The organism is Exiguobacterium sp. s56 (genome assembly GCF_018618255.1).
GTDB classification, from domain to species: domain Bacteria; phylum Bacillota; class Bacilli; order Exiguobacteriales; family Exiguobacteriaceae; genus Exiguobacterium; species Exiguobacterium chiriqhucha.
Genome location: NZ_JACSLR010000007.1, coordinates 1 through 57,377, shown reverse-complemented (window position 1 = coordinate 57,377; position 57,377 = coordinate 1). Strand labels below are relative to the sequence as shown.

The following is a 57,377-nucleotide window of genomic DNA, read 5'->3' as shown; positions in this document are numbered from 1 at the left end:
ACGGGTCGCGATTTACATGACTACGTCGAGATGAAACGCCTTGAACCGATGTACGACCTTTATTTCGATCGAGGGAACCGGGTACTGTCGATGACGACCGACCGCGATCAAATGCATCAGGCGATTGAAGAGCAGTTCCCTGGGAACGGGGAAGGCTATGAGCGCTTCATGGCCGAACAAGCCATCAAGCTGTCGAAGTTGATGCCGGTCCTGCAGACGGCGCATGACAAGCTGACGGATTACGTGGCCACACGTGTTTTGAAGGCGTTGCCGTTCTTGTCGATTGGTAAATCGTTATATGACGTGTTATCGGAATACTTCACGAGCGAGGAGCTGAAGTACGCCTTCACGTTCCAAGCCAAATATTTAGGGATGTCGGCTTGGGATTGTCCAGGCGGCTTCTCGATTTTGTCGTATATGGAGCATGCCTACGGCGTCCATCATCCGATTGGCGGCGTGAACCAACTATGTACAGCGATGGCGCGCGTCATCGAAGAAGAGGGCGGCGAGATTCGTCTCGGAGAAGGCGTTGACCGTCTCTTGCTCGATGGGAAACGTGTTAACGGTCTCGTGGCGAACAACGTGCATTACGCGTTCGATGAAGTGATTGTCGGGGCCGATTTCGCCCATGCGATGACGACGCTCGTCCCGAGTGATGCGCTCACGCGTTGGAGTCCGAAACAACTGAAGAAGAAGCGCTACTCGTGTTCGACGTTCATGCTCTATCTCGGGCTCGATCGCGTCTATGACGACGTCGCCCATCACTCAATTCATTTCGCAGACGACTACGAGCGTAACGTGAAAGAGATGACGCAAGACTTGAAGCTGAGTGAAGACTTCTCCTTCTACGTGCAGAACGCGTCAAACATTGATCCGACGCTGGCGCCAGCCGGTAAATCGTCACTCTACGTCCTCGTGCCTGTCCCGAATAATCTGTCGAATTTGCCTTGGCAGAAGCTCGAGGCGACGATGACGGAACGTGTCCTCGATGCGCTTGAGACGCGTTCACCGTATCGCGACATTCGTAACCATATCGAGGTCATGCAGCCGCTCACGCCGAACGACTGGGAAGCGTTCGGTGTATATGAAGGAGCCACGTTCAATCTCGGACACAACTTATCGCAGATGATGTATTTCCGTCCGCACAATCAGTTCGAGGAACTCGATCACGTCTGGCTCGTCGGAGGGGGCACTCATCCAGGCAGCGGACTGCCGACGATTTTTGAGTCGGCGCGGATCACGGCGAACCTATTGCGTGACCGGGCAGGTGTCGGCCAATGAACATCAGCTTCGTCGGTGCCGGAATCGGGTCGCTTTACGCGGCCTTGCTCCTGACCCATAAATATCCGTCGCTACACGTGACCATCTATGAGAAAGAATCCCGCGTCGGGGGTCGACTCAATTATGTCGAATTCGAGAACGGCGCCCGCGTCGATGAGGGGCCGACCATCGTCCTGTTACCCGGGAAACTGAAAAGTCAGCTTCAAGAAGCCGGGTTCCCGGAACGTGAGCTCGAACTGCTTGAAGTCGACCCGCTCTATCGCCTCCGTTATGAGGATGGGACGACGTTCTATAAATATCGCGATATAGAGCGCCAGGCGGCCGAAATCGACCGTCTTTTCAACGAGGGTGCCGGATTCAAAAAATATATGGCCCAAAAACGAGAAGAGTATCGCCTCGGCTTCGACGCGTTCTTGGACCGGGGCTATAAGAGCAAGACGGATCTGTTCGAGCCGAAGTTATTGATGCTCCTCATGCGCTTAAAGGCGTATGAGACGGCCCATGAGAACATGAAACGCTTCTTTAAGGACGAACGTCTTCGCGTCGCCTATAGTCTGCAAACGCTCTACATCGGCGGCAACCCGTATGACACGCCATCCCTCTACGGCTTGATTCCGTATCGAGAGCAAGAAGAGGGGATTTGGTACGTCAAAGGAGGATATTTCTCGCTGGCGACGAAAATAGAACAAGAGTTGAAGCGCCGGGGCGTCACGTTCAAGCTGAACGCGAACGTGGAACGCGTCCGCGTCGTCGAAGGTCGGGCGGATGCGGTCGTTGTCGACGGTGTCGTCCATCCGTATGATGCGGTCGTCGTCAACGGCGACTTCCCGCTCATGGAACGCTTGATTGATGGCATCAAGCCAAAATCGTATGAACCGTCGAGTGGGACGCTCTTGTTGTATTTTACCGTGAACGGGGACATCGACTTGCCGGTCCACCAATTCGATTTGCCGACTGATTTCGCCGGGTCGATGCGGACCATCTTCGAAGATGGTAAACTGAGCAAGTATCCAGCGATGTATACGTTCAATCCGTCCCTCATCGATGACTCGCTCGCACCGACGGGCACGAGTGTGCTGTACGTACTCGTACCGGTGCCGCGTAAATTGGAACGGAAAGACTTTGAAACGAGCGGTGCAATCGAGCATTTGATCGGCCGCATCGAACGGATGGTGCCCGATTTCAGAGACCGTGTCTTGGAAATGAAAGTCCGGACGCCGATGGACGCGGAACGATTCGGCTTGTTCGAGGGCGGAAGCTTCGGCATCGCCCCGAAATTGGCCCAATCGGCTGCGTTCAAACCCCAGGCCCGTCCGTATGCTCAGATCGACCGTCTCTATGCGGTCGGGGCATCGGTCCATCCGTGCGGAGGCGTTCCAATCGTCATGATCGGCTCGCAACTGTTAGTGAAAAGAATGGAAGAAGAAATGGGGGCATTGTACCATGACGACACAAGAAGCGTATCGTCAATGTGAAGACGTAATGAAAAAAGGCTCGCTCACGTTCTATCGGGCCTTTTCCCTGCTCTCTAAACCTGACCGCCAAGCCGTGGCTGCGGTCTATACGTTTTGTCGGACACTCGATGACGCGGTCGACGAATCTGACAGCCCTGAGGAAAGTTTGACGCATTTTTTGGCCGAGTTCGATCGTTTCTTGGCAGGCGAACCATTGCCGGATGCGCTCTGGGTGGCGCTCGAGGATGTCTGGAAGCGATACGACATGGACGTCGAACCGTTCTTCGAGTTGGCCGAAGGCATGAAATGGGACTTACATAAGACGCGTTATGCGACGCTCGAGGAGACGGAGCAGTATGGCTATTACGCGGCCAGCACCGTCGGCTTGATGCTGTTACCGATTCTCGCGCCGGACGCCGATGCGGCTGGACGCCAGCAATTGAAGCAAGGCGCCATCGATTTAGGGATTGCCATGCAGTTGACGAACATCTTGCGCGACGTCGGGGAAGACCTCGATCGGGACCGGATTTATGTGCCCCAATCGTTGCTCGCCGAGTTCGGTGTCGCGGAAGCCGATTTGTTTGCGCGGCAAGTGACTCCGGCGTTCATCGACGTCTGGGAGACAGTGGCCCGTCGCGCGGAAGCGTTATACAGCAGCGCCCGGGAGACGCATCACTTGTATCCTGTGACGAGCCGGAAGCCTGTCGCGGCGGCAGCGCTCCTCTATGAAGGAATTTTAGATGCGGCCCGGCAGAACGGGCATGACGTCTTCACGAAGCGGGCGTATGTCTCGACGATTCAAAAAGGCAAACTGTTGGCCAGATTATAAGCAAGGGCGGTCGTCTTGAGACGGCTGCCTTTTTTGCGCACAAAAAAAACCACTTTTGGCGGGGGACCAAAAGTGGTGTAAGCGTTATGTGATTCGTTCATCGGGGAAACGAACGAATCGGACGTGATGAACCTTAAAGATGTGCCTCGTCTCATGGGGAATGAGACAATGGGGCATCTTCGCTGAAGCAGGATGCTTGATGGACTAAGGGGGAACATCAGATGCATGCTGTTCCAGCTGCGGGATACGAGTGGGGAAACTCGCTCATCACTTTTTTCTCGGGTGTGACAAGTTCAAAACGCGATAGGCTCGGGGAAGCCATTCGATCGCTACAGGTGTAACTAACGTTACAAAACTGCTTGAACTCGAATATGATATTATCACGTCTGTCCCGTGTCGACAAGTGTCGAATCCTCTGTTCACAAAATGTTCAAATTGTCAGAGGTATGTCCTCTAACATCGATCGGGCCGCGAATTGTCCTGAAAGCGTCACCATCGGGCTACCGCCACCAGGGTGGGTCGAACCGCCCGCAAACCAGATGTTTGAGACGTCTTCGGAGCGGGCCGACGGACGGAAGAACGCTCCTTTTTTCGAGTTGGCCGACGTCCCGTACAACGCTCCGTAATATGCGTAAAAATCACGGGTCAAATCGAGTGGAGTGACGCGGCGATGGAACAAGACATCGCTGTCTTCCCAATCGACACCGAACGTGCGGAGCCGTCGACGAATCAAATGCTCATACGTCTCGGCATCGATATCAGTCATATGGGCCGGCGCATTGACGAGGATGAACAAGTTATCGCCTGCTTCTCCCATTGACGGGTCGGTATGGGCCGAGTTCGAGATATAGATCGTCGGCTCATCGGCATAGCGTTCCTCTTCAAACAAGGCCCGGAACTCGGCCTCGTAGTCGTTTGAGAAATAGACGTTGTGGTGGGCGAGGTTCAATCGTTTGTTCAAGCCGACCATGATGACGAAAGCGGACACCGATGGCTCGATCGTGTCGCGTGTCGGTACCGGGAACGAGGGACGGTCCATGGCGTCGACGAGACGCGGATATTGCGTGAGCAGTTCCCCGTTCAGAAGGACGGCATCGCAAGACATGACCTCTTCGTGGTCGATGACGACCGCATGGGCCTTCCCGTTCGTCACTTCGATTTTCGTCACCTCATGGCCGAGTCGGAACTCGACGCCGAGCTCGCTCGCCCGTTTCGCGAAGCCTTTCGCGATCGTCCAGTTCCCGCCTTTGGCGAAATAGACGCCGTCATTCAGCTCGAGATGCGAGATGAGCGCGAACGTGCCCGGTGTGACGTAGGGGCTGCTGCCGATATACGTCGCATACCGGTCGAGCGCTTGGATGATGCGCGGGTCCTTGAAGTACTTTTTATGGAGCGCATGCAGGCTCTTGAGCGGATGCACTTTCATCATGTCGGCCCAAAGACCGGTATCGATTTTCGAGTCCATCCGCGTGAAGAAGCGGTGATTGGCAATCTCGAACAGTTTTTCCGCCTCGTCTAAGTAAGCGGCCAATTGATTTTTATCGGCTTTATCGCCGGTCAGTCGGCGCACCTCAGCTTCCATTTTTTCGCGGTCCGAATCGAATGTGAACGTCGAACCGTCGGAGAAGTGGTTGACCGTGTGCGACTCGAGTTTGACGAGCTCAAAATAGTCATCCGGGTTGGCGCCGCTGTTGCGGATGACGGAGCGGAACACGTCCGGCATCGTAATCGTATTCGGTCCGAAGTCGAAGCGGTGTCCATCGGTGATAATCGGCATGAGCTTCCCACCGACATGCTCATTCTTTTCAATGACGGTCACGTCGTAACCGCGGGCGGCCAAGGTGACGGCGGCACTCAAGCCGCCGAGACCGGCCCCGATAATGGCGATATGTTTCATAGTATGCCTCCTAATTATTGATACGTCCGGCCTTTCCATGAAATCGGCTTCCGTCGCCATTTGCGCACGACCGCGCTCGACAAGAGGAGCAAGTAGGCGATGAGACTGAACGGGTGGAGCCAAAATTGGCGGCCACCCGATTTGACATCGATGGCGAGGCGCGCGAGCAAAACGAACGCGCATGCCAAGAATGAAATCCAGTCCATGCGGACGAGAAAGGCGATGAAAGCAGACAGCTGGATGCCGTAGTAGAGAAAGAAATAAAGGGCGATGCCCACTGCTTCATTCATTCCCTTGAATACGTTCTTTGAAAACCCATTCCAGACTTCTTCATTCGTCGCATACATGTCACACGTGATATACGGCGAGACGTTGACGAGCGACGTGATCTTTTTCCGACGTTTGAACTCGCGGCAGAGATCGATGTCGTCAATCAATGAATCATGAATCGAGGCGTGCCCTCCGACATCCTCGTAGCTCGCCCGCTCGACGAGGACGTTCATCCCGTTGGCCGCGGCGAAGGCAGGATGACGGACTTTTCGCCAAAACAGGGGCAAATGCTGGGCGATTAAGACGTGCTGCATCGGAATCAACAGTTTCCCGAGCCAAGTCGGTGTCGGGAAACGGGGGAAGCCGGACAAGAAGACCGCTCCTTCGCGGGCGAGTGTGCCGTGAAGTCGACCGATGAACGTCGGGTCGATCGTCACGTCGGCATCGAGGAACAATACATACGGCTCGGTCGTCCTGGTCGCCAACTGATGGCATGCATGGACTTTACCGGCCCAGCCTTCCGGGAGCGGCACCCCACGGAAGATGGTGAAGCGGGAATCGCCCGCAATCGCTTGAACGAGCACCTCATATGTACCGTCCTCGGACCGGTCCTCATACAAATAAACGTGACATTCATCCGTCAAGGCGGCCTTCAAACTTGTGACGAGCTTCGGCACGTTCCGCTCCTCGTTCCGAAGCGGGATGCAAATTGCGGTCGAAGGGACAGGGACCGGAGCGGTGAGCGGCCGGAGGAATAGCAAGTTCACCAACGTGAAGACGAGCATCAGGGACGTGATGACGAACAGAATCATGAGCGACCTCTTCCGAGTTGGAGCACGTGCTCTGTCCAATCCGCCAAGCTGCGCTTCGGAGGGAACAGCTCGATATAGCGGTCGGATTGTGCGATCACGTCGTCGCGCGTATCGTCATATAGTCGCTCAAGTGCTTTGGCGAGCTCTTGTTTTTGGTCACGTCGCGTCTTAGAGACGACCGTATGGTTGCGGAACCGCACATAGACGAGCGGGGCGGCGTGGGACGCGAACGTATAATAGATGGCGCACAACCGGACTTCTGGATTGTGAATCAGCATCGTTGCACCGGAACCGATCTCGAGCGGGCGATGCTCCTGTGGATACTCACGTCCTTGCGGGAACACCCAGACGGACTTGCCAGCGAGTAACAGCCGATTAGCATAGTCGAGCGAGGCGCGCACGTCCGACAGTTTGCCTTTTTTGATGGAGAACGCACCTAAGTGGCGGAAGAATGGGAAGCGGCGCAGTCCATCCTCATCCATCAAGGCGTGGACGTCGTGACGCAAATAATATTCGTTCAACATGAGCAGAATCATCCCGTCCCACCACGAGCTGTGTGTGCTCAAAAACAATCCAGGTGTTGGCACGTCATCGGCCCGGACGTGAATCGTATGGAAAAACGGACGGATTTGACGCTCTTTGATGAACGTCGAGAACAGGTTATTGAACCATTTCTTTTTGCTCGCTTCGATCATGACGGCTCCTCCGTTCTATCAAGATGAGACCTGCGGCGGTCACGAGGCTGAGGACACCGATCCCGTAGAGACCGGCGTTGACGGCCGTGACTCCGAACAAGGCGTGAAGCATGACGAACAAATAACGGCCGTGCCCAAGCAACATCGGTGCCGCCTCGACTTCAAACCGGTCGAGTAACCAAGAGAAAATGAGCGACAGTCCGAACCAGCCGACGAAGTTTTGCGTCGGGATGTCATAATACAAACCGTCATTTGCCCATTCCCAATAGCCTTTCACGTTCGCGGCGACCGGATCGATCGCCATGTCGAGCCAAACAGCGAGGAATGGGACGAGCCAGAGCGTGCGATTCTTGAACGAGAACAAGCGGGCGACGGCAAAACTCGAGCCGATGACGGCGAGCCAGGCCGCACCGATTGTGACCGGTACACCGAACACGGTCGGACCGAACGCCTCGGCATAGATATACTCGCTGAACGGGAACCCGGTTTTGACACCGAGCGTCTCGACAGCGATCGAGCCGAAGAAGATGAACGGGACAATCCAGCGGGCGTGGCGGACGCCGTCCGCAATCACCCAACCGCCGATGGCCCCAGCGAGCCATAAGAATACCGGGTTTGCCCATTCGAGCCAACTCGGCAACAAATCAAAACCAACGAGGACGACCCCGATGACATACCAAACTAAAAACCATTTCCAAATCCATGGATACACTTTCATTTCATCACCTCTATTACCATTCTAGAGAGGTTTGTGACATCCGTCTAATAAATGCATGCAAAAAAAGAGCCCCTCGAGAGGGACCCATCAATTCGCCATCCGTTTTCGTTTCTTGACGAACGAGAAGGCGATGAATAAGACGTAGAATGTGACGGCGATGAACCAGAACGACGGCCATTCTTTCCACCGGGCGAAAATCATGTACGTCAAGTAGATGAGACTGACTGTGATGATGAACGAATGGCGCGGGAGCGGCACATCTTTGAAACTCGGGATACGCACGCGGCTGACCATGAGCAGGGCGAGACCTGTGAAAAAGATTGGGGTGAGCAGTTCATTAATCTGGTCCCCGAACGTCGTCACGACGGCGAGTAGTCCGCCGGCCGCGGTGATCGGGACGCCTGAGAAGTAACTGGCCGTGACGTTCGTCGCCGATAAGTTGAAGCGGGCCAAGCGGTAGGCGCCGAACAACGGGAATAGGGCGGCGAAGAAGAGGCCGTAATTGCCGTAGTCGATAAAAAACGTATAGTAGGCGAGTAACGCCGGGGCGACCCCGAACGTGACGACATCGGCGAGCGAGTCGAGTTCTTTCCCGAAGTCACCGGCCACTCCGAGCATACGGGCCAGCCGTCCGTCGAGACTATCGAGCATCATGGCGATGATAATCAGTAACGTCGCGTTCGAAAAGTCGCCGCGCGCCGCATAGACGATGGCCAAGACGCCACAGAACAAGTTGCCGAACGTAAATGAGTTAGGAATCCACGAGCGGATTCGTTCTTTCCACATAGGTATTGCCTCCATCTTTGTTATTGAGTGAACCAGCGACCGTCTGTGAATCCGAGCAAGTCAGCCGGAGCGAGTTCGAGTTGATAGCCGCGTTTTCCGGCCGAGATGATAATCGTGTCTTTTCGTTTGGCGCTGTCGTGAAGAAACACAGGGAATCGTTTCTTCGCACCGATCGGCGAGACCCCGCCCCGGATGTACCCGGTCAGTGCCTCGAGTTCCTTCACCGGTACGGGCGAAGCCTTTTTGGCACCCCAGGCTTTTGCGGCCGCTTTTAAGTCGATATCGAGCTCTCCTGAAATCAAAAAGAAGGCGAATCGGCGTTGCTCGTTCTCGAGACAAATCGTTTTATACAGTTGGTCGAGCGGTTTACCGAGTGATGCGGCGACATGCTTGGCCGAGACGTCGGACTCGTCCACTTCATATGTGTGATACGTGAACGGGACGTTCCGTTGTTTCAGTTGTCTTGCGGCGTTTGTCAGTTGCATCAGTCCCACCCTTTCGTTGAACGACTCTTTTAAGAATAGCAAATAGTGGTAGCGTCGGGCAATCGAACTCGGAAAGTTTTCATGACAAGAAGGAAACAGAATCCATGATAGAGAAATGAATAGTGATTCATTTTATCATGAAGGGGGAAATCAGGATGGAAACGATTCAACTGGAACAGCGGAACGGGGTCGGCTGGCTGAAATGGGACCGGCCGGAAAAATTGAACGCATTAAATGAAACGTTGCTTCGTGAGGCGAGGGAAGCGATGGAGCAGCTCGTGGCGGATGAGGCCGTCCACGTCATCGTGCTCGTCGGGCAAGGGCGTGCCTTCTCATCGGGACAGGACTTGACGATTGAGAGTGACGCCGACTATGGAGTGTATTTAGAAGAGGTGTATCATCCGCTCGTGCGGGCGCTTGCCGACTGTCCGAAACCAATCATTGCCGGCATTCATGGGGTCGTCGCGGGGGCGGGTCTCAGTCTGGCGCTCGCCGCGGACGTCCGGCTCGTCGCAAGGTCGACGAAGTTCAGTTCGGCGTTCATCAAAATCGGTCTCGTCGCCGACGCGGGGGGACCGTACCATTTGCGACGCTTGATGCGGCCAGATCTCGCGCTCGCTTGGATGTGGAGCGGCAGCACGATTGACGCCAAACAGGCCGAGACGTTCGGTCTCGTTACGGAGCTCGTCGAGGATGAGGCGTACTTGGAACGGTTGACGACATACGCCGAGACGCTCGCAGCCAAGTCACCGACGGCGGTGCAAGGCATGAAGGCGTTGTTCCGAGCCGATTCGTTCGAGGACGGGCTCGAGCAAGAGATTATCTGGCAACGGAAATGTGGGCAGACGGACGTTCATCGCCAGGCGATGCAGGCGTTCTTAAATCGATAATCGAAAAAAAAGAAGCGGTCACAGCGACCGCTTCTTTTTGATTGGTTATGAAGTTGGCTTCGGTTCGAACTGGAAGCCTTTTTGTTGCCACGTCCCGTATTTCCAGCGCCGGAAGGCGAAGAAACCGCGGAACCACTCGTCGAGTGAGAAGGCGAGCCAAATCCCGAGGACGCCGAGCCCCATCTGGAGACCGAACAAATAACTGAAGACGACGGCGACGCCCCACATCGAGGCGATTCCAATCATGACCGGGAAGCGAACGTCGCCGACCGACTTGAGCGAGCCCATCAAGACGATGTTCATGGCACGACCTGGCTCAAGGATGAGCGTCGCCCATAAAATCGGTACGCCGACGGCGATGATGTCCGGGTTCGACGTGAACAGGCCGAGCAACGACTTACCGAAGACGGCGAGTCCGAGTGAGGCCACGAGTGATGCGAACATGGCGAGCTTCAACGTCTTGACGGCGCGGGTATACGCCTCTTTAAACCGTTTCCCGCCGATGTCACGGGCAATCAACAGCTGCGTCCCTTGCGCGACGGCGACCGTGAACAAGAAGGCGAGCATCGACAGGTTCATGACGTAGACGCGGGCGGCGAGGGACGCCTCACCCATCGTGGCGATGAAACCGGTGATGATGATTTGCGAGAACTGATACGACAAGTTCTCTCCGGCCGATGGTACCCCGATTTGGAGCAAGGCACGGATATCATCGCGTTGCGGCTTAATCAATTCTTTGAGCGGGAAGCGGAGCATGAGTCGCTTCTTGACGATCCAGAACAAGAGTACCATCGCCGAGAAACGGGCGATGACGATGGCCCAGGCGACACCGGCGACACCTGTCACCGGGAGGCCGAACCAACCCATGACGGCAATCATGGCTCCGATGGCCGTGATGATATCGATGAGAAGCGTCGCGAGCATCGCATGTTTCGTCATCCCGTGACTCCGGAGGACGGAACTGAGCGCCATGATGAGCGCCTCGGTGAAGAGCGACAACCCGACGATTTGTAAAAACAAGAGACCGTGGTCGAACAGCTCATCCGATAGACCGAACAGGCGGAGGAACGTCTCACCGAACAAGAACACGACGGCGACCATGATCACGCCGAGCCACATGTTCAAGCTGACGGCAGAACGGGCGAAGTCGCGGCTCTTCTTCATCCGATTGGCGCCGATGGCTTGACCGATCAAGATGGTCGCGCCGACCGACGTCACGCTGAAGACGATTAAGAAGACGTTCAAAATTTGGTTGGCGACACCGACGGCAGAAGCGGCGGCATCGGAGTAATGGGCCAACATGAGCGTGGCGATAATCCCGGTCCCCATATGGAGCGCGAGCTCGATGAAGATCGGCCACGATATTTTAAATAAACTGAGCTGTTCGGTGTTTTTGTTCGGCATGTGTATTCTCCCTTGTTTCTACAATTCTCTCTATGAAATATTTACGTTGTCAAAATCACAAGGGTCATGTTACTCCTTTTGATATGAAAAAGAAAGGGATTTAGCAAATTATTTTCAACAAAAAAAAACACCCGCTGAAACGGGTGCAAAAACGAATTTATTTCATTTTCAAAATCGTGGCGCTGAACGGTGCGAGTTCGACTTCAAGTGAGTCTACATCGCGGTCGTGAAGCAAATCGTAAGCGCTTCCCGTATGCCAGAGTGGGTTCAGCTTCGATACCGTCTCTGAGTTATTGAAGTATATCAAATATGTCTCGTCTTTCGTGCAACGCTCAATGATGAGTGCGTTCGACTCGTTATCGACGAGGTTGAAGCGATACGACCCGGCGTTAGCAAGCACCGGGTGCTCTTTGCGAAGTCGAATCAATTTTTGGATATAGCGGAACAGCTCCCGGTCTTCCTGCGTCTCATCCCACGGCATGCAACGACGGCAGCCCGGGTCTTGTTCACCCTCGAGACCGATTTCATCCCCGTAATAGATACATGGGCTGCCCGTGTACGTGAGCATCGACGTCATGAGCAACTTGAACTTTCCTTTATGTCCTTTCGCTCGTGTAAGGGCACGCGGCGTGTCGTGCGAATCGATCAAGTTGAACGTCACTTCGTTCACGTTCGTCGTGTTCATCATCTCGACGCGCGTCAATTCATCCCGGAACTCGGAAGCGGACGTACGGTCGAGCGCGAAATAGTTGAGGCTCGCGTTCGTGAACGGGTAGTTCATAACCGCATCGAACTGATCGCCTTGAAGCCACGGCTGCGCGTCATGCCAAATCTCACCGAGGATGTACGCTTCTGGGTTCGCTTGTTTCACGGCTTTCCGGAAGTCGCGCCAGAACGCATGATCGACTTCGTTGGCGACGTCCAAACGCCAGCCGTCGATGCCGAACTCCTCGACCCAATAGCGCGCGACTTCTAATAGATAAGCTTTTAGCGCCGGGTGCTCCGTATTGATTTTCGGCATGTTCTTCTCGAACGCGAACGTATCGTAGTTCGGCTTCGGTGTCGTCTCGATCGGGAAGTCACGAAGGTAGAACCAGTCCCGGTACTCCGACTGCGGTCCGTTCTCGACGACGTCGAGGAACCACGGGTGATTGTACCCGACGTGGTTGAAGACCGCGTCGAGCATGACTTTAATCCCGTTCTCGTGCAGAAGGTCGACGAGTTGTTTGAACTGTTCCTTCGTTCCGAACTGAGGATCGATTTCCATATAATCGAGCGTATCGTATTTATGGTTCGTCGTCGCCTTGAAGATCGGGCAGAAGTAGATGCCGGTAATGCCGAGGTCGACGATGTGGTCGATATGATCGATGATCCCTTGGAAGTCGCCGCCGAAGAAGTTCGTGATTGTCGGCTCGGTGCTGTTCCACGGGAGCGTGCCTTCCGGGTCGAGTGACGAGTCACCGTTCGCGAACCGGTCCGGGAAGATTTGATACCAGACCGTATCTTTCACCCACGACGGGGCATGGAAGATGTCGACCGGGTTGATGAATGGGACGCAGAAATAGTAGCCCGTGTCATCGAGCGGCTTATCTTCGAACCAACCTTTTTCCGTATAGACGGCCGTCTCATTGCCGTCATGGAGACGGAAGCCGTAACGGAGCCGGCGGAATGGCGGCTTGATGGCGATGAACCAATAGTCGTATTGGTCGTCGTGTCCGATCTTTTCCATCGGTGTCTCGAACGTGCGCCAGAAGCTCGGCTTGTCCGGATCGAAGTTCCACATGGCCGGGTCTTCCGAATGCCAGTCATATGGGTCATTCCAAATTAAGTCAACAGATTGGATATCATTTCTTTTCGTATGGAATCGAATATGTATCGTTTCTCGGTCGTACTTGTACACGAAAGGGGACATGGCGCGATGATAGATAGCTTCTTTAATCAAATGAAATCGTTCCTTTCTCTCTTAGGGTTGTTACCATTTTACACTGTCTGTTCAGAAAAGAAACATCAGTTGTGAAAACGTTTGCTCAAGCAAAGGTTAATAAAGCGTTTACATTTTGTCAATCGTTCGATTCCTTGTTTCATAAGAAAAACACCTACAAAAAGTTCAAAAAGAGATAAATGGGACAACAGCAGGAAAAATTCCTAAAAAAAAGTCTTGTAAAACGCTTACACAACTGTATAATAAAAATTGAGGTGAGGATGCAAACGTTTTCACTAACCTACTGATTCTGTAGCGGAGTTGTTTAAAATCAGTAGGCCAGTGCGATTGCGCAAATCTGACCATACTATTCCTTGGGGAGGTTTTTCATCATGAAGATGAAAAAAATGGTAGCAGGACTTTCAACGGCAGTATTCGCTTTCGGTGCACTTGCTGCATGTGGTGGCGGTACGGACAACGGTTCTACTAACGAAGGCGGTTCTTCTAGCGAGAACAAGCCAGAAAAAATCGTAATTTGGGAAGATATTGAAAAGTCGGAAACGACGAAAGAAGTTGCGAAGGCGTTTGAAGAAGAACACGGCGTCGCAGTTGAAGTCGTTGAAGTCCAAATGACGGATCAAAAAGACAAGTTGGCGCTTGATGGCCCAGCTGGTAAAGGTCCTGATATCGTTCTCGTACCACACGACCAAATCGGTACGATCGCTGACCAAGGTCACTTGGCTCCACTTACGGATGAAGGCGCACTTGAAGCGTTCACAGACGCTTCGAAATCGGCTGTCATGTTCGACGGACAAGCTTACGGCTATCCGAAATCAGTTGAAACACCAGTCCTCATGTACAACAAGGATTTGGTATCAGAAGCTCCTACTTCAATGGACGACTTGTACAAGTTGTCTACAGATCTTAAAGACAAAGGTGAGTACGGCTTCCTCGGTCTTTGGGATAACTTCTACTTCGCTCACGGTGTAGTGGCTGGCTTCGGCGGTTACGTCTTCAAAGAAGACGGCGGCGCGCTCGACCCAACCGACATCGGTTTGAACAACGAAGGCGCAGTTGAAGGCTTCGACTACATCGGCAAATGGTACCAAGAAGGCCTCTTCCCTAAAGGGTTGATCGGCGAGTCTGGTGGCCAAGCGATGGACCAACTCTTCACTGAGAAGAAAGCACACACAGTCATGAACGGACCATGGGCCGTAGCTGGTTACCAAGATGCTGGCGTCAACCTTGGAGCGTCTGCATTGCCGACACTTCCAAACGGTGAGCCAATCAAGACGTTCATGGGCGTGAAGACATACGCACTTTCTGCTTACACAGAAAACCAAGAGTGGGCTGAAATGTTCCTCGCAGAACTCACGAACGAAGAGAACGCATTGAAAATGTTCGAAGCGTACAACGAGATCCCACCAGTAGCAGCACTCGAGTCGAACGAAACAATCACGTCGAACGAAGTTGCGAAAGCGGTATTCGATCAAGCGACGAACGCAATCCCAATGCCTAACATTCCTGAAATGGGACAAGTTTGGGAGCCAATGGCACAAGCACTTCAGCTCGTAGCAACTGGCAAGCAAGATGCACAAAAATCAGCTGACGATGCTGTTAAAGTCATCGAGCAACAAATCCAAGCGAACAACCAATAAGGACAAGAGATGATGGGGTACGCCGACTGGCGTTCCCCCTCATTTTCTAGAATTGAGCAAACGCTTGCTCGATTGATTTGCTCAAATTGAAAGGAGAAATTGAGGATGGCTTCAATTGCGAACCCGAAAACGCCGGATCAACGTCCGGACAAACAACCGACCAATCATGCTCGGAACGCTGCATTACTCTCGATCATTCCGGGAGCCGGTCAATTTTATAACAACCAAAAAGCGAAAGCGATCGCTTTCTTTATTGTCATCATGTCTTATTTTGCAGTAAACTACGATCTCTTTTTCAAAGGAGCAGGCGCTGGACCTGGCGACCGTGGCGGCCTTTGGGGATTGATCACGCTTGGCGAAGTGGCAGGACCTCGTAACGACCATTCCATCTTCTTGATGGTAGAAGGTATTGTCGCATTGATCTTACTTTTCTTCGGAATCGCGTTCTACGTCTGGAACATTCGTGACGCTTACCGAGTCGGTCGCATTCGTGATCAGCACCTAAACGTTGCAACGTTCCAAGTGCAACTTCGCAACTTGCGCGACCACGGATTCCCATACCTGATGTTAATTCCGTCGCTCATCTTGCTCGTCTTCACCGTTATTCTTCCATTGATTTTCACATTCTTGATCGCCTTCACGAACTATCGCTACAACAACGCACCACCGGCGAAACTCGTGGAATGGGTCGGATTTGAGAACTTCACACGAATCTTTGAAATTGATATTTTCCGTGACACGTTCGTCGGCGTTCTTGGTTGGACGCTCGTCTGGACAGTCGCTTCGACGGTCGGTGTCATCGCCATCGGGATCTTCCTTGCAGTCCTCTTGAACCAAGAAGGTCTTCGTTTCCGTCGCTTGTTCCGCTCAATCTTGATTTTGTCATGGGCCGTACCGGCGTTCATCACGATCTTGATTTTCCGTTCGATGTTCAACGAATCGTTCGGGGTATTCAATACGACGATTCTTCCGGCGTTCGGACTTGATCCGATCAACTGGATGACCGATCCGACGGCGACACGCAGTGCGCTCATCTTGATTCAATGGTGGCTCGGCTTCCCGTTCATCATGACGCTCATGACTGGGGTGCTTCAATCCATCCCGGGTGACTTATATGAAGCGGCGACGATTGACGGTGCGACCATCTTTGATAAGTTCCGTTTAATCACATTGCCGATGCTCTTGTTCGCAACAGCACCGATTCTCATCACGCAGTTCACGTTCAACTTCAACAACTTCAACATCATCTATCTCTTTAACGGTGGTGGACCGGCTGTTCCGGGCCAAACTGCCGGTGGTACCGATATCTTGATTTCATGGATTTACAAATTGTCGCTCGGAGCCAACCCGCAATACGGACTTGCGGCTGCGATTACGCTCATCTTGTCATTCTTCATCATGACACTTGCCGTCATCCAGTTCCGTCGGACAAAATCTTTCAAAGACGAGGATATGATCTGATATGAAAAAACAAAAACGAATCAATTTGGCGTTCTCTTATGTCATCTTGACGCTTGCGTCGATCATCATTCTCTATCCAATGCTTTGGGTGGTCGGGACGTCATTCAACCCGGGTCGTACGATCACATCGACCATCATTCCGTCGAACCCGACATTTATTCACTATAAAAACTTGTTCGATCTATCTATTTCGGATTATAGTTTATGGTATGTGAACACATTAAAAATTGCAGTCATCACAATGTTGCTCTCAGTCGTTTTGGTAACGATTACAGGTTATGTCTTCTCGCGTTACCGTTTCGTGGGACGGAAGAACTCGCTCGTCATGTTCCTCGTCTTACAGATGGTCCCGCAATTCGTTGCCATCATCGCCATCTACGTGCTCTTGAACATGCTCAACCTTCTTGATACGCACACAGCCCTTATTTTGCTGTATGCCGGAGGCGCAATCCCGATGAACACGTACTTGGCAAAAGGTTATTTCGATACGATTCCGAAAGAGCTCGATGAAGCTGCTCGGATGGATGGTGCCGGTCACCTTCGTATCTTCTGGCAAATCATTTTGCCGCTCGCGAAGCCAATCGTCGCAACGATCGCCTTGTTCAACTTCATGGGCCCGTTCAACGACTTCATCTTGGCATCGCTCGTCCTTCGTTCACCAGAGAAACAGACGCTCGCGGTTGGTCTTTACAACATGATCTCTCGACAGTTCGACAACAACTTCACGTTGTTCGCGGCAGGCGCCGTCCTTTCGGCCCTCCCAATCGTCCTCTTGTTCTTCATGTTCCAACGCTACTTCGTCTCGGGTCTCACTGCCGGTGGTACGAAAGGATAATACTCACTTAAGGGGGAAGCGATATGAGGCGAGGCGTCGTGCTCGTTCTTCTGTCGCTTCTTTTGTTTCCAACAATCGTCGGAGCGAAAGAAGCAGCATCATGGGAACAGGAACGCATGTACTTTATCATGGTCGACCGGTTTGTTGACGGGAATCCGGACAACAACGCGCAGGTCGACAAAGATGACCCGAAAGCCTTTCACGGGGGCGATATCCGCGGCGTGATTGAAAAGCTCGATTATATCGAGTCGCTCGGGTTCACGTCGGTCTGGCTGACACCGGTGTTTGAAAACATGCCGGACGGCTATCACGGATATTGGATTAAAGACTTTTATAACATCGATCCCCAATTTGGGACGAAAGAAGATTTGCAAGAACTCGTTGACGAGGCCCATAAACGGGACATGAAAGTCATCCTCGACTTCGTCGTCAACCACGTCGGTCCGAAACATCCATGGGTCGAAGAACGACCGGACTGGTTCCATGACGAGTTGCCGATCGTGCTTTGGAACGATCAAGAACAAGTCGAGACGCACTGGCTGTTCGACTTGCCGGACTTCAAGACGGAAGATCCGGAAGTGAAAGACTACTTACTCGAGGCGGCCACGTATTGGATTGAAGAGACCGGCATTGACGGCTATCGTCTCGATACGGTACGTCACGTCGACAAACCGTTTTGGGAAGACTTCGTTAAAGCGGTCCGGGCCGTCGACCCCGACTTTTATCTGTTGGCCGAAGTGTTCGACCCAGATCCACAGTACGTCGCGGAATATGATGACCTAGGCTTCAACAGCATCACGAACTTCACGTTTTACGACCGCGTCTCGAAGACGATGACGCAAAAGTCGGCGAGTGTAGACGAAATCGACGTGGCCGCCAGCTACGCCGAGACGTTCTTCAACGACCCGAACCAAATGGCGACGTTCCTCGATAACCACGACGTAGAACGATTCATGCACGTCGCGGAACTCGGCGGGGCCGAGTCGGCCGAGCGTCGCCTACGCCTCGGATTGTTCGCCCTTTATGCGTCTCCAGGCATGCCGATCGTCTTCCAAGGGACGGAGAACGCACAAAAGGGCGGAGCCGATCCGGCGAACCGGGCCATGACCGATTTCCCTGGAAATGAAGAGCTCCATGAATACGTCACGATGATGAACCGGATGCGAGAGGAATATCCCGTCTTCGCGACCGGCGAACAACGCATGATCGCCTCGAAAGACGGCATGGCCGTGTTCGAGCGTCGTGACGGCGACGATGTCGCTTTGTACGCTATCAATATGAACGCCGAGGACCGAGAGATTGAATTCGAGGTAAGCGAAGTCGGAGAAGATACACGCCTTCGTGGTCTCTTGTTCTCACAACTTGTCACCGACAAACGTGGCACGTTCACCATCAAGCTCGCAGGAGAAAGCGCGAACGCCTACATCGTCGAAGAATCGGAAGTGAACATGTGGACGATCGGTCTACTTGTCATCGCCATCCCGATTTTCTTGACTGGATTGGTCATGTGGAAGCGTCGCAAGAGCGCAAGCTGACGATACCCTGTGATAGGGAACTATGAATTAACGGAAGCAAGGGGGAGCATCATGCAAATCACGATTAAAGATGTCGCCAAACACGCCAATGTCGCACCGTCGACCGTGTCTCGCGTCATCGCCAACAGTCCGCGTATCAGTCAGAAAACGAAAGAGCGGGTACGCAGTTCGATGGAAGAACTCGGGTACCATCCGAACATTCACGCGCGAAGTCTCGCCAACCGCTCGACACAGTCGATTGGTCTCGTCATGCCGAGCGCAGCGACGAAAACGCTTCAAAATCCATTCTTCCCTGAAGTATTGCGTGGAATCAGTACGAAAGCCCACCAAAACGGTTACTCGCTTTACATGACGACGGGCGTGACCGAAGAAGAGGTCTTGTCGGGGGTCATCGAGATGGTCCAAGGCCGTCGCGTTGACGGCGTCATCGTCTTGTACTCACGTGAAGACGACAAAGTCGTTCAATATTTACGTCAGACAAAATTCCCGTTCGTCGTCGTCGGGAAGCCGTTTGGAGATGCCTCGTCGATTACGTACGTCGACACGGACAACTATTTGGCCGGGCGTGAAGTGACGAAACACTTATACAACCTCGGCCATCGTTGCATCGCCTTTATCGGGGGATCCGATAAACTCGCCGTCACACAAGATCGTCGCAACGGGTACGCGACAGCGTTGATGGAGGCGGGCATCCCGGTTCGGGAAGACTATATCGCTCGTGCCGAGTTCATGACGAAGGGCGGGGCCAAAGCCGTGCGGGAGTTGCTCCAGTTAGAGGAACCACCGACAGCCGTCGTCGTCAGTGACGATATGATGGCGCTCGGCGTCATCAGCACGCTCAGTGAGATGGGGCTTAAGATACCTGAGGACGTCGCCGTCGTCAGTTTCAACAACGTCTTCATCGCCGAACATTCGAATCCGCCGCTCACTTCGGTCGAAATCAACATCTTCGGCCTCGGTTTCGAGGCAACGAACTGTCTGATTGAACAGATTGGAGACAGCGCGCCACCTTACGGGAAACGCGTCATCGTTCCGCATTATTTGGTCGTTCGTCAGTCATGTGGTCAGAAAAAGAAAACTGAAATCGTTGAATGAGGTCAAACCTTCCGTTTCATGCGGGAGGTTTTTTATGTTCAATCCGGATGCATATAATAGAAGCGGAATCAATCGGTCAAAAGTCATATCGTTACAAATAGATTACAATCGTGAAAGAAATGCATGAAACGGAATTGCAAGGGAACATCTACATTACCGGCCGAATGGCAGATCATTACGAATCCGCCCAGCCAATAACCAAAAAAATAAAGAATTTGAAAGGGAGATACAATCATGGATAACAAACGTTATGTAGGCACTTACTATCAGGAGTCAGAGCTTGTGTCAAAAATTGATGAGCTTCGCGCCCAAGGGCATCGCGAAGACGATCTGTACGTCGTTGTGAAAGATAAGTCGAACCTTTCGATGGTTCGCGGCGAAACGGATGCAGAAGTAAAAGAAACGAAAGCGTCATGGCTCGATCGTTTCTTCGGAGTAGCAGACGGCGGAGACGAAGTACGTCACACGTTCGATAAACTCGGCTTCTCAGAAGAAGAGACGGCGCGTCATCACCAAGATATCGAAAACGGCGGCATGGTCCTCTTGCTCGACAAGAATGACGGCGTGTTTGACGACGGACGTAACGATACGTTCGAAGGCGGCCGCACATCAGCTGGTTACGGATCAGAAGGTAACGAAGCGGGCAATATGACCGCGCGTGACTTCGGAACAGGGACTGGCGTAACCGGTGCCGGCATCGGTGCAACAGGTGCAGGCGTCAACTCGAACCGCTTCAACGATATGGATGAGGACATCCGTAACCGTACGGACTTGACGGACGAACAGAAACTCGAGTTGCACGAAGAGCGTCTCCTTGTGAACAAGGAACGTGTGCAGACTGGTGAAGTTCGCGTCGAGAAAGATGTCGTCGAACGCGAAGAACGCGTCGATGTCGAAGTCGAGCACGATGAAGTGTATGTCGAACGTCGCCGTGTCGATGGGGACCGTGAAGCGACGGGGCATTCGTTCGATGCGACGACTGACCGCGATGAGATTCGCGTACCGGTCACGGAAGAACGTGTCGATGTGACGAAGAAAGATGTCGTTGCCGAAGAAATCATCGTCGGCAAAGAGAAAGTCAAAGATACGGAAACGGTACGTGAGACGTTGCGTAAAGAAGAAGCGCATATCGAAGGGGAAGACGACCTTCGCCATCGCGATCATGATCTCGATCGCAAACGTCGCGACGAGCGTGACCGCCTGTAATCGATTGACCAAGTACCTCGACAAGGATGGCTCTCTCTGAGGGACCATCCTTTTTTTCGCCAAGTAACCATAGGAGGAATCAATGCCATGAAACATGCGATTATCTCTGAAGTATTTGACCAGCCGGAGGCGCTGCTCAATCGAACGGTCGATTTGAAACGAGAAGGATACGCCGAAGAGGACATGTACGTCCTCGTCAAACGAGCCGACGCCGCGGACGCGGTCCGACGCCAGTCGAAGTTATATGTGCTCGTCACCGACGAACCGGGTACGGTCGCCTCACTCGTCACATCGAGCGAGCGACCGATTGAACGCTGGCTTGGTAGCATGCGGCTCACGAAGGAGCAACAGGATCGCTTCGCTCAGGAAGTCGAGCAGGGACGACTCTTCTTGTACGTCGATGCCGACCGTGGCGACCAATCGCTTGAGGCCGGCCGTCCGAAAATGAAATCAGAACCGGAGACGGAAGAACAGACGCTTGCCTTGCACGAGGAACGCTTGACCGTCGAGAAACAAGCCGTTCAAACGGGCGAGGTCGTCATAAATCGACACGTCGCGGAGACAGTTCAAGAGATTGAAGTCCCGGTCCGCAGGGAACAGGTTCATGTGGAGCGGACACCAGGGTCAGAAGACGTGCTCGAGGACTATGACTTTAATCAGCCCGGCATTCGCACGATTGACGAAGGGGACCATCTCCGGATTCAAGTCATCGAGGAACGGGCGTTCATCGTCAAACGTCCTGTCGTCGTCGAAGAGATTATCGTCCGGAAACAAGTGACCGAAGACGTGAAAACCATGACGGAGACGCTCCGTAAAGAAGAAATTGAAGTGACCGAGGTCGGCCAGGCCGACGTCACGATTCATGACCAGACAACCCGAAAGGATGAGACACGATGAGCAAACGTCGATTTGTAGACACATACCAAGACGAGGCGGCCCTCGTCGCCAAAATCGATTAACTGACCGAGGAAGGCTATGAGGAGAGCGACTTATATGTCGTCGCGAGAGACAAAGATGACGTCTCGCTCGTCAAACGGAACACCGACGCAAAAGTGGAAGCAGCGAGCGCGAACTGGATGCAAAAGTTCGCGGGTGTGGCCGAAGGCGAGCAGGAAGTGAAGCGGGCGTTGCTCGACCTCGGTCTCGCTGACGACGACGTCAACCGCGCGTATGGCGATATTTTAAACGGAGGCTACGCCTTGATTCTCGATGAACCGGACACGGGGTTCAATGACGGAAACAACCCGGCGTTCGAAGGGCACGAAGCGAACGCGGCGTTCGGGCGCGACCAAGACAAGTGACTAGAGCACCTACTGCCTTCTTGAAAAGGTGGTAGGTTTTTTGTTTGCTCCAAAAAGTAAGAAAAAAGTTTATGCAAACGATTGCATTCTCGTGCGAGTCGTGTAAAATGAGAGGTGAGATTGAAATACAGCGCTTTCATAGACAAACGGTTGCATGATTCGATTGTCTAATGACGAGTAGCCTTGTAGAGAAAAAGGAGTGGCAGACAGATGAAACGATTGTTTGCAGTCGACGAATGGAAAGTAACGGAAAAAGGCCTACATCCGGAAGAAAATCGCCTGGCGGAATCAATTACCTCGCTCGGGAATGGACATATGGGGATGCGTGGCAACTTTGAAGAAGAGTATTCAAACGATACACATCAAGGCTTTTACGTGGCCGGTGTTTATTACCCAGATAAGACACGTGTCGGTTGGTGGAAGAACGGTTATCCGGAATACTTCGCAAAAGTATTGAACGCGACGAACGTCGTTGGGCTTCGTGTCGCCATCAACGGGACGCCGGTCGACTTGGCGAAGTGGGAAGTGAAAGACTTTACGCGTGAACTTGATATGCAGCGCGGTGTCTTGACGCGGACGTTCACGCTCGTGAACGGGACGGAAGAGACGAACGTCGAAGTCGTCCGGTTCTTCTCAATCGTCGACAAAGAGATTTTGGCGATCCGTTACAACGTCACTCCGGTCAACTACGAAGCGAAAGTCGAATTCACACCTTTCTTGGACGGCGATGTCGTCAACGAAGACTCGAACTACGATGAGAAGTTCTGGTTGCCGGTCGAACACGGCGTCGAAGAGCGTTTCGGTTTCGTGACAACGAAAACGAAGAAGCTCGACTGGCACGTCACGGCATCGATGATTGCTGACGTCGAGGGGGCACGTTGCGAAGTGCTCGAAGCGACGGACCTTTACGTCGCCAACAAGTTCACGGTCACGGCACCAGCTGGTGAGACGGCGACGGCGTACAAGTACGTCTCGGTCGTCACGAACCGTGATTATGAAGTCGAGGCGTTACAATCGGAAGGGATGCAACGTGTCGAGATGGCGTTCGAAAAAGGCTTCGAAACGCTTCTCGCCGAGCAGACGGAAGCATGGCTCGCTCGTTGGGAAGACGCGGACGTCCGCATCGACGGCGACGCTGAAGCGCAGCAAGGTATCCGCTTCAACATTTTCAACATGTATCAGACGTATACGGGCGAGGACTCGCGCCTCAACATCGGACCGAAAGGGTTCACCGGCGAGAAATACGGCGGCGCCACATACTGGGACACGGAAGCGTATTGCCTCCACTTCTACTTGGCGACGACGAAACCGGAAGTATCGTGGAACTTGCTCAAATATCGTCACAACCAATTGCCGCAAGCAAAAGAGAACTCGGTCAAGAACGTCGGCATGGAAGGCGCCCTCTATCCGATGGTGACGATGAACGGCGAAGAGTGCCACAACGAGTGGGAAATCACGCATGAAGAGATTCACCGGAACGGTGCGATCGCCCACGCCATCTTCAACTATACGAACTTCACGGGCGACAAGTCATACCTAGGTCAATACGGACTTGAAGTATTGGTCGAGATCTCGCGTTACTGGGCGAGCCGCGTCAACTTTGTCCCGCACAAAGACGTGTATATGATTCTAGGCGTCACAGGTCCGAACGAATACGACAACAACGTCAACAACAACTGGTATACGAACTTGATTGCCGCGTGGACGCTCGAGTACACGCAAGAAGTGTACAACTATTTGAAAGAAGCAGAGCCAGCGCGCCTTGAAGAACTTGTCGCGACGCTCGGTCTTTCAGACGAAGAACTCGCGAAGTGGAACGATATCCAAACGAAGATGTACTACCCGAAAGATGACCTCGTCCCAGACGTGTTCATGCAACAGGACGGCTTCATGGATAAAGAACAGATTTTGGTGAAAGACCTCGATCCGAAACATTTGCCGCTCAATCAAAACTGGTCGTGGGACCGTATCCTCCGCTCGAACTTCATCAAGCAGGCGGACGTGCTCCAAGGACTGTATACGTTCAGCGATCGCTTCACGGTCGAACAGAAGCGGGCCAACTTCGACTTCTATGAGCCGCGTACGGTCCATGAGTCGAGCTTGTCGCCTTGCGTCTACTCGATTATCGCAGCCGAAGTCGGCTATGAAGACAAGGCGGTCGAGTTGTACCAACGTTCGGCACGACTCGATCTCGATAACTATAACAACGACACGGAAGACGGGCTTCACATCACGTCGATGGTCGGCTCATGGATGTCGATCGTTCACGGTTTCGCAGGAATGCGCGCCCTTGAGTCGGAGCTCACATTCAGCCCGATGATTCCTAAGGGTTGGAACGGGTACTCGTTCAACATGCTCTGGCGCGGTCATCACTTGACGGTCACGTCGACGCGTGAACAAGTGACGATCAAACAGACAGGTGGCACGGACGTGTCCATCCGCGTATACGGAAACATCGTCACAGTCCCGGCAAACGATGCCGTGACAATCGAGACGGTGAAAGCGTGACCAAACGCATCAGCTCAACAAGTCGGCCTCGGCCGGCTTGTTTTTTTATGAAGAGCGTGGACACATCCCATTATTTTTATGGTAGGCAGCACTAGAAAACTATGTTATCTTGATTCTTAGCCATTTTTGAAAGGGGAGACAAAACTTGACGGAAGCCGTTAAAGAACACGCTCGCATCGGAATCGTTTCGATTATCGGGGGAGTGTTCGTTGCATTATCCATGACATTATTTTTAATCCCGGCGGGGGTATACTCGACCGGATTTACGGGGCTCGCCCAAATTTTTACGCAACTGTTTGCGGGGACACCGTTTGAGCTCGGGGAAGGGATTTGGTTCTTCGTCTTGAACGTACCGCTGTTGATCGTCAGTTATTTCATGCTCGGCAAGAACATGATGATTCATACATTGATCAGCGTCGCGGCAGTCACCGTGTTCATTCGCGTGCTTCCGCAGTCGTCAATCATTTCGGACGACCCGCTTTTGAATGCTGTGTTCGGTGGGGTTTTGCTCGCCATCGGTTCGGGGATTACGATTCGTTTCGGTGCCTCGACCGGCGGATTCGATATCGTCGCCCTGATCTTAGCAAAGTTCACGAACAACTCGGTCGGCGTCTATCTGTTCCTCATGAACATGATGATCGCGCTTTGGGCCGGTGCGTTGTTCGGTTGGCAGACCGCGCTTTATACGATCGTCTTCTTATATGTGACGTCGAAAGTCATCGATGAGATTTATACGAATACGCAGCGCCAGACGCTCTTCATCGTCACGAGTCATCCGGACGAAGTGACGAAGGAGTTGCACCAGCACGTCTTCCGCGGCATCACGCTCATGCCGGCGATCGGCACATACTCGAAAGTCGAGAAAGCGACGCTCATGATGGTCGCTCAACGACACGAAGTGCGTGAAATCACACGCATCTGCAAAGACGCCGATCCAAGCGTCTTCATCAATATGGTCCCGACTGAAGATGTCGAAGGTGCGTTCCGACGCTAAAATAAACCCCCGCTGAACGCTCAGCGGGGGTTATTGTATAGGTAGAGATAAAACGAGTGTGAGGGGGACGTGTGATGATTGGAGTCAGTATTGCGACGAAATGGGAGTATGAAGCGACATTGGAGTATTATGACGTTAGCGTGGATGAGCGGTTCAGTTACCCGTATGGCGAGTATTTCAAGAGGACGCTTGATGATGTCGAACTCGTTTTCTACAGCACCGGTGTGCGGAAAGCGAACGGGGTCGGTGCCAATCAATATATGATGTCTCGCTTCAATTTAATGAAAGTGATTGTGGCTGGCACGTGCGCCGGAATCGACGATACGTTCAACCAGTTGGATATCCTCATCCCTCATCGCGCTGTTCAATACGATTGCACGGTCAAAGAAGTAGAGCCGCTGATCAAGCAATCGTTCATCGTCGACATTGAACTAGCGAACTACGGGGACGATTTTTTGACGGGTACCATTGCGACGGCCGATCGAGCGGTCGTGATGTGGAACGACTACCTGGAACTGAAAGGACACGACATCACCATCGCGGATACGGAAGCAGGCGCCATCGCGTATATCTGCAAGAAAAATGACGTCGAATGCATCGTCATCAAAGGAATCTCAGACTTCCCGACGGATGAACGTGACGCGGATCCGTATGAATCGAACGTGGAACAAATCAACGTGTACATCGCGAACACCCCGAAAGTGATGACCAAGATTTTTGACGACTATTTGTGGCGCTTTATTTGACCATGGTTAGAATCGAACGCAAAAAACACCGACTGCATGAACAGTCGGTGTGTGGATTATGCTTTGATGCCAAGTTTTTCTTCGAGGTAGATGGCGATGCCGTCTTCCATATTTGAAGCGGTCACTTCATCCGCGACGGCTTTCAACTGGCTGATGGCGTTGCCCATCGCGACGCCGGTGCCGACGTAGTCGAGCATCTCGAGGTCGTTTTCCTCGTCGCCGAACGCGATGATGTTTTTGCGGTTGATACCGAGATGTTTCGATACTTCGCGCAACCCGAGCGCTTTCGACGTGTTCTGGCTCATGACCTCGATCATGTGCTCCGGCATGCGCCATTGGCGGTTCAAGACAGCCTCGGCGTGGACTTTATTCAAACGAGCGCGGACGTTGTCGACGTGCTCTTTCGTCGCGTGGATGAGGAGCGATGTCGGTTCTTCCTGCAAGTGCTTGAGCAAGTTGCCCGACGTGACGCTGAGCGCGCGCTCGGCGTATGGGCTGTAAAACTCTTGCGGATCTTTATGGAAATAGACGTGGTCGGTCACTTCGACGACGATGTTGTGCGCTTTCGTTTCCGATACTTCCTCGATAATCTCGTGCGCCGTCTTGAGCGGAATCGGCCGGTGCGTCACTGCGTATGACGGATCTTTCGGGTGATGGACGAGCGCGCCGTTGAAGTTGATGAGCGGTGTCGTCAAGCCGAGATCTTCGTAATACATGATCGAATGGCGTTGTGGGCGACCGGTCGCGATCATCACTTCATGACCCGCCTCACGTGCTGCTTGAAGCGCACGCACGTTGCGTTCACTGATCGTCTTGTCGTCGCGTAACAACGTTCCATCCAAATCGACTGCGATTAAATAACGTGACATAGGGTTTCCTCTTTTCTACGAGTTGCTTATTTCTCAAACCGTACCATATTTCCCGTTTCGACGGAAAGAATATACAATCGAGGTCGCACATTTTACGGTAACAATGCTATACTAAGGACGTATGAATTTTTCATGAATCATCTGTGAGATGGAGGGGACTATCGATGCGTTACTTAGTCACATTGTTCTGGGCGATCTTGCTTTCGAATACAGCAATCTTTATCATTTCTGCTGTCGATGGCGTGACGTTCAACGCGATGCTCGCGACATTCTTTGGCGTCGTCATCACGATCTTTATTGTACTCTTGGACACGCTTAACCAAGATATGGGGATTAGCGACGTCGCACAAGAGAAGTAAGACGTCTACAACCAAGCTGGCTCATATCCGAGTCAGTTCTTTTTATATTATTAGGAGGAATCGAATATGAAAAACAATGCCAAACGGGCGAACTTCATCACGTTCGCCATCATCGGAGTCATCATCGTCATCGGTCTCGGCTTGTTGTTCTTCTTGAACAACGCGAACGAGGAGACGGGCGTCAACGCCGTCACACCTGACGAGCTCGAGACGAAGATTTCAGAAGAAGAGGAAGTCGTCGTCTACTTCTGGCAGACAGGTTGCGAATACTGTGAGCAAGTCAAACCATACGTCGAGCCACTCATCGAAGAGAATGACGCCGTCTCCATCAACTTGGCCGACCACAACGTCTGGACGACTTATGGCATCAACGGGACACCGACGATGATTCGTTTCCAAGATGGAAAAGAAGTCGGACGTGTTGAAGGAGCGGTCTCTGAGCAACAGTATGAAACGTTCTTTAAAAACGAGGAGGGCACACAGTGATCAAAAGCCGCTTATATCAGACTTTGTTTGAATTGAACGCGACCCCGGTCATTGCCAAGCGACTCCGTGCCTTCGCTGAATCGTCAGCGAGCCGGGCCTTCATCCCGTCGTTTGCGAAAACGTATCAAATCAACGTTGATGAAGCGGCGGAACCGATCGAGGCTTATCCGAGCCTGCACGCCTTTTTCACACGTCATTTGAAAGACGGGGTCCGGCCGATCGACGCCAACCCGAACTCGGTCGTCTCACCATGCGACGGCAAACTGTCCATCGTGGCCGATATTACGGACGACAGCCGCTTCGAGGTCAAGGGTCAGTCGTACACGCTCGCCGAACTGCTCGGATCGCAACAAGAAGCAAGACGTTACGCCGGCGGTACGGTCTGTGTACTTTATTTGAGCCCGCGTGACTATCACCGCGTCCACGTCCCGCTCGCCGGGCGGGTGCTCAGTCATTATGAACTCGGTGACCGTTCGGCACCGGTGAATGACATCGGGTTGACGGAGACGGTTCGTCCGCTCTCACGCAACTATCGTCGCGTCACACGCTTCGAGACGGCCGTTGGAGTATACGAGCACATCATGGTCGGGGCGTTGAACGTCAATACGATCGAATGGACGCTTGAAGGCGAACACGCGGGCAAAGGCGACGAGGTCGGTTATTTCTCATTCGGCTCGACCGTCATCCTTTGTTTTGAGAAAGGCCGCGTCACCATCGACCCAGCCAAAATCGGCCCGGTTCGACTCGGAGAAGTCATCGGGACGATGCAAAACGGTTGATTTTTTAAAACTTTTTCAGGCCGACCGAACGATACACTAGTCGTTTGGTCGGTTTTCGTTTACCATAGAAGGGATATCACTACATGTATAGTAGTTGAATCGCTTTAGCTAATTGGAGGAATTTAACCGTGTTTAATCGACTTTATCCGAAACAGTTCGTCGCGTCAGTATTTGACATCGACCTTGAAGAATTGAAAGACCGTGGGGTACGTGTAATTTTGACGGACCTTGATAATACACTCGTGGCCTGGGACGTCCCGCACGCACCAGAGCTTCTTTTGCTATGGCTTGAAAAAGTGAAGTCACACGGCCTCGATGTCATCGTCGTCTCGAATAATAACGAGAACCGCGTACGTACGTTCACGGAACCGCTCGGCCTTCACTATGTGGCACGTGCGAAAAAGCCGTTACCGTCTGGATTCAAACAGGCGCTCGCAAAATATGGCTATTCGACGAAAGAAGCCATCTTCTTAGGCGATCAATTGTTCACGGACGTACTCGGTGCCAACATGGCCGGGATTCACGTCATCCACGTGCAACCGGTCGTCAAGACGGACGGACTCGTCACGAAGTTCAATCGCATGCTTGAAAAAGTCGTGTTCGCCCATATGAAACGTCGCGGAAAGTACGTGTTGATCACGAAAAAAGTTGAGGAACTCGCCGTCGATGCGAAGCGCGCCAAAGTGGCCGTCGCTGAGAAAATCGGTGAAGCGGTGCACTCACGTTCCGAAGATTCACATAAAAAAGATGAATAAGGACCTCGAACGCACAGGAAGAAGGAGGCTGTCCATGTACGGCGCGTAAGGCGTCGGAATTAACGCTTCAGGAGTAGCGGCGAGGCGCTACAGTGAATGAAGAAGAGGCAACTTAAATGACAGCAGACAACATTATGGAAGAAACAACACGTTATTGCGCCGGTTGCGGTGTCGCTATTCAAACGGAAGACCCGACCGGTGCCGGTTATGCACCAAAATCGGCACTCGATCGCGAGATCGTCATTTGCCAACGTTGCTTCAAATTGAAGCACTACAATCAAATTCAAGACGTCGAATTGACAGATGACGACTTCTTGCGCATCTTGAACGGCATCAGCTCCAAAGAAGCGCTCGTCATTAAAATCGTCGATATTTTCGACTTCAATGGCAGCTGGTTGCCAGGGCTACAACGCTCAGTCGGCACGAACCCCGTCCTCTTGGTCGGGAACAAAGTCGACTTGTTACCGAAGTCGGTCAACCCGAACCGGATGGCCAACTGGATGAAGTCTGAAGCGAAAGAACTCGGCTTGAACCCGGTCGATGTGCACTTGATCAGTGCCAAAAAAGGGCACGGCATCGACGAGCTCGCAGAGAAGATTGAGTACTATCGTAAAGGCAAGGATGTCTATGTCGTCGGTTGTACGAACGTCGGGAAGTCGACGCTCATCAACCAAATCATCAAGCGTTTCGGAGCAGAAGACGAGGCCATCATCACGGTCAGTCATTTCCCGGGAACGACGCTCGATTTGATTGACGTCCCGCTCGACGATGATGCGAACCTGTACGATACGCCGGGGATTATCAACCGTCATCAAATGGCGCATTATGTCGATGCGAAAGATTTGAAGACGATCACCCCGAAAAAAGAGATTAAGCCGCACGTGTTCCAATTGAACCCGCAGCAGACACTCTTCTTCGGTGGACTCGCCCGTCTCGACTACATGGAAGGCAACAAGCGCTCGTTCGTTGTCTACATGTCGAACGAGTTGAAGACACACCGGACCAAGCTCGACAAAGCAGATGAACTATACGAAAACCATATCGGTAAGATGCTCAATCCGCCGAACGAGAAAACGTTGCAACTATTGCCTCCGCTCGTGCGTCACGAGTTCAGTCTCCGTGACGGCGTCAAGACAGACATCGTCTTCAGCGGACTCGGTTGGGTTGCGATTCACGGAAAAGGTGGACGCATCGCCGCGTGGGCACCAAAAGGAGTTGCCGTCACATTGCGTGAGGCGCTCGTATGAGACTGGCCGTCATCGGTCACCCGATTGCTCATTCGCTCTCTCCCGTCCTGCACGAGCAGTGGCTGAGAGCGTCTGGGCTTTTCGGGCGCTATGAGGCGCTCGACGTCACCCCGGACGAAATCGAGGACTTGTTTCAACAGATGCGTGACGGTGTCTGGGACGGATTCAACGTCACAATCCCGTATAAAGAGGCTGTCATCCCGTACCTTGATACACTCGATGTGGCGGCCGAAGCCGCTGGTGCCGTCAACACGGTGTATAAGCGGGACGGGAAGCTGATTGGGACGAACACGGACGGTGCTGGCCTCGTCGCCGCGCTCGACCGCTGGACTGATTGGACGGGCCATGTGCTCGTCATCGGGGCGGGTGGGGCAGCGCGCGGCATCATCAGTGCCTTGCCGACCCGTGACGTCACGGTCACGAATCGAACGATGGAACGGGCGGAGCGTCTCGCGGACGCGTTCGGGATCGAGGCGCAGGCGCTCACAGATGTCGAGATCGCAAGGTATGACGTCATCATCCAGACGACATCGGTCGGCATGGACGGCGTCGATTCACCACGATCGTTAAAAGGTTTACGACAAAACACCGTCGTTTGTGATATCATATATCGTCCACTCGTCACACCGTTTTTAAAGGAAGCCGCCAAAGCAGACGCGAAAATCGTCAACGGAACTGCCATGTTCGTCGGACAAGGCGCTTTGGCGTTTGAATATTGGACAGGTGTGAGACCGGATCAACTTGTCGGAATGAAGTTAATTGAACGCTTATTGGAGGAATAAATAGTATGTTATCAGGTAAACAAAAACGCTTTTTACGTGCCGAGGCACACCACCTCTCGCCGATTTATCAAGTCGGAAAAAATGGAGTGAGTGAAGCGATGTGCAAAGACATCAGCGACGCGCTCGAAAAACGTGAGCTCTTGAAAGTTCAAGTGCTTCAAAACTGTACCGATACGCCGAAAGACGTAGCCGGAGAATTGGCTGAAGGCACGAAAGCCGAAGTCGTTCAAGTCATCGGAAAAGTCATCGTCTTGTACAAACAGGCGACTGAGAAAGAAAATCGCCAAATCAAACTCCCATGAGCCGCATCGGCCTGATGGGAGGCACGTTCGACCCGCCACATCTCGGTCATTTATTGATCGCCGAACAGGCGCGCGAACAGTTGGAACTCGATGAGGTCTGGTTTCTGCCGGCGGCGATTCCGCCGCACAAGGCGGGCTTCAGCCCGGCTAAAGACCGAATCGAAATGACCCGGCGGGCGATTGCAGATCAACCTGCGTTCAAACTAAGCTTGATTGAGTTTGAACGTGACGAACCGTCCTATACGGTCGAGACGATGAGACGGTTGCGGGACTTGTTTCCGGACGACACGTTCTTCTTCTTGATTGGGGCGGACTCGCTCGAATCACTTGAGAAGTGGTACGATTACGAGACGCTCGTCACCCTCGTCACGTTCGGGGCTGTCGCGCGTCCGGGCAGCCGCTACCGCATCCCGAAACAGGCAGATGTGCGCACGATCGATATGCCGCAACTCGAGATCTCGTCGACCGATATCCGGGAGCGGACGAGACGGGACAAGTCCATCAAATATCTCGTCCCGCTCGATGTCGAAACTTATATCAAGGAGCGCGACTTGTATGACGTATGAGGAAGCACAATCATTGATTGAGGCGACGTTGCCCGAGAAACGCTACATCCACACGCTCGGTGTCGTCGAGACGGCCGACCGGTTGGCCCGCTTGTACGGTGCCGATGTGGAAGCGGCGCGACTCGCGGCGATGCTGCACGACTATGCGAAATATTTGGATGCCGACATGATGCGGCAAGTCGTGGTCGAGGAGAACCTCGATCCGAGCTTGCTTGCGTTCGATGACGAGCTGTTGCATGCGCCGGTCGGGGCCATCCTGTTAGACCGAGCGTACGACCTTGACCCGGCCGTCGTGTCGGCCATCAAGAACCACACGACCGGAGAACCGGGCATGTCCCGGCTTGACCAGATTTTATTCGTTGCGGACGCGATCGAACCGAATCGGTCGTATCCCGGCGTCGACGTCTTACGTGACCTCGCGGATCGTTCGCTCGAAGCGGCCGTCGTCGCGACGTTGCGCCAGACGATTGCTTATTTATTGAACAAGTCGGTGCGGATTTTCCCGCTGACGATTGAGACGTATAACCATTTTGTGAAAACACCCTAGGAGGTACAGTATGACTGTAAAAGAAGAATTAGAATTGATCGTGAAGGCCGCTGACGATAAGCGTGCCGAAGATATCGTCGTCCTCGACATGGAAGGCATCTCACCAGTTGCAGATTATTTCGTTATCTGCCACGGTAACTCAGAGAAGCAAGTCCAAGCGATCGCGCGCGAAATCAAAGACGTGGCCGGAGAGCATGAGCTTCCGCTCCACAAATTCGAAGGCATGGACTCGGCACGTTGGGTGCTCGCTGACCTCGAAAACGTCGTCGTCCATATCTTCCATCGCGATGACCGCGACTACTACAACCTTGAAAAACTGTGGGCAGATGCGCCACAAGTGGAAGTAGAAGTCGGCTAATGGCGTACGAAGGGTTCGCCTACGTCTACGATGAGTTGATGAAAGATGCCCCGTACGAGGACTGGGTCGCCTTCGTGCGCCGCCATGTCAAAGACGGTGCATCGCTTGCTGACGTCGGATGCGGGACGGGCTCGGCGACGATTCGCTTGGCGCAGTATTACGAGACGATCGGACTCGACTTATCTGAGTCGATGCTCGAAGTCGCCCAAGAGAAAGCGCTCGAGGCAGGCATCACGCTTCCGCTCTGGCAACAGGATATGCGGGAGCTTGAATTGCCACACCCGGTCGACGCCGTGACAATCCTTTGTGACTCGCTTTGCTATCTCGAGGATGAGGCCGATGTCATCGACACGTTCGAGGCGGTGTACGAACAATTGAAACCGGGCGGCATGTTCATGTTTGATGTGCATTCGCCGAACAAGATGCAGACGCTTTTCAACCAGAAGACGTATGCCTCGAACGGGGAAGATTGCTCGTATATCTGGTTCGCCGACCCAGGCGAAGCACCGCTCTCGGTCGTTCACGATTTGACGTTCTTTGTCGCCCTTGAGGATGGCACGTATGAGCGTGTCGAAGAGACGCATGAGCAACAGACGTATGAGCCGGGGCAATATATGCAATGGCTCATCGGAGCCGGCTTCCATGTGAAATCGGTCACGGCCGACTTTACGGACCAAGCTCCGGGCCCGAACGCAGAACGAATCTTTTTTGTCGCCCAGAAATAAACGAGACCCCATCGATTGCGATGAGGTCTCGAGCTGTTAACGAATCAAATCGCAATATGCGGTCTGATTCTTTTTTTATTGATGGTTCTGCCCGAAGTGAAGCATTGCTGCAGTCATGTTTGCCCAATTCGTGTTTCCATGCCTCCAAGTCAGGTGTTTAATACTTGATTTATAAAGGCAGCTTTAGCTTGAGTATACTTTTCTCGGTCATTACGAAATTCTTTTGCTAAATGTCTTTTAAGAAGCCCGTACTCATTTACAAGCGAAGGATTGTCTCGTAATTTATCTCGAAACTCAATCTGTTTTCCCCAACGATCTTCTGTTATTTTCATGATGTGTAAATGAGCAACTCGCTTATCATTTTTTACTTTCACAAAAAATCTCCGCCAGGATTGTCCATCTAGTTCAGGTGGTACATAGTGCCAATCATGCAACGTTAACGTATCAACAATATCGTGGATTTTTTCAAACGATTCGATCCCAATCATCACATCTATAATCGGTTTTGCGGGTAGACCAGGAACGGCCGTACTACCTATGTGTTCCGCTTCCTTGATGCCAAACTTTGAAAGTAAGTCGAACAACTCTCTTGTTTCTTGTAGACCTAACCGTGCCCACTGCACATTAGAATCTTCTATTTCAATAGTCTCATAAGCCCAAATCGGAATATTTGAGTGTTCGTGTTTGTCTTCTTTCATGAGTTTATCCCATCTCCCTGAAAGTTTTTTTCACTTTATACGCAGAACCTCATTTTAAAACGCGATATAGAGAACCAGATTATTTTTATCTCATGTTGCTTACAGGCTTGTTTCTCCGTTCATAAGTAATTCAGTGTTGATTCATGGCCCCGTCATAATGCTAATCATAAAAAGAGTCGAAAAACCCCATCGCAAGTTGAACTGCTCCCCGTCAAGTAGACAGGGCAAATAATGAAAACTAGCCTAGGCGGCTTGAGCCCTGTATTCGACAGGGCTCAAGCCGTTTAGTCGTTTCTGGAGACGATCATGGTTATAGAACGATATGTAGGCCTCGATGGCCGATGTGAGTTCGCTATAGGCCTGGAACTCACGCAAGTAGTACATCTCGACTTTCAAGGTGCCCCAAAAACTCTCGATCGGGGCGTTGTCGAGACAACGTCCGATCCGGGACATGCTGTGGGTCAGTCCCGCGTCTTCTACCATGCGTTTGAACCCTCTCGAGGTATATTGGAACCCTCGGTCACTATGGATCATCGGACGTGCTCCTGTACGGAGCCCCGCGATGGCCGGCATCATCGTATGGAAGACGAGCCCGTTGTTGTTGGACTTTCCGATACGATAGGCGACGATCGAGCCGTCATACAGGTCGATGATCGCGCTCAGATACGCCTTCTTCCCGGCACCATATTTGAACTCGGTGACGTCGGTACACCATTTCTCGTCCGATCGGGACGCACCGAATTCTCGGTTCATCAGGTTCTCGGCCACATGTTGTGGTGACGATTTTTTGTACCGATTTCGTTTCTGGCGGATGACCGAACGGATCTCGTGGATGCGCATGAGACGATAGATGCGCTTCTCGTTGTATGCCGGCAGGCCATGCTGGCGTCGTCTGCGGTTGACCGTCATGGTGATCCGTCGATAGCCATAGGTCCCGTTCACCTGGTCGTATAGGAGACGGATGTCCTCTAGTAGGCTCAAGTTCTCTTCCTCACGTACCGAGACGGTACGCTTCAACCATTTATAATAGGCGGCCCGTGAGACCTGCGCGACCTCACAAAGGAGCACGACCGAGAATGTGTCGGTTGTCGACAGTTCCTCGATGGCCGTGTACCGCAGCTGTAGCCGGATTTGGCTGATCAACCTCTCCTCTCGATCTCCTCTAACTTTTTTAGGAACAGGTTCTCGGCCCGCAGGCGCTCGTTCTCCCGCTCGATCTGTTGGATGCGACGTTCGAGCTTCTCCTCGTTGGTCAGTTCCTCTTCTTGCTTCGTCCGTCCACGCCGGTCCTCGAGCCCATGCACGCCGTCGGCGTCATATTTTTTCGTCCAGCCATAGACCTGCTGGTAAGACACAGCGAATAGCTCGGCTGTCCGTTGATAGTTCCGCTCGTTCTCCAGGCAATATCTGACGATCTCGATCCGTTCCTCGAATGTGGTCTTTCTTCCTTTGGCCATAGCTCGATCCATCCCTTTTCTCGAATCTGTTAACTCGCTATGACCAGTATACTTCTTAATCCATCTGTAAAGAACAGACCAACTACTGATGTGATGCTTGGAGAGGGTTTCCATTTTAGTGAGACCGTCGAGATAGTCACGCACGGCCGCGATTTTCTGATCCCTCCGTGTAAAGTCTTTGTGTCCTCGATTCATTCAACGCGTCAATTCCACCGGTATCGAATTTGGCTTTCCATACCCGGAGGGTATCCCAAGAGACGTCATGGGCCTCCATGATTTCCTTCCAACTATATATTTCTTCTTCCATCATGCGCACCGCACCCAGTTTTTGTTCGATAGAATGCCGACTTCTCGCCATAAAAAAACACTCCCCAATCAGATAAACAGATTTGTTATTTCATCTGTCTACCTATTGGGGAGCATATCAAGTAGCATGGGGTCTTTGTCATGGTCAAGCCTCGTGACTGAATTGCCATTGGACACCGAAACGGTCTTCGACCATACCGTACGCTTTGCTCCAGAACGTCTCTTGGAGCGGCATGAGGACACGGCCGCCGTCAGATAGGGCCTCGAATTCACGACGGATGGCGTGGAGGTCATCTGTCACGACGGCGAGCGTGATGTTCTGTCCGAACGTGACCGGACCGTCCGGCATCGCGTCCGAAAACATGAGCGAAGTGCCGTGGACGCTTAGACGGGCATGGAGCACGAGGTCGGCCAGCTCATCCGGTACCGGTTCACCGTCCGGTCCAGGCTGGGCAGCAAACGTCATGATGTCCGGGGCGGGCTCGGCGAAGACGTCGGCATAAAACAGGACGGCGTCGCGACAGTCGCCATTGAAATTGAGATACGGGTTGATCGGCATGAGTGTTCCTCCTCGAATCGTTTCTTTCAGTATGAGACAAACTGATGACGGAAGAATCCGACAAAAGCACGAATTTTCGGACGGGATTGTTGAAACGGTCGCTGAAACGGGAATACGGTAGGTGAGACATTCTTACGAAGGAAGGCGCGCAGAGATGAAACTGACACGAGGACGTCTACTGGAATTCGGGTTCGTGTTGTTCATGGCGGTCATACTCGTCACGTCGATCATCGAAGGAGAGTGGTTTGACGCGAGCGTCGCCGGGGCGGGAATCGTGTCGGGTTTGATTCCGTTCATCCTCGAGAAGACGTTCAAAACCGAGTTCGACGCTAAAATGAAAGTCGCCTATATCTTATTCTTGTTTGCGTCGCAGTACTTGGGGTCAATTGTCGGCTTATATTCGAACGGTTGGTGGGACACGTTTCTTCACGTGTTGAGCGGCGTCTTCTTGGCGTTTCTCGGCTTTGATTTCTTAAGTCGACTTGATGAGGACATCCGACTTGAGATGCCGAAGCGGTTCGTCTTCGTCTATATCGTCGTCTTCGCGATGGCCGGGGCGGCACTTTGGGAAATGTATGAATTCACATCGGACTTGCTATTGAACACGACGATGCAAGGGAACGGGAACGACGACACGATGGTCGATCTCGTTGCCGGATCACTCGGCGGCGTTATCGCAGCCTTGCTCGTGACCGAGATTCACCGAAAAGAACAACACAAGAAACGTAAAAACTGAAAGCGATTGCAAAACGTCCGAGCATAGCTCGAGCGTTTTATTTGTAATAATTATTATCTTTTAATATCATTAACTTTGTAAGAATGATTATAAAGAGGAGGCAACAATATGGATCAACATCGTCGTCTAACTACTAACCAAGGCGTCCCAATCGGGGATAACGCCAACTCCATCACAGCGGGTCGCCGCGGCCCGACACTTCTCGAAGATTATCAACTCATTGAAAAACTCGCCCACTTTGACCGTGAGCGCGTGCCGGAACGGGTCGTTCATGCCCGTGGTGCCGGAGCACACGGTGTCTTCAAAGTTAAAAATAGCATGAAACGATATACAAAAGCCAAATTTTTGCAGGAAGAGGGACAAGAGACACCAATCTTCGCTCGCTTCTCAACCGTCATCCATGGTCTTGGCTCACCAGAGACGCTTCGTGACCCACGTGGATTCTCGGTCAAGTTTTACACGGAAGAAGGGAACTATGATTTCGTTGGAAACAACTTACCGGTCTTCTTTATCCGTGACGCCATCAAATTCCCAGACGTGATCCACTCACTCAAACCGGACCCACGGACGAACTTGCAAGACCCAGACCGTTTCTTCGACTTCATGTCGCTCACGCCGGAATCGACGAGCATGCTCATCCACTTGTTCAGCGATGAAGGGATTCCAGCCTCATACCGTCATATGCGCGGTTCATCGGTCCACTCATTCAAATGGGTCAACGAATACGGAAACACGGTGTACATAAAACTCCGTTGGGTCCCAAAACAAGGGGTTAAAAACTTGTCGATGGAAGACGCGGCGAAAGTACAGGCCGAAGACTTCAACCATGCGACACGCGACTTGTTCAACGCCATCGAGGAAGGCGACTTCCCAGAATGGGATCTCTACGTCCAAATCCTCGACCCGGCCGATATGGACAACTTCGACTTCGATCCGCTCGACGCGACAAAAGACTGGTTCGAAGACGTCATCCCGTATCAGCTCGTCGGTACGATGACGCTCAACAAAAACGTCGACAACTACTTTGCCGAGACGGAATCGGTCGGCTTCAACCCGGGCGTGCTTGTACCTGGGATTCAACCGTCGGAAGACAAAATGCTCCAAGGTCGCTTGTTCTCCTATTCGGATACGCAACGTTACCGGATCGGAGCGAACTACTTGCAGCTCCCAATCAACTGTCCGTTCGCACAAGTGTCGAACAATCAGCGTGATGGCGTGATGCCGTTCAAACAACAAACGAGCCCGGTCAACTATGAACCGAACCGCTATGAGGACGCACCGAAACCGGATGCGGCTTATATCGAGACGGAACAACCACTCTCAGGCGTGGCCGGACGTCAAAAAATCGAGAAGACGAACGACTTCGGTCAAGCTGGAGAAGTGTACCGTCGCTACTCGGAAGAAGAGAAGACGGCACTCGTGAACAACTTGGTGGCGCATATTAAAGAAGTTCGCCATGAAAACACGGTGCTCCTCTTGATCTGCAACTTTTACCGGGCCGACCGCGACCTCGGCGCGCGTCTCTCGGAAGCACTTAACGTCGATATCACACCGTTCTTGAGTCAAGTCACAGAATAAACACGCAAGCAGAGTGGGAACAGGCCACTCTGCTTTTTTTGCGTATACTAGAAAGTGGAGGGGATGAGATGAATATACGAAGTGGGGGATATTTGCTGATTGAACGTACAAAACGAGCAGCTTATATGGACGCGCAACTTATTCCGGAGTCCGTACAATCAGCAAGTGCATGCATTTGTGAGCAACACCCGGCGCTCGATGTGCTTTGGGGGACTTCAAAAGAGCGTAAGAAGGCGTATCGAGAACGACTGCGACTTAGCGAAGAAGCGTTCTTTAAGCTCACGGAATGGGTGGAGATTCATCAAGAGAGTGGGGACCTCGGATACCCTCAAACGTTTCAGACGGTTGAACTCGCCAAGAGATTTCGCAATTGTTTCTTCTCTCACATCGAGCTCGACATCATTGAACTCGGTTTGCCTGAGTCTTATGTTGCTGACTTTTTAGCAGAAGGGGACGAAGGAGAGAGTCTTGAGCGTTATGGTGTCGAACGTTTATTGCGACATGGATGCGGCGCGCCAGTAGGGAGACTGCTCGGGTACGAAGTGCTCGGTTATGAGAATGGCATGTTTCATTCGTATCTATGTAATGGGCTAGAACAAGATTTTGCCAAACAGTTCTCGTTCCAGTTGAATAGACACGGATTCATATCGACATTTGAAGAAGCGGAACGCTATTGTACATACAGCAATCAAGAAGACGTGGAGACAGAATCTGTCCTTTGGCTACCGTGGGCGATTTTTGAGGTGGATGTCTGAATAGAAGCTTTCAAAATTGTCCCGATCTTGTGGTTATGCCAAGATAAGAAAAAAGGGGGATGCTTCATGAATCAAGTCATCGAAACACTACTGAACCACCGCTCTGTCCGCTCGTTCACGGACGAGACGTTGACCGACGAACAAATCCGGCTCATCGTCGAGAGCGCCCAGCGCGCGTCGACGTCGAGCTTTATCCAAGCCTATTCCATCATCGGGGTGACCGACCCGGAGAAGAAAGCACGTCTGGCCGAAATCGCCGGCAACCAGCAATACGTCATCGACAACGGTCACTTCTTCGTCTTCTGCGCCGACCTATATCGACACGAGTTGATTGGAGAACTGCGGGAGGCCGAAGTGAATGCGACGCTCGAGACGGACGAGAAGTTGCTTGTCGCGGTCATCGATGCCGCGCTCGCGTCGCAAAATGCCGTCGTGGCCGCCGAATCGATGGGCCTCGGCATTTGTTACATCGGTGGGATTCGCAATGATATGTTCGCTGTGAAGGAACTGCTCGGTCTGCCGGAGCGGGTATTGCCGCTCTTCGGACTTGCCGTCGGTGTACCGGAGCACGTCGAAGGTCAAAAACCGCGCCTCCCGCTCGAGCATATTTATCACGAGAACACATACGTCGCAGACGCCGAGCAACTGAAACAAGAACTCGATGCATATGATGCGACGATTCACGACTACTACGCGGCCCGTGGGTCGAACCAACGAAGCGATACGTGGACCGGACAAATGGGACGGATGTTATCGAAACCGACCCGGCTCGACGTAAAAGACTTCTTGAAGACTCAAGGTTATTCAAAGCAAAATTAAGAACCGCTCAGGCGGTTTTTAATTTGGGGACGCTGTCTAAACAGAAGGGGGCAATCACGATAAAAGGAATCAAACCTTTATTGATTTGTACGTTGATTATTTCAATCATATTGATTGTGTTTACATCTCTTGAATTTCTAATCTTGAAAATACTCGGTCTACAATATGAATCGTTGTGGAGTCTGCTCCTCTTCTTCCTCGTATACGGACTGTCAGAGATCCCGATTAACTTGTTTCTGTCGGCTTTATTGAAGGCGTTGACGACTCTCAATGTCATCCAATCACATACAGGGATGTTAGCTTTGTTCCTTCACATCATGAGTACATTCATCATTGTTAACATCATTGACCGATTGATGACGTCTGTGTCGATTTCTCAACTGGGGATCAGTCTGTTCTCGCTTGTCACAGGTCTAGTAGGGTGGTTATCTATTCAACAAGATCCTGATCCTCCAAAACGAGGTTCAAAAGAATTTGAAGCTTACGAAAAAAGATGAGTAGAATTACCGGCGAGACAAATAAAGGAGCGGCTTTTCTCAATCGAGAGAAAACCGCTCCTTTATTTTCAATTTGTCTGAGCATCGAGCCAGGCGTGGTCAATGGCGCCGAATTGCTTGGCGACGATGACTCCATTTTCATCGAGGACGTACGTCGTCGGCATCGCCTGAATCCGATACGCATCCCCGACGATTCCTTCTTCGTCATAGACGACTTCGAACGCATCTTCATACGGGGCGACGAACGATTCGGCATCAGCGACATCCCGTTCGCTCGTCGTCGTATTGACGGCGACGATGGTCACATCGTCTTGTTCACGGGCAAACTTGGCCATGTCAGGCATCTCGGCCCGACACGGTGGGCACCACGACGCCCAGAAGTTGACGACGATCCGTTCGCCGCGCAACTCACTCAAGTTGAACGTCGTCCCATCCGTCCGCTTCAATTCGAAGTTCGGTGGCACTTGACCAATGTTCAAACCGGTCTGAGACGAACCGGCTTCGAGTCGTGGTGTCTCGTCTGGTAGGCTGGCGTTGATGATGGCGAGCACGACGATGAGACCGAGTCCGTATTGAAGGGTCTTCTGGGACGGTCGCGCCACGTAGGCGGCGACGGCGATTAGAAGGAAGAACGGAATGACCCACCACAACTCGAACGTACCGGTGACGATTGACCCGATCAACCAAATCGAAAATGCACCGACCCCCGTCCAGAGCAGTGCTCCGAGCGTCGGTGTCCGCATCCAGCGCCACGTCGCGATAAGCAGTAAGACGATGAGGGCGGCCATATAGAGATGGAGCGGTTGCGATGAAGAAAGCAGCGGGAGCGTCCCATATTTCGGGACGACGAGCGTCATCGCAAACCAAAGGAACAAGGCCGAGAACAACCAATAGCCACGAAGGCTAGGCGAGAGCCGGTAGACGAAAAATGCAATCACACCAGCGGCGATCAGGATTGACCACGTGCCCCCGGTCGCATAAAGGGATAAGGCCAAACTACCCGTCGACGCGAGACCGAGGACGATTGCACTTCCTTTCCACGCGAGGAAACCGGCGAACCATGTGCCGAGGACGGCGTCGCGGTCTTTTTCCGATAAGCCGATTTTTTTAAAACCGATGTAGAGAATGAGCAGGCTGACCATCATAGCCAGTAAATCGAGTCGAACGTTCAATGGACCGATCGCAATCACACAATCCCTCCTAGAGAAAAAGCGCCCAGACGAGTGGGCGCTTTCTTTGTTTGTAGTATAGCATTAGCCGATTTGTTCTGCATTGAGGACAGTCTTCATCGCACCGTAGCCACCGAGGATGTTTTGGATATCCTTGTAGCCGAGTGATTGAAGCACGCTCGCGGCCATCCGTGAACGGACGCCTGACGCACAGTGAACGGCGATCGTTTGGTCTGTCGGGAGACCTTCGTGGTCGCGCGCCAACTTACCGAGTAGGATGCGCTCTGCTTTCTCATAGTGGCTCGCGTTCCATTCCGTCGCATTCCGGACGTCGAGGACGAAGACGTCACCTTTTTCAGCTGATTCAATCGCTTGTTCCGCTGTCACGTCCGTGTACGTTTCCGTCAAGAGTTCTTGATCGAGCTCTTCGACTGGGACGATGAAGCGGAGACGGTCGAGACCGATTGATTGAAGATCCGTCTGCACTTGTTCGACGTCTTCCGCGCTCGCGATGAGCGTGATGTCTTTGTCGAAGTTGACGAGCCAGCCGGCCCATGAGACGAATTTCGTGTTGTATGGGATGTTGATGGTGCCAGGGACGTGTCCTTTGGCGAATTCTTCCCCTGTACGTGTATCGACGACTTGTGTCTCGTCGACGAGCGTGTCGAGGCGGTCCGTACCGACGACTTCCGGACGAGCGATCATGTTCGTCACTTGAATGCCTTCTTTGTTTACTTTCTTCATCATTGCGAAGTAGTTCGGCGGTTCTGGTTGATCCGTCGTCAACTCTTTGATGAACGCATCTTGATCAGTCATTTGAAGTGCCCAGTTCGTCGCTTTCTCGTAACCGACTGTCGATGTCGGGATGGCGCCGAGTGCTTTCCCACAGGCACTGCCGGCACCGTGGCCCGGCCAGACTTGAACGAAGTCAGGAAGAGCTTTGAACTTCTTGAGCGAGTTGAACATTTGCTCGGCACCGATGGCTGTCGTTCCTTTTACGCCGGCTGCTTCTTCGAGCAGGTCAGGACGACCGATGTCGCCGACGAAGACGAAGTCGCCTGTGAAGATGCCCATCGGTTGTGTTTGGTTCCGGTCGTAGAGCAAGAACGAGATGTGTTCTGGCGTGTGACCTGGTGTATGCATGACTTCGAGTGTGACGTTACCGACTTTGAACGTGTCGCCATCTTTGACGAGTTTTGAATCGATGTCTTTCGCGAACGCATATTTCCATGACGCGTCACCTTCGTCTGAGAGATAAGCTGTTGAACCGGTGCGTTTCGCAAGCTCGAGTGAACCTGATACGAAGTCGGCGTGGATGTGAGTCTCAGCCGTCGCGACGATTTTCATGCCTTCTTTTTCAGCTTCCTGAAGATACGGTGTGATGTTACGGGCCGGGTCGATGACGACGGCTTCGCCGGTCATTTGGCAACCGACCATATAAGATGCTTGTGCTAATTTTTGATCATAGAAATAACGTAATAACATGTGGAATACCCCCTAAGAATAGTTGACTGTAAACGACTGTGTTTTTTTAACTGTATATATAGAAGATTGTTAGACCGTTTCACCTGTCCAGCACATCATGCCGCCATCGACGTTGACGCCATCGAAGCCGAGTGAGTCGAGGTAAGCCGAAGCGTTCATGCTTCGTCCGCCTGCCGCACAGATGACGTGAATCGGTTTCGAACGATCGAGCTCATCGACTTTCGCACCGAATTCAGAGAGTGGGACGTTTTTCGCTTGCTTGATGTGGCCACCTGCAAATTCGTCTGTCTCTCGAACATCAATCAAGTTAAGCGTCTCATCAGATTGAAGCAACTTTTCTAGTTCAGTAGTCGAAATGGTTTTCATGAGTGATAAATCTCCTTTGTGATTCAAGAATTTTTGAAGTGAGTTTCTTTCGTTGTTTTTAATATACCCCCTGAGGTATACTGAATGCAAGAAAAAGAATCGGAGGTCGAAAATTGAAGAAAAACATGATGATTGTATCGATTTTAGTGCTAGCGACGGTCGGAATCGTTCTTTTTACGTCAGATGAGAGTGAAATTACAAAAATCGACGTCGAAACACTACAAAACAGATTGGAAAACGAAGAAATAACCTTGTTAGACGTCCGAGAAGTGGATGAATACGAGGGGGGGCATATTGAAGGAGCGGTGAACGCACCACTTTCATCATTAAATGCAACCGAATTACCTTATCCGAAAGATGAACCGATTTATGTCATCTGCCAGAGCGGAAATCGAAGTGCTCAAGCGGCACAGCTGTTGCAAGAACGTGGCTACACGGAAATTTATGATATCTCAGGCGGCATGATTGCTTGGGAACAACAATAAAACTTACTTATATAGAGGGTAGGGAATTGGAGGAGTTAATATGGAATTTGGATTTATTATCACCATCTTTTTGATCGGCTTTATCGGGTCGTTCATTTCGGGGATGGTCGGGATTGGCGGATCGATTATTAAATATCCGATGCTGTTGTACATTCCACCGCTTCTCGGCTTCGCAGCGTTCAGCGCCCATGAAGTATCGGGAATCAGCGCGATTCAAGTTTTCTTCGCGACAATCGGTGGGATTTACGCATACCGGAAAGGCGGCTACTTGAACAAGCAGCTCATCCTGTATATGGGTGTCGCCGTGTTGATCGGGAGTTTCATCGGCGGCTACGGCTCGACGCTCTTGTCTGAGAACTTGATTAACGTCGTCTACGCCGTGCTCGCGACGATTGCGACAATCATGATGTTCTTACCGAAAAAGAACGTCGAGGACGTCCCGCTCGACCAAGTCACATTCAATAAAGTGATTGCAGCGAGTTCGGCGTTCGTCGTCGGGGTGGCCGCGGGAATCGTCGGGGCGGCAGGCGCGTTCATTTTGATGCCGATTATGCTCGTCGTGCTCCGGATTCCGACGAAGATGGCGATCGCGAGTTCGCTCGCCATCACGTTCATCTCGTCAATCGGCTCGACAGCAGGGAAAATCATCACCGACCAAATTGTGTGGGAACCTGCCGTCATCATGATTATCGCCAGTTTGATCGCCGCACCGCTCGGCGCGAACGTCGGTAAAAACATGAAGACGAAATCACTGCAGATGATTTTAGCGTTACTCATTTTAGCGAGTACAGTAAAAATTTGGATGGATATCATCGGGTGAGCGAATCACTCGTAATCGGCTACCGAGGCGACTCGGTAGTCTTTTTTTCGTAAACATTGCAATCGGATTGTTAAGTTTGTGTATAGTTGTAAACGTCAATTAGTTGAATTGAGTTCAAGGGAACGTTAAAATATAGCTTATACGTCTAAAAAGAAAATGAATCTTTAACTTGAATTCCATATAAGGAGTGTTTACATGAATCCCATGAATCAATCGAAAGGAAGGATGGACCGCTTCCGCCAGACGGCGCTCGACTCGTTCAAGACACACCGTCTGTTTTGGATGTTCACCATCCTGTTATGGACGAAGTCGCTGATCGCGTATCAGTTCTTCTTCAATATGCCGGCCGAGAACGCGGTCCAGGCATTCATCCTCATCATCAACCCGCTCAGTTTCACGTTGTTCCTGTTCGCTTTCAGCTTCTTCTTTGGGGGGAATAAGCGGAAGTGGGCACTGTACAGTCTGTACCTCGTCTCCTCGCTCATCTTGTTCGCGGATACGACGTACTATCGTGAGTTCACAGACTTCTTGACCGTACCGGTCTTGTTCCAGTCGTCGAACATGGAGACGCTCTCGTCTTCATTCCTGTCGCTTCTCGAATGGAAAGACTTGCTCCTATTAGGGGACCTCGTTGTGCTTCCATTCCTACTATGGAAGATGAACGAGACGAGCCAGGCATCGCAACGCCGCGTCTTAATCACGTTCGGTGCGGCCGCGGCCTTGTTCGGGTTCAACCTCGTCCTCGCCGAAACGGAGCGTCCAGAACTGTTGACGCGCTCGTTCGACCGAGAGCTGTTGGTTAAAAACTTAGGAACGTTCAACTTCCACGTCTACGACGCCATGCTCCAAACGAAGACGTCGGCCCAGAAGGCGCTCGCAGACGGTTCTGAACTGGATGAAGTCGAGAATTTCACACGTCAGAACTATGCGGCTCCGGACCCGGAGATGTTCGGGAAGTATAAAGGCAAGAACGTGGTCGTTGTCTCGTTCGAGTCGGCCCAAAACTTCACGCACAACATGAAAGCGTCGAACGGCGAGTACATCACGCCGAACTTGAACAAACTGATCGAAGAGTCCCACTACTGGCCGAACTATTACCATACGACCGGCCAAGGGAAGACGTCAGATGCCGAGTTCGCACTCGATAACTCGCTTTACGGCCTCTCACGTGGAGGAGTCTACTTCACGAACGCCGACAACGAATATAACGCGTTACCAGAAGTCATCAAAGATGACAACTATTACTCGGCCGTGTTCCACGCCAACAACAAATCGTTCTGGAACCGCGACCAGATGTATCAAAACATCGGCGTCGACAAGTTCTTTGACGAAGCCAGCTATGACCTCGGAAACCCCGAGGATATGACGGAGTGGGGTCTACTCGATGATGAGTTCTTCCGCCAATCGGTACCGATGCTCGAAGAGCTTCCGGAACCGTTCTACGCGAAGTTCATCACGCTCACGAACCACTTCCCGTATACGATGCCGAGTGAAAAGCACGAGCTCGTCCCGAAATTCGAGACGAACTCGACGACACTCAACAACTTCCCGCAAGCGCTCGCTTACCAGGATTATGCCCTCGGCTTGTTCATCGATGAGTTGAAGGCGAACGGCATGTGGGACGACACGATTTTCGTCGTCTACGGTGACCATTACGGGATCTCGACGAACCATAATGACGCGATGGCCGACTTGCTCGGCAAAGACGAGTTGACGCCATACGATGTGGCTAAACTTCAAGCGGTTCCGTTCGCGATCCACTTACCGGGCCAAGACAAGGGTGAAGTGCACGAGACAATCGGAAGTCACGTCGACATGAACCCGACGATTCAGCACTTGCTCGGAATCGATACGTCTGAACAGGTCGGATTCGGGAATGACTTGTTCTCGAAAGAGCATTATGACCGCGCCATCTTCCGTGATGGAACGGTCGTGACGCAAGACCATCTGTTCACGCAGTCGATGTGTTATGACGCCAAGACTGGCGAAGTCGCTGAAGATGGTGCAGCATGTACGCCACTTGAAGAAGAAGCGAATAAAATCCTTGAGATGAACGACCAGCTCATCTATTCGGATTTACTTCGCTTCAAGCAAGACCAATAACGAGGAGAGGAAAGGTTGGAGACAATCTTTTCTCTTTTTTTGTGGTCGTGGCGTGCTAGGAAGACTAAGATGAAAGCACAGTAGCTTTCCAAAGGAGAATTTATGACATTAGATTATACGGGAGAACGGGTCATCCCAGATCGCATGGACCCGCTGAACGGCTTGTTGCTCGAACATATCGCCCGTTACCATTTCGCCTTGTTATACATGAACGGACGCGTCCTCGATTTTGCGAGTGGGAGTGGATATGGCAGTCAATTGATTGCGAAGAACTTGAAAGGGATCGTGACCGAGGTCGTCGCTGTCGACTTGTCAGAAGAGGCGACACGTTATGCGAAAGGGCGTTATCACCATCCGAACGTCAACTATATCGTCGGCGATGTCGTCGACCGGACGTTGCCGGACAAACTGGGGACGTTCGATTGCATCGTCAGCTTCGAGACGATTGAACATGTCACCGACTATGAGGCGTTCATGGCGAACGTGTGGGACTTATTGAAGCCAGGCGGAATCTTGGTGTTGTCGACACCGTTCGGTCAAGGCGTTGGGCAACCGACGAATGAGCCCTTCCATGCCCATCAGTTCACTGAGGCCGAGTTTGAGGAATTATTTACGGCCTTCACATCGACCGAGTTCTATTACCAGCGAGGCGTGCTCGTCGAACCGAAGCGGGGGACGCGTCATTATCCAATCGGCATCACCGTCGCGGTCAAATAAAAAATCCCGATGAACGAGGTCATCGGGTAATGAAATAGTATAACAGGCCGAGCGCCAAAAATGAGACCGGGAACAAGACGATATACGTCCACGACACCATTGACCAGCTTTTCTTTTGATTGTAGTCTGATTTGTCTTTCCCGAGTCCGACCATGATCGTAAAAATGAGGGCAAGCACGCAAACGAGTAACGATAATCCAATTGTGAGATACATGTTGTCACATCCTTCATTGTTTCTTCATATATCAAGCATAGCTGAAAACAAAACGAAAAAGCCTCTGAAATGTTGGGATTCTGTGTCCAACAATCAGAGGCTTTTATCACACCTGGGTATCTTTTATATACGTGTCGGCATCATCGGTCGAAATGCCGAGCGCCTCGTGGATGACGGTCAAGGCGCTGTCGTTGCGCTTGTCCGTCTCGGCGGCGACACAGTCGCGCGGGACGTGGAGCTCATACTCGCGCATATAGCCGTCGTTCGCCGAGAACAAGATACAGATGTCCGAGGCGACACCGGTCAGGACGAGCGATGTGACCTCAAGTTGACGCAACAAGATATCGAGCTGCGTCCCGTAAAACGTCGAGTGCCTTGGTTTGATGATGAAATACTCTTTGTCTTCCGGTGCAATCCGTTTTGCGATAGAGCTGCCTTTCGACGACTCGACGTGACGGATGATATCCTCGGTGCTGTCTTTCCACTGACCGAAGTTGTCGTTGCAATAGATGACCGGCCAATCGTTCGCCTTAAAATGCCGCTTCAGTTTTAATATCGGGTCGACAATTGGCTCCGTGTTTCGAAGTAGGTCCTCCCCGCCGACAAAGTCGAAATCATTGAACATGTCGATGATGAGTAACGCCGTCTTTGACATCGTGGTCCCTCCATTCAAAATGAGTCTCACATTATGAAGTACCACTCTGCCGACTGCGTTAATCGTCATTCAGCGAACGTTTTGCTTCGGAATACGAATGCTGTGATGATATAGAACGCGACGATATGAATCAACACATAGAACGCCGAGAACCAAATCGTTACGTCCATTGTTTCCATGAAGCCAGGGCTCTGGTAATAAATCGACAGGTCCGTATGCAAGAAGACGATCCATTTGGCAATGTCCGGCTTCCAAGCGATGAGGAGTCCGCCAATCATCGTCGAAACGAAGTTCGCGAGCACGGTGAAACCAATGACGACGCCAACGGACTTGAAGACGACCGAGAACATGAGCGTCAAGAAGATGACGAACACGCCGCTCGAGACACTAAGTAAGACGTTGCGGAACTGCTCGAACGTCAATGCTCCGTCGAGCGTCCAGGCGAAGCCATACGTGACGGCAAGGATGAACACGAATTGGACGAGCATGATCAAGAGCGCGGCGACAAGTTTCGAGAGTAAAATCCGGTCACGCGAGTACGGGCTCATGAGCAAGTGCTTCAACGTATCAAATTTCAACTCATTTCCAATCATCTCGGCTGTGAACACGATTGTGAAAATACCGAGGAACGTCATGGCGGCCATCGTCGCATAGTTGACGAATGTTTCCGCGTCACCTGGATTGTCGCCGCTCCGGACGATGAAGTACGTCAAGATGATAATCCCGGTATACATGCCGAGCGCGATCAACGGTTTAATCGTGCGCCGCCACTTCATAAATTCATTGGCTAGTAATGAACGCATTGTTCGTGCCTCCTTCTTTCTTCGTCACTTTCAAGAACTGCTCCTCAAGTGTCTCGTGTTTCATGCCGATTTGATAGACCGCGATGTCGCGACCGACAAGATGTTTCAACAAGTGCGGGATATCCGTTTCCGGACGTGGGACGATGAACGTCTCGGCCGATTGTTGAATGATTTTCACGTCATCGAACGCGAGTGCGACGACATCGAGCGCCTCGTTCATTTGTTTGCGGTCGACTTTACAGAGGATGACGCTCTCCGTCTTCGCTTCGCCGTCACCTTGAATCGATTTGATTTGTCCTTGGTCGATGATGGCGAACCGATCGGTGATCAGTTCCATCTCGCTCAATAAATGACTTGAGATGAGGATGGCGATGCCGCGATGGTCGGCTAAATGCCGTAAGTAGTTACGCAAATCGGCGATTCCGGCCGGGTCGAGCCCGTTCGTCGGTTCGTCGAGAATCAAGACTTTCGGGTTATGGAGTAGGGCACGGGCAATCCCGAGGCGCTGTTTCATCCCGAGCGAGTATTGTTTCACTTTCATATCAAGTTTCGTCTCGAGTCCGACGAGGGCGCCGAGGGCGTTCAAATCGACTTTCTTTAGGCCGGGAATCAAGTTCATCGCGTGAATCAAGTTCTCGCGGCCCGTCAAATATGGATAGAAGGCCGGGTTCTCGACGATGGCTCCGATGCGACTGAGCGCTTGTTGGCGATCTGTTGAGACGTCGAACCCGTCGACAGTCACAGTTCCGTGTGTCGCCGGCATGAGTCCGGTGATGATGCGGATCGTCGTCGTCTTCCCGGCGCCGTTCGGTCCAAGGAATCCGAAGATTTCTCCAGGGGTGACGTCAAAACTGACGTTTGTCAGGACGTTCGTCTGCCCCATTTTCTTGTGTACGTTTTGTACGGATAACATAAGGTCACCTTGCTTTCGTTGAGAGTATTTTCCAACTGGATTACCGTACTATACGGGGCAGATTGAAACAAGGTTTCACCTATTTTTGAAATTGTTGAAACAAACGCATGATTTCACAATTTGTTGATAAGGAAAACTTATTGAAATAGTATGGACGAATTGTGAATTTGAAAGGGTCTTTCCATATGGAAAGGTGTAGTATGGAGAGGAGAGAAAGAGGCAAGATTTGGCTCTTTTTGCAGGACGAATCAGAAGGATGAACTGCTTCGTGCTTAATGTTAAAATGAAAGCGTTCACACATCGGGCGCACAGGAACGGATAGGGGGATTTATTCAATGGGAGAGTCGTCGAACGGTCGCGAAGAAGTGCAAGCATTTTATGGTCCAAACTTAGGCTATATCGTTGAATTGTACGAGCAGTATGTGGAAGACCCAGAATCAGTCGATGCGGAGACGCGTCAATACTTTGACGAACACGGGGCACCGGAAACGAGCGCACCTGTCGCGCCGGCTGCATCGTTTGATTTAGAGAAAGTCGTGGCAGCGACACGGTTGGTCAATGATATCCGGGCACTCGGCCATAAAGCGGCCGACATCTATCCGCTCAAAGACCACCCGCGCGAGCACGGCTTATTTGCGTTTGACCGCTACGGGTTGAGTGAAGCGGACCTCGAGCAAGTACCGGCTCACTTGTTGTCGGAAGACGTGCCGAAGCCGGGTGCGAACGCGCTCGAGCTCGTTCGTCACTTGCTTGACGTCTATACAGGACCGGTCGCCATCGAGCTCCGTCACTTGGATGACATGGAAGAGAAGCGTTGGATTCGCCGCCGCATCGAGCAGGGCGCATTGAAAGCGAAATACTCGAAGAACGAGAAAATCGAGTTGTTCCAACGTCTAGCGGAAACAGAGTTGTTCGAGTCGTTCCTTCATAAGACATACGTCGGACAAAAACGCTTCTCAATCGAAGGGCTCGACGCGATGGTGCCGCTCCTTGACGCGATGGTCGGCGGCCTCATCTCGAGCGGGTCAGAACATATCAACATCGGGATGGCCCACCGTGGACGCTTGAACGTGCTCGCGCACGTGCTCGGCAAACCGTATGAGATGATTTTCGCTGAGTTCCAGCACGCTCCGAATAAAGAATTGATTCCGTCGGAAGGATCGATCGGCATCAACTTCGGTTGGTCCGGCGACGTGAAATATCACCTCGGTCTCGACCGCAGAGTGTTAGAAGAGAAGAAAGAGGTCCGCTTGAACCTCGCCAACAACCCGAGTCACCTCGAGTTCGTCGGTTCGGTCGTCGAAGGGTATACGCGCGCCGCGCAAGACGACCGCTCTGAAAAAGGGATGGCCGTCCAACATGACGACAAGGCGGCATCAATCTTGATTCACGGGGACGCCGCGTTCCCAGGTCAAGGCATCGTCGCCGAGACGCTCAACATGACGAACTTGAATGGTTATCGTACAGCCGGGACGGTCCACGTCATCGCCAACAACACGATTGGCTTCACGACCGACCCGAGCGACTCGCGCTCGACACGTTATGCGAGTGATATCGCCAAAGGCTATGAGATTCCGGTGTTCCACGTCAATGCGGACGATCCGGAAGCGTGTGTCGCTGTCGCTAAACTGTGCAGCGAGTATCGCGCCAAGTTCCATAAAGACATTCTCGTCGACTTGGTCGGCTACCGCCGCTACGGTCATAACGAGATGGATGAGCCGATGAACACGAACCCAGTGCTCTATAAGGCCATCAAAGAACACAAATCGGTCCGTCATGTCTATGCCGACGTGCTCGAAGCGGAAGGCGTCATGTCGAAAGAAGACAAAGCGACGATCGAGCAATCGATTGAAGATCGTCTCAAATCGGCCCGTGACCTCGTCCCGGCCGAAGAAGAAGATGCCGACATCATCTTGCCGGAAGCGGTCCACAAAGGCTTCCCGTTCGTTGAGACAGGTGTCGAACGTGACGTGCTCCAGCAATTGAATGACGAATTGCTCGTCTGGCCGGAAGGCTTCGGCGTGTTCCATAAGCTGCAAAAAGTGCTCGACCGTCGCCGTGACGCGTTCGCGGACAACGGGAAAGTCGACTGGGGCCATGCCGAAACGCTCGCTTACGCCTCGATCATCTCGGACGGCACACCAATCCGTTTGAGCGGACAAGATTCGGAGCGCGGTACGTTCGCGCAACGTAACATCATGTTGAACGATGTCGAGACGGGCAAGAAGTTCTCGCCGCTCCACCACTTGTCGACGGCGAACGCCTCGTTCTCGGTCCACAACAGCCCGCTCTCAGAAGGATCGGTGCTCGGTTTCGAATACGGCTATAACGTCTTCGCCCAAGACACGCTCGTGCTTTGGGAAGCCCAGTACGGCGACTTCGCCAACTCGGCCCAGGTCATGTTCGACCAGTTCATCTCGGCCGGTCGAGCCAAATGGGGACAGAAGTCAGGTCTCGTCATGCTGTTGCCACACGGTTATGAAGGCCAAGGGCCAGAGCACTCGAGCGCCCGCATGGAGCGTTACTTGACGCTCGCTGGAGAGAAAAACTGGACGGTCGCGAATTTGTCGACGGCCGCGCAGTACTTCCACATCTTGCGTCGTCAGGCGAAGATGCTCGGCACGGAACAAATCCGTCCGATGATCATCATGACACCGAAGAGCCTGCTCCGTCATCCGCTTGCAGCCTCATCGGTCGATGAACTGTCAGACAATAACTTCCGTCCGATCATCGAACAAGTTGGTCTCGGTGAGAATCCGGAGCAAGTCGAACGTCTCGTCTTCTGTTCAGGGAAGATGGCAATCGATTTGCAAGAAGCGACGATGAAGTCAGAGGAGTCACTCGACTTCCTGCACATCATCCGCGTCGAAGAAATCTATCCGTTCCCGGTCCGTGAGATCCGTGAATTGATCAGCCGCTATCCGAACGCGAAAGAGATCGTCTGGGTCCAAGAAGAGCCGAAGAACATGGGGGCATGGACGTACATCGAGCCTCGTCTCGAAGCGGTCACATCGAACCGTCTGAACGTCCGCTACGTCGGCCGTCGCCGCCGTTCGAGCCCGGCTGAAGGGAATCCGACAGCCCATAAACAAGAGCAAGCACGCATCATCCGTGAAGCCATCTCACGTGACGCCGTCTCGGCTGCTGCCGGCACGAGCACATACCAAAAAGATCGTAAATAAGTTAAGGGGGAACTCATTGTGATCGAAATCAAAGTACCGGAATTAGCAGAGTCCATTACGGAAGGAACGGTCGCGTCATGGCTTAAACAGCCAGGCGACCACGTCGAAAAAGGGGAAGCCATCGTCGAACTCGAGACAGACAAAGTCAACATCGAGGTGCCGGCCGATGAGTCGGGTACGCTCGACGAGCAATTGGCGGCCGAAGGGGACACGGTCCAAGTCGGACAAGTGATCGCTCGCCTCAGCTCAGGTACTGGTGGCGGCACGGCTGTCGCGACGAAGACAAAAACGGAAGCGGCGACAGAAACTGCTCCAGCACCAGCCGAGACGAAAGTCGAAGCGGTCGGAGAAGCGAAGAAAGTCGAGCGCCGTGAAGAACACGTCGCGAGCCCAGGCAAAGGACCGATCGCGACACCGGCGGCCCGCAAATTGGCTCGTGAGAAAGGCATCGATTTGTCAGCCATCCAAACGAACGACCCGATTGGCCGCATTAACGTCCATGACGTGACGAGCCACGAGTCGAAACCGGCACCGACGCCACAAGCACCGAAAGCTCCGGCAGCGGCACCGCAACCAGCAGCGAGCGGCAAAGACGAAGAGCGCATCAAAATGACGCGCCGTCGTCAAACGATTGCCAACCGTCTCGTCGAAGTGCAACAGACGGCAGCGATGCTGACGACGTTCAACGAAATCGATATGTCGGCTGTCATGGCGCTCCGCAAACGTCGCCAAGAGAAGTTCATCAAAGACAATGACGTCAAACTCGGTTTCATGTCGTTCTTCACGAAGGCGGCCGTTGCGGCACTCAAACGGATGCCGTACTTGAACGCTGAGATTCAAGGCAACGAGATTGTCTTGAAAAAATACTATGATATCGGTATCGCCGTGTCGGCTCCGGACGGCCTCGTCGTCCCGGTCGTCCGCGAAGCGGATCGCAAGAACTTCGGTGAAATCGAGAAAGACATCTTGCACCTCGCCGATAAAGCGCGCAATAACAAGCTCGGGTTGAGCGACCTCACAGGTGGAACGTTCACGATCACGAACGGTGGCGTCTTCGGCTCACTCTTGTCGACACCGATCTTGAACGGCCCACAAGTCGCGATTCTCGGGATGCACTCGATTCAACTCCGCCCAATCGCTATCGACGCGGAAACGATGGAGAACCGCCCGATGATGTACGTGGCGCTCTCGTATGACCACCGCATCGTCGATGGTCGTGAGGCCGTGACATTCCTCAAGCACATTAAAGACATGATTGAAGATCCAGAACAATTGTTGTTCGAAGCGTAATACAAGAAGGTCCATGCCGATGATATGCTCCCCAATAGGTAGACAGATGAAATAACAAATCTGTTTATTCTATTGGGGAGTGTTTTTTATGGCGAGAAGTCGACATTCAATCGAACAGAAACTGAGTGCACTACGGATGATGGAAGAAGAAACATATACGTGGAAGGAAATCGAGGAGGCTCATCACGTCTCTGAACATACCCTCCGGGTGTGGAAAGTGAAATTCGAGACCGGCGGAATCGACGCCTTGAAGGAGTCGAGGATATGGAAACTGTACACAAAGGAGCAGAAAATAGCGGCCGTGCGTGACTATCTCGACGGGGTCACCATGGTGGAAGTCCTCTCCAGATATCAAATCAGTAGTCGTTCGGTTCTATATCGGTGGATCAAGAAGTATACTAGTCATAGCGAGTTAACAGATTCGAGAAAAGGGAGGGATCGAGCTATGACAAAAGGGAGAAAGACCACATTCGAAGAACGCATGAAAATCGTTAGGTATTGCCTGGACAATGGACGGAACTATCAACGGACTGCCGAGATATTCGCCGTATCGTACCACCAGGTCTACGGCTGGACGAAAAAATATGACGCCGACGGCGTGCACGGGCTAGAGGACCGGCGCGGACGGACGAAGCAAGAAGAGGAACTGACCAACGAGGAGAAGCTCGAACGTCGCATCCAACAGATCGAGCGGGAGAACGAGCGCCTGCGGGCCGAGAACCTGTTCCTAAAAAAGTTAGAGGAGATCGAGAGGAGAGGTTGATCAGCCAAATCCGGCTACAATTACGTTACATGGCGATCGAGGAAATGTCGACGACCGATACGTTCCCGGTCGTGCTCCTGTGTGAAATCGCGCAGGTCTCACGGGCCGCCTACTATAAATGGTTGAAGCGTACCGTCTCGGTACGCGAGGAGGAGAACCTAAGCCTATTAGAGGACATCCGCCTCCTCTACGATCAGGTGAACGGGACCTACGGTTATCGACGGATCACCATGACGGTCAACCGGAGACGACGTCAGCATGGCCTGCCGGCATACAACGAGAAGCGTATCTATCGTCTTATGCGTATCCATGAGATACGTTCGGTCATCCGCCAGAAGCGAAAACGGTACAAAAAGTCATCCCCGCAGCATGTGGCCGAGAACCTGATGAACCGAGAATTCAGCGCGTCCCGACCGGACGAGAAGTGGTGCACCGACGTCACCGAGTTCAA

58 protein-coding genes and 1 pseudogene (1 of these 59 running past the window's edge) are annotated in these 57,377 nt (G+C 52.3%); 38 read left to right on the top strand and 21 right to left on the bottom strand.

Annotated features, from left to right (window positions below):
* The 3 genes in view from KNP71_RS08375 to KNP71_RS08365 are tightly spaced (each overlapping or abutting the next) and all read left to right on the top strand, a layout consistent with a single transcriptional unit that may run on beyond the window.
* On the top strand, positions 1-1,281 hold the 3' portion of the coding sequence (locus tag KNP71_RS08375; RefSeq protein ID WP_214830481.1) for a phytoene desaturase family protein. The gene continues 246 nt to the left of window position 1, outside the view; the window shows 1,281 of its 1,527 coding nt (coding positions 247-1,527); its start codon lies off the left edge, out of view; the stop codon is at positions 1,279-1,281.
* Positions 1,278-2,756, top strand: a complete 1,479-nt coding sequence (locus tag KNP71_RS08370; protein WP_021066681.1) for a phytoene desaturase family protein — start codon at positions 1,278-1,280, stop codon at positions 2,754-2,756. Before KNP71_RS08375 ends, KNP71_RS08370 begins: the two co-directional genes overlap by 4 nt.
* Positions 2,725-3,564: a phytoene/squalene synthase family protein gene (locus KNP71_RS08365; RefSeq protein WP_214830456.1), complete on the top strand. Its 840-nt coding sequence runs from the start codon at positions 2,725-2,727 to the stop codon at positions 3,562-3,564. Before KNP71_RS08370 ends, KNP71_RS08365 begins: the two co-directional genes overlap by 32 nt.
* Positions 3,565-3,994: 430 nt before the next feature.
* Here the strand turns inward: KNP71_RS08365 and KNP71_RS08360 are convergent, their stop codons facing one another.
* The 6 genes from KNP71_RS08360 to ybaK form a co-directional block, all read right to left on the bottom strand.
* A complete protein-coding gene (locus tag KNP71_RS08360) occupies positions 3,995-5,461 on the bottom strand; it encodes a phytoene desaturase family protein (protein WP_214830454.1) in 1,467 nt (488 codons plus the stop codon).
* 14 nt (positions 5,462-5,475) lie between these two features.
* On the bottom strand, positions 5,476-6,543 hold the full coding sequence (locus KNP71_RS08355; protein WP_214830451.1) for a glycosyltransferase family 2 protein: 1,068 nt from the start codon (positions 6,541-6,543) through the stop codon (positions 5,476-5,478).
* Positions 6,540-7,238, bottom strand: coding sequence for a lysophospholipid acyltransferase family protein (locus tag KNP71_RS08350; protein WP_214830449.1), 699 nt, complete (start codon positions 7,236-7,238; stop codon positions 6,540-6,542). The genes KNP71_RS08355 and KNP71_RS08350 overlap by 4 nt, the downstream gene beginning before the upstream one ends.
* Positions 7,204-7,956: a carotenoid biosynthesis protein gene (locus tag KNP71_RS08345; RefSeq protein ID WP_214830447.1), complete on the bottom strand. Its 753-nt coding sequence runs from the start codon at positions 7,954-7,956 to the stop codon at positions 7,204-7,206. Before KNP71_RS08345 ends, KNP71_RS08350 begins: the two co-directional genes overlap by 35 nt.
* 87 nt (positions 7,957-8,043) lie before the next feature.
* A complete protein-coding gene (pssA, locus tag KNP71_RS08340; RefSeq protein WP_021066674.1) occupies positions 8,044-8,742 on the bottom strand; it encodes a CDP-diacylglycerol--serine O-phosphatidyltransferase in 699 nt (232 codons plus the stop codon).
* A gap of 20 nt (positions 8,743-8,762) precedes the next feature.
* A complete protein-coding gene (ybaK, locus tag KNP71_RS08335; RefSeq protein ID WP_214830446.1) occupies positions 8,763-9,227 on the bottom strand; it encodes a Cys-tRNA(Pro) deacylase in 465 nt (154 codons plus the stop codon).
* 155 nt (positions 9,228-9,382) lie between these two features.
* On the opposite strand from ybaK, the gene KNP71_RS08330 reads away from it, so the two are divergent.
* Positions 9,383-10,117: an enoyl-CoA hydratase/isomerase family protein gene (locus tag KNP71_RS08330; RefSeq protein WP_021066672.1), complete on the top strand. Its 735-nt coding sequence runs from the start codon at positions 9,383-9,385 to the stop codon at positions 10,115-10,117.
* 45 nt (positions 10,118-10,162) lie between these two features.
* On the opposite strand, the gene KNP71_RS08325 is transcribed toward KNP71_RS08330, so the two are convergent.
* The gene (locus tag KNP71_RS08325) at positions 10,163-11,521 is read right to left on the bottom strand and encodes an MATE family efflux transporter (RefSeq protein ID WP_021066671.1); all 1,359 of its coding nucleotides are present in this window, start codon (positions 11,519-11,521) and stop codon (positions 10,163-10,165) included.
* Positions 11,522-11,678: 157 nt separating this feature from the next.
* Positions 11,679-13,463: a glycoside hydrolase family 13 protein gene (locus KNP71_RS08320; RefSeq protein ID WP_029595949.1), complete on the bottom strand. Its 1,785-nt coding sequence runs from the start codon at positions 13,461-13,463 to the stop codon at positions 11,679-11,681.
* A 371-nt stretch (positions 13,464-13,834) separates the two neighbouring features.
* On the opposite strand from KNP71_RS08320, the gene KNP71_RS08315 reads away from it, so the two are divergent.
* From KNP71_RS08315 to KNP71_RS08265, 11 genes are all read left to right on the top strand, one after another.
* Positions 13,835-15,100 (top strand): extracellular solute-binding protein, encoded by a 1,266-nt coding sequence (locus KNP71_RS08315; RefSeq protein WP_021066669.1) that lies wholly within the window; start codon positions 13,835-13,837, stop codon positions 15,098-15,100.
* Positions 15,101-15,205: 105 nt separating this feature from the next.
* A complete protein-coding gene (locus KNP71_RS08310; protein WP_021066668.1) occupies positions 15,206-16,561 on the top strand; it encodes a carbohydrate ABC transporter permease in 1,356 nt (451 codons plus the stop codon).
* A 1-nt stretch (position 16,562) separates the two neighbouring features.
* Positions 16,563-17,396: a sugar ABC transporter permease gene (locus tag KNP71_RS08305; protein WP_021066667.1), complete on the top strand. Its 834-nt coding sequence runs from the start codon at positions 16,563-16,565 to the stop codon at positions 17,394-17,396.
* Between the two features lie 23 nt (positions 17,397-17,419).
* Positions 17,420-18,931, top strand: a complete 1,512-nt coding sequence (locus tag KNP71_RS08300) for an alpha-amylase family glycosyl hydrolase (protein ID WP_058763056.1) — start codon at positions 17,420-17,422, stop codon at positions 18,929-18,931.
* 51 nt (positions 18,932-18,982) lie between these two features.
* Complete coding sequence (locus KNP71_RS08295; RefSeq protein WP_029595946.1) at positions 18,983-20,026, top strand: LacI family DNA-binding transcriptional regulator; 1,044 nt, start codon at positions 18,983-18,985, stop codon at positions 20,024-20,026.
* Positions 20,027-20,260: 234 nt separating this feature from the next.
* Positions 20,261-21,232, top strand: coding sequence for a YsnF/AvaK domain-containing protein (locus tag KNP71_RS08290; protein WP_021066663.1), 972 nt, complete (start codon positions 20,261-20,263; stop codon positions 21,230-21,232).
* Between the two features lie 87 nt (positions 21,233-21,319).
* The gene (locus KNP71_RS08285; RefSeq protein ID WP_029595944.1) at positions 21,320-22,129 is read left to right on the top strand and encodes a YsnF/AvaK domain-containing protein; all 810 of its coding nucleotides are present in this window, start codon (positions 21,320-21,322) and stop codon (positions 22,127-22,129) included.
* 62 nt (positions 22,130-22,191) lie between these two features.
* Positions 22,192-22,533 (top strand): general stress protein, encoded by a 342-nt coding sequence (locus KNP71_RS08280; RefSeq protein WP_214830478.1) that lies wholly within the window; start codon positions 22,192-22,194, stop codon positions 22,531-22,533.
* 210 nt (positions 22,534-22,743) lie between these two features.
* On the top strand, positions 22,744-25,041 hold the full coding sequence (locus tag KNP71_RS08275) for a glycoside hydrolase family 65 protein (RefSeq protein ID WP_021066660.1): 2,298 nt from the start codon (positions 22,744-22,746) through the stop codon (positions 25,039-25,041).
* 145 nt (positions 25,042-25,186) lie between these two features.
* Positions 25,187-26,035, top strand: coding sequence for a YitT family protein (locus tag KNP71_RS08270; RefSeq protein WP_021066659.1), 849 nt, complete (start codon positions 25,187-25,189; stop codon positions 26,033-26,035).
* Positions 26,036-26,109: 74 nt separating this feature from the next.
* A complete protein-coding gene (locus KNP71_RS08265) occupies positions 26,110-26,781 on the top strand; it encodes a 5'-methylthioadenosine/S-adenosylhomocysteine nucleosidase family protein (RefSeq protein ID WP_021066658.1) in 672 nt (223 codons plus the stop codon).
* A gap of 56 nt (positions 26,782-26,837) precedes the next feature.
* Here the strand turns inward: KNP71_RS08265 and KNP71_RS08260 are convergent, their stop codons facing one another.
* The gene (locus KNP71_RS08260; RefSeq protein ID WP_214803374.1) at positions 26,838-27,650 is read right to left on the bottom strand and encodes a Cof-type HAD-IIB family hydrolase; all 813 of its coding nucleotides are present in this window, start codon (positions 27,648-27,650) and stop codon (positions 26,838-26,840) included.
* Positions 27,651-27,814: 164 nt separating this feature from the next.
* On the opposite strand from KNP71_RS08260, the gene KNP71_RS08255 reads away from it, so the two are divergent.
* From KNP71_RS08255 to KNP71_RS08205, 11 genes are all read left to right on the top strand, one after another.
* Positions 27,815-28,009, top strand: a complete 195-nt coding sequence (locus tag KNP71_RS08255) for a YjzD family protein (RefSeq protein WP_021066656.1) — start codon at positions 27,815-27,817, stop codon at positions 28,007-28,009.
* Positions 28,010-28,075: 66 nt separating this feature from the next.
* On the top strand, positions 28,076-28,495 hold the full coding sequence (locus tag KNP71_RS08250) for a thioredoxin family protein (RefSeq protein WP_021066655.1): 420 nt from the start codon (positions 28,076-28,078) through the stop codon (positions 28,493-28,495).
* On the top strand, positions 28,492-29,274 hold the full coding sequence (locus tag KNP71_RS08245; protein WP_051627745.1) for a phosphatidylserine decarboxylase: 783 nt from the start codon (positions 28,492-28,494) through the stop codon (positions 29,272-29,274). The genes KNP71_RS08250 and KNP71_RS08245 overlap by 4 nt, the downstream gene beginning before the upstream one ends.
* 128 nt (positions 29,275-29,402) lie before the next feature.
* Positions 29,403-30,029: a YqeG family HAD IIIA-type phosphatase gene (locus tag KNP71_RS08240; RefSeq protein WP_214803377.1), complete on the top strand. Its 627-nt coding sequence runs from the start codon at positions 29,403-29,405 to the stop codon at positions 30,027-30,029.
* Between the two features lie 134 nt (positions 30,030-30,163).
* On the top strand, positions 30,164-31,276 hold the full coding sequence (gene yqeH, locus KNP71_RS08235) for a ribosome biogenesis GTPase YqeH (RefSeq protein ID WP_029595938.1): 1,113 nt from the start codon (positions 30,164-30,166) through the stop codon (positions 31,274-31,276).
* On the top strand, positions 31,273-32,058 hold the full coding sequence (aroE, locus tag KNP71_RS08230) for a shikimate dehydrogenase (protein ID WP_021066651.1): 786 nt from the start codon (positions 31,273-31,275) through the stop codon (positions 32,056-32,058). The genes yqeH and aroE overlap by 4 nt, the downstream gene beginning before the upstream one ends.
* Positions 32,059-32,063: 5 nt before the next feature.
* Positions 32,064-32,360, top strand: coding sequence for a ribosome assembly RNA-binding protein YhbY (gene yhbY / locus KNP71_RS08225; RefSeq protein WP_021066650.1), 297 nt, complete (start codon positions 32,064-32,066; stop codon positions 32,358-32,360).
* Entirely contained in the window at positions 32,357-32,926 is a 570-nt protein-coding gene (locus KNP71_RS08220) for a nicotinate-nucleotide adenylyltransferase (RefSeq protein ID WP_058763065.1), read from the top strand. The genes yhbY and KNP71_RS08220 overlap by 4 nt, the downstream gene beginning before the upstream one ends.
* Positions 32,916-33,473, top strand: coding sequence for a bis(5'-nucleosyl)-tetraphosphatase (symmetrical) YqeK (yqeK, locus tag KNP71_RS08215; protein ID WP_021066648.1), 558 nt, complete (start codon positions 32,916-32,918; stop codon positions 33,471-33,473). Before KNP71_RS08220 ends, yqeK begins: the two co-directional genes overlap by 11 nt.
* A gap of 10 nt (positions 33,474-33,483) precedes the next feature.
* A complete protein-coding gene (gene rsfS / locus KNP71_RS08210; protein ID WP_021066647.1) occupies positions 33,484-33,831 on the top strand; it encodes a ribosome silencing factor in 348 nt (115 codons plus the stop codon).
* Positions 33,831-34,556 carry a class I SAM-dependent DNA methyltransferase gene (locus KNP71_RS08205; protein ID WP_214830443.1) on the top strand — a complete coding sequence of 242 codons (726 nt, stop codon included), beginning with the start codon at positions 33,831-33,833 and terminating at the stop codon, positions 34,554-34,556. The genes rsfS and KNP71_RS08205 overlap by 1 nt, the downstream gene beginning before the upstream one ends.
* Positions 34,557-34,705: 149 nt before the next feature.
* Here the strand turns inward: KNP71_RS08205 and KNP71_RS08200 are convergent, their stop codons facing one another.
* The 5 genes from KNP71_RS08200 to KNP71_RS08190 all read right to left on the bottom strand — a co-directional run bounded on the left by KNP71_RS08200 (position 34,706) and on the right by KNP71_RS08190 (position 37,576).
* Entirely contained in the window at positions 34,706-35,254 is a 549-nt protein-coding gene (locus KNP71_RS08200; RefSeq protein WP_214830441.1) for a GrpB family protein, read from the bottom strand.
* 243 nt (positions 35,255-35,497) lie between these two features.
* Positions 35,498-36,397, bottom strand: coding sequence for an IS3 family transposase (locus tag KNP71_RS16035; RefSeq protein WP_353049144.1), 900 nt, complete (start codon positions 36,395-36,397; stop codon positions 35,498-35,500).
* A complete protein-coding gene (locus tag KNP71_RS16030) occupies positions 36,394-36,711 on the bottom strand; it encodes a helix-turn-helix domain-containing protein (protein WP_353049145.1) in 318 nt (105 codons plus the stop codon). Before KNP71_RS16030 ends, KNP71_RS16035 begins: the two co-directional genes overlap by 4 nt.
* 136 nt (positions 36,712-36,847) lie before the next feature.
* The gene (locus KNP71_RS16025) at positions 36,848-37,069 is read right to left on the bottom strand and encodes a helix-turn-helix domain-containing protein (RefSeq protein ID WP_353049143.1); all 222 of its coding nucleotides are present in this window, start codon (positions 37,067-37,069) and stop codon (positions 36,848-36,850) included.
* 93 nt (positions 37,070-37,162) lie between these two features.
* Entirely contained in the window at positions 37,163-37,576 is a 414-nt protein-coding gene (locus tag KNP71_RS08190; RefSeq protein WP_214755697.1) for a VOC family protein, read from the bottom strand.
* A gap of 154 nt (positions 37,577-37,730) precedes the next feature.
* Here KNP71_RS08190 and KNP71_RS08185 point away from each other — a divergent pair, with 154 nt between their 5' ends.
* The 5 genes from KNP71_RS08185 (at position 37,731) to KNP71_RS16020 (ending at position 41,961) form a co-directional block, all read left to right on the top strand.
* Complete coding sequence (locus KNP71_RS08185) at positions 37,731-38,312, top strand: DUF2238 domain-containing protein (RefSeq protein WP_214830439.1); 582 nt, start codon at positions 37,731-37,733, stop codon at positions 38,310-38,312.
* A gap of 108 nt (positions 38,313-38,420) precedes the next feature.
* The gene (locus KNP71_RS08180) at positions 38,421-39,890 is read left to right on the top strand and encodes a catalase (protein WP_021066643.1); all 1,470 of its coding nucleotides are present in this window, start codon (positions 38,421-38,423) and stop codon (positions 39,888-39,890) included.
* Between the two features lie 68 nt (positions 39,891-39,958).
* Positions 39,959-40,645, top strand: a complete 687-nt coding sequence (locus tag KNP71_RS08175; RefSeq protein ID WP_214830437.1) for a hypothetical protein — start codon at positions 39,959-39,961, stop codon at positions 40,643-40,645.
* 66 nt (positions 40,646-40,711) lie between these two features.
* Positions 40,712-41,464, top strand: a complete 753-nt coding sequence (gene nfsA, locus KNP71_RS08170) for an oxygen-insensitive NADPH nitroreductase (protein WP_029595930.1) — start codon at positions 40,712-40,714, stop codon at positions 41,462-41,464.
* Positions 41,371-41,961, top strand: a complete 591-nt coding sequence (locus KNP71_RS16020; protein WP_353048942.1) for a YrvL family regulatory protein — start codon at positions 41,371-41,373, stop codon at positions 41,959-41,961. Before nfsA ends, KNP71_RS16020 begins: the two co-directional genes overlap by 94 nt.
* A gap of 68 nt (positions 41,962-42,029) precedes the next feature.
* Here the strand turns inward: KNP71_RS16020 and KNP71_RS08160 are convergent, their stop codons facing one another.
* The 3 genes from KNP71_RS08160 to KNP71_RS08150 form a co-directional block, all read right to left on the bottom strand.
* On the bottom strand, positions 42,030-43,151 hold the full coding sequence (locus KNP71_RS08160; protein ID WP_131472299.1) for a TlpA disulfide reductase family protein: 1,122 nt from the start codon (positions 43,149-43,151) through the stop codon (positions 42,030-42,032).
* A gap of 63 nt (positions 43,152-43,214) precedes the next feature.
* Complete coding sequence (locus tag KNP71_RS08155; RefSeq protein ID WP_131472301.1) at positions 43,215-44,615, bottom strand: MBL fold metallo-hydrolase; 1,401 nt, start codon at positions 44,613-44,615, stop codon at positions 43,215-43,217.
* A 69-nt stretch (positions 44,616-44,684) separates the two neighbouring features.
* Positions 44,685-44,981, bottom strand: coding sequence for a rhodanese-like domain-containing protein (locus KNP71_RS08150; RefSeq protein WP_214755701.1), 297 nt, complete (start codon positions 44,979-44,981; stop codon positions 44,685-44,687).
* A 113-nt stretch (positions 44,982-45,094) separates the two neighbouring features.
* Between KNP71_RS08150 and KNP71_RS08145 the strand changes: the two genes are divergently transcribed.
* The 4 genes from KNP71_RS08145 to KNP71_RS08130 all read left to right on the top strand — a co-directional run bounded on the left by KNP71_RS08145 (position 45,095) and on the right by KNP71_RS08130 (position 49,106).
* Positions 45,095-45,466, top strand: a complete 372-nt coding sequence (locus KNP71_RS08145) for a rhodanese-like domain-containing protein (protein ID WP_251132783.1) — start codon at positions 45,095-45,097, stop codon at positions 45,464-45,466.
* Positions 45,467-45,506: 40 nt separating this feature from the next.
* Positions 45,507-46,286, top strand: coding sequence for a sulfite exporter TauE/SafE family protein (locus KNP71_RS08140; protein ID WP_029595924.1), 780 nt, complete (start codon positions 45,507-45,509; stop codon positions 46,284-46,286).
* A 195-nt stretch (positions 46,287-46,481) separates the two neighbouring features.
* The gene (locus KNP71_RS08135) at positions 46,482-48,389 is read left to right on the top strand and encodes an LTA synthase family protein (protein WP_131472305.1); all 1,908 of its coding nucleotides are present in this window, start codon (positions 46,482-46,484) and stop codon (positions 48,387-48,389) included.
* A gap of 102 nt (positions 48,390-48,491) precedes the next feature.
* Positions 48,492-49,106: a class I SAM-dependent methyltransferase gene (locus KNP71_RS08130; RefSeq protein ID WP_029595922.1), complete on the top strand. Its 615-nt coding sequence runs from the start codon at positions 48,492-48,494 to the stop codon at positions 49,104-49,106.
* 19 nt (positions 49,107-49,125) lie between these two features.
* Here KNP71_RS08130 and KNP71_RS08125 read toward each other — a convergent pair whose 3' ends face one another.
* The 4 genes from KNP71_RS08125 to KNP71_RS08110 all read right to left on the bottom strand — a co-directional run bounded on the left by KNP71_RS08125 (position 49,126) and on the right by KNP71_RS08110 (position 51,691).
* On the bottom strand, positions 49,126-49,320 hold the full coding sequence (locus tag KNP71_RS08125) for a hypothetical protein (protein WP_021066752.1): 195 nt from the start codon (positions 49,318-49,320) through the stop codon (positions 49,126-49,128).
* A gap of 106 nt (positions 49,321-49,426) precedes the next feature.
* A complete protein-coding gene (locus KNP71_RS08120) occupies positions 49,427-49,975 on the bottom strand; it encodes a cysteine hydrolase family protein (RefSeq protein WP_035385683.1) in 549 nt (182 codons plus the stop codon).
* 65 nt (positions 49,976-50,040) lie between these two features.
* On the bottom strand, positions 50,041-50,778 hold the full coding sequence (locus KNP71_RS08115; protein WP_021066754.1) for an ABC transporter permease: 738 nt from the start codon (positions 50,776-50,778) through the stop codon (positions 50,041-50,043).
* Positions 50,756-51,691: an ABC transporter ATP-binding protein gene (locus KNP71_RS08110; protein WP_214830435.1), complete on the bottom strand. Its 936-nt coding sequence runs from the start codon at positions 51,689-51,691 to the stop codon at positions 50,756-50,758. Before KNP71_RS08110 ends, KNP71_RS08115 begins: the two co-directional genes overlap by 23 nt.
* Positions 51,692-52,026: 335 nt before the next feature.
* Between KNP71_RS08110 and KNP71_RS08105 the strand changes: the two genes are divergently transcribed.
* From KNP71_RS08105 to KNP71_RS08095, 3 genes and pseudogenes are all read left to right on the top strand, one after another.
* Positions 52,027-54,873 carry a 2-oxoglutarate dehydrogenase E1 component gene (locus KNP71_RS08105; RefSeq protein WP_131472309.1) on the top strand — a complete coding sequence of 949 codons (2,847 nt, stop codon included), beginning with the start codon at positions 52,027-52,029 and terminating at the stop codon, positions 54,871-54,873.
* 18 nt (positions 54,874-54,891) lie between these two features.
* A complete protein-coding gene (gene odhB, locus KNP71_RS08100) occupies positions 54,892-56,163 on the top strand; it encodes a 2-oxoglutarate dehydrogenase complex dihydrolipoyllysine-residue succinyltransferase (protein WP_021066757.1) in 1,272 nt (423 codons plus the stop codon).
* An 88-nt stretch (positions 56,164-56,251) separates the two neighbouring features.
* Positions 56,252-57,377, top strand: a pseudogene (locus KNP71_RS08095) (IS3 family transposase); the annotation flags it as partial.

What these genes read in the sequence shown, in the direction of transcription:
- KNP71_RS08370 (WP_021066681.1), top strand. Translation starts at nt 1,278, where the DNA reads ATGAACATCAGCTTCGTCGGTGCCGGAATCGGGTCGCTTTACGCGGCC.
- KNP71_RS08365 (WP_214830456.1), top strand. Translation starts at nt 2,725, where the DNA reads ATGACGACACAAGAAGCGTATCGTCAATGTGAAGACGTAATGAAAAAA.
- KNP71_RS08360 (WP_214830454.1), bottom strand. Translation starts at nt 5,461, where the DNA reads ATGAAACATATCGCCATTATCGGGGCCGGTCTCGGCGGCTTGAGTGCC.
- KNP71_RS08355 (WP_214830451.1), bottom strand. Translation starts at nt 6,543, where the DNA reads ATGATTCTGTTCGTCATCACGTCCCTGATGCTCGTCTTCACGTTGGTG.
- KNP71_RS08350 (WP_214830449.1), bottom strand. Translation starts at nt 7,238, where the DNA reads ATGATCGAAGCGAGCAAAAAGAAATGGTTCAATAACCTGTTCTCGACG.
- KNP71_RS08345 (WP_214830447.1), bottom strand. Translation starts at nt 7,956, where the DNA reads ATGAAAGTGTATCCATGGATTTGGAAATGGTTTTTAGTTTGGTATGTC.
- pssA (WP_021066674.1), bottom strand. Translation starts at nt 8,742, where the DNA reads ATGTGGAAAGAACGAATCCGCTCGTGGATTCCTAACTCATTTACGTTC.
- ybaK (WP_214830446.1), bottom strand. Translation starts at nt 9,227, where the DNA reads ATGCAACTGACAAACGCCGCAAGACAACTGAAACAACGGAACGTCCCG.
- KNP71_RS08330 (WP_021066672.1), top strand. Translation starts at nt 9,383, where the DNA reads ATGGAAACGATTCAACTGGAACAGCGGAACGGGGTCGGCTGGCTGAAA.
- KNP71_RS08325 (WP_021066671.1), bottom strand. Translation starts at nt 11,521, where the DNA reads ATGCCGAACAAAAACACCGAACAGCTCAGTTTATTTAAAATATCGTGG.
- KNP71_RS08315 (WP_021066669.1), top strand. Translation starts at nt 13,835, where the DNA reads ATGAAGATGAAAAAAATGGTAGCAGGACTTTCAACGGCAGTATTCGCT.
- KNP71_RS08310 (WP_021066668.1), top strand. Translation starts at nt 15,206, where the DNA reads ATGGCTTCAATTGCGAACCCGAAAACGCCGGATCAACGTCCGGACAAA.
- KNP71_RS08305 (WP_021066667.1), top strand. Translation starts at nt 16,563, where the DNA reads ATGAAAAAACAAAAACGAATCAATTTGGCGTTCTCTTATGTCATCTTG.
- KNP71_RS08300 (WP_058763056.1), top strand. Translation starts at nt 17,420, where the DNA reads ATGAGGCGAGGCGTCGTGCTCGTTCTTCTGTCGCTTCTTTTGTTTCCA.
- KNP71_RS08295 (WP_029595946.1), top strand. Translation starts at nt 18,983, where the DNA reads ATGCAAATCACGATTAAAGATGTCGCCAAACACGCCAATGTCGCACCG.
- KNP71_RS08290 (WP_021066663.1), top strand. Translation starts at nt 20,261, where the DNA reads ATGGATAACAAACGTTATGTAGGCACTTACTATCAGGAGTCAGAGCTT.
- KNP71_RS08285 (WP_029595944.1), top strand. Translation starts at nt 21,320, where the DNA reads ATGAAACATGCGATTATCTCTGAAGTATTTGACCAGCCGGAGGCGCTG.
- KNP71_RS08275 (WP_021066660.1), top strand. Translation starts at nt 22,744, where the DNA reads ATGAAACGATTGTTTGCAGTCGACGAATGGAAAGTAACGGAAAAAGGC.
- KNP71_RS08265 (WP_021066658.1), top strand. Translation starts at nt 26,110, where the DNA reads ATGATTGGAGTCAGTATTGCGACGAAATGGGAGTATGAAGCGACATTG.
- KNP71_RS08260 (WP_214803374.1), bottom strand. Translation starts at nt 27,650, where the DNA reads ATGTCACGTTATTTAATCGCAGTCGATTTGGATGGAACGTTGTTACGC.
- KNP71_RS08255 (WP_021066656.1), top strand. Translation starts at nt 27,815, where the DNA reads ATGCGTTACTTAGTCACATTGTTCTGGGCGATCTTGCTTTCGAATACA.
- KNP71_RS08250 (WP_021066655.1), top strand. Translation starts at nt 28,076, where the DNA reads ATGAAAAACAATGCCAAACGGGCGAACTTCATCACGTTCGCCATCATC.
- yqeH (WP_029595938.1), top strand. Translation starts at nt 30,164, where the DNA reads ATGGAAGAAACAACACGTTATTGCGCCGGTTGCGGTGTCGCTATTCAA.
- aroE (WP_021066651.1), top strand. Translation starts at nt 31,273, where the DNA reads ATGAGACTGGCCGTCATCGGTCACCCGATTGCTCATTCGCTCTCTCCC.
- yhbY (WP_021066650.1), top strand. Translation starts at nt 32,064, where the DNA reads ATGTTATCAGGTAAACAAAAACGCTTTTTACGTGCCGAGGCACACCAC.
- KNP71_RS08220 (WP_058763065.1), top strand. Translation starts at nt 32,357, where the DNA reads ATGAGCCGCATCGGCCTGATGGGAGGCACGTTCGACCCGCCACATCTC.
- yqeK (WP_021066648.1), top strand. Translation starts at nt 32,916, where the DNA reads ATGACGTATGAGGAAGCACAATCATTGATTGAGGCGACGTTGCCCGAG.
- rsfS (WP_021066647.1), top strand. Translation starts at nt 33,484, where the DNA reads ATGACTGTAAAAGAAGAATTAGAATTGATCGTGAAGGCCGCTGACGAT.
- KNP71_RS08205 (WP_214830443.1), top strand. Translation starts at nt 33,831, where the DNA reads ATGGCGTACGAAGGGTTCGCCTACGTCTACGATGAGTTGATGAAAGAT.
- KNP71_RS08200 (WP_214830441.1), bottom strand. Translation starts at nt 35,254, where the DNA reads ATGAAAGAAGACAAACACGAACACTCAAATATTCCGATTTGGGCTTAT.
- KNP71_RS16030 (WP_353049145.1), bottom strand. Translation starts at nt 36,711, where the DNA reads ATGGCCAAAGGAAGAAAGACCACATTCGAGGAACGGATCGAGATCGTC.
- KNP71_RS16025 (WP_353049143.1), bottom strand. Translation starts at nt 37,069, where the DNA reads ATGGCGAGAAGTCGGCATTCTATCGAACAAAAACTGGGTGCGGTGCGC.
- KNP71_RS08190 (WP_214755697.1), bottom strand. Translation starts at nt 37,576, where the DNA reads ATGCCGATCAACCCGTATCTCAATTTCAATGGCGACTGTCGCGACGCC.
- KNP71_RS08185 (WP_214830439.1), top strand. Translation starts at nt 37,731, where the DNA reads ATGAAACTGACACGAGGACGTCTACTGGAATTCGGGTTCGTGTTGTTC.
- KNP71_RS08180 (WP_021066643.1), top strand. Translation starts at nt 38,421, where the DNA reads ATGGATCAACATCGTCGTCTAACTACTAACCAAGGCGTCCCAATCGGG.
- KNP71_RS08175 (WP_214830437.1), top strand. Translation starts at nt 39,959, where the DNA reads ATGAATATACGAAGTGGGGGATATTTGCTGATTGAACGTACAAAACGA.
- nfsA (WP_029595930.1), top strand. Translation starts at nt 40,712, where the DNA reads ATGAATCAAGTCATCGAAACACTACTGAACCACCGCTCTGTCCGCTCG.
- KNP71_RS08155 (WP_131472301.1), bottom strand. Translation starts at nt 44,615, where the DNA reads ATGTTATTACGTTATTTCTATGATCAAAAATTAGCACAAGCATCTTAT.
- KNP71_RS08150 (WP_214755701.1), bottom strand. Translation starts at nt 44,981, where the DNA reads ATGAAAACCATTTCGACTACTGAACTAGAAAAGTTGCTTCAATCTGAT.
- KNP71_RS08140 (WP_029595924.1), top strand. Translation starts at nt 45,507, where the DNA reads ATGGAATTTGGATTTATTATCACCATCTTTTTGATCGGCTTTATCGGG.
- KNP71_RS08135 (WP_131472305.1), top strand. Translation starts at nt 46,482, where the DNA reads ATGAATCCCATGAATCAATCGAAAGGAAGGATGGACCGCTTCCGCCAG.
- KNP71_RS08130 (WP_029595922.1), top strand. Translation starts at nt 48,492, where the DNA reads ATGACATTAGATTATACGGGAGAACGGGTCATCCCAGATCGCATGGAC.
- KNP71_RS08125 (WP_021066752.1), bottom strand. Translation starts at nt 49,320, where the DNA reads ATGTATCTCACAATTGGATTATCGTTACTCGTTTGCGTGCTTGCCCTC.
- KNP71_RS08120 (WP_035385683.1), bottom strand. Translation starts at nt 49,975, where the DNA reads ATGTCAAAGACGGCGTTACTCATCATCGACATGTTCAATGATTTCGAC.
- KNP71_RS08115 (WP_021066754.1), bottom strand. Translation starts at nt 50,778, where the DNA reads ATGCGTTCATTACTAGCCAATGAATTTATGAAGTGGCGGCGCACGATT.
- KNP71_RS08110 (WP_214830435.1), bottom strand. Translation starts at nt 51,691, where the DNA reads ATGTTATCCGTACAAAACGTACACAAGAAAATGGGGCAGACGAACGTC.
- KNP71_RS08105 (WP_131472309.1), top strand. Translation starts at nt 52,027, where the DNA reads ATGGGAGAGTCGTCGAACGGTCGCGAAGAAGTGCAAGCATTTTATGGT.